The following is a 56309-nucleotide window of genomic DNA, read 5'->3' as shown; positions in this document are numbered from 1 at the left end:
AATCGACCCCCTGTGCGCGGGAACCGCGGTCACCGTCCGGGCGCGTAGACGTCCACCTCGCCGGGCGGAACCGTGAGGTGCACCGCGTCGCCGCTCGCGAGTGCGAGGCGCCGGGCAGCCGCGACGGTCACGTCGGCGACGAGTTCGCCGGCCCGGACGCGGACGAGTCCGTCCCGCGGCTCGATGCTCCGCACGGTGCGCACGGGTCCGTCCCCGTCCCGCGTCACGACGGCGGCCGTCGGGTGGTAGGCGGCCAGGACAGCACCGCCGGGAGGCTCGGTGGGCGTCGCCGACGCCAGCTCGCCCCCGCCGTCCAGCGCGATGCCGGTGCCCGTGGCCGTCCCCGGGACGAGCGCGAGTCCGGAGAACGCGGCGCCGAACGCGCTGGTCGGGCGCCCGAGGACCTCCGCGGTCGTGCCGGTCTCGACCACGCGGCCACGCTCGACCACCACGACGCGGGTGGCGAGGGCGACGACCTCGATCGGGTCGTGCGTGACGAGGATGCTCGGCCGACCGGCGATCGCGGTGCCGAGGGCGGCCCGGACGCTCTCCCGGGCCTCGACGTCGAGCGCCGAGGTGGGTTCGTCGAGGAGCAGCACCGCCGGGCCGGCGGCGAGGGCCCTGGCGATCGCGACCCGCTGCGCCTGCCCGCCCGACAGGGTGGCCGGGGCGCGGCTCGACAAGCCGACCGCGTCGACGACGGCAAGTGCTTCCTGTGCGGCGATCCGTGCCTCCCGTCCGGACCGACCGGATGCGCGCGGACCGTAGCCGACGTTGCGGGCGACCGACAGGTTCGGGAAGAGGTCGGGACGCTGGGCGACCAGGCCGACCCGGCGGCGGTGGGGTGGGACGGGTCGCCGTGCTCCGTCGACGGTGCGACCGTCGATCTCGATGCCGCCGGCGTCGAGGGCGACGAGGCCGGCGATCGCCTCGACGACCGAGGACTTGCCGGCGCCGTTGGGACCGACGAGCGCGACGCACTCGTCGGGGCCGACCCCGATCGTGACGTCCACGTCGCGGTCCCGCAGGACGACGTGCGCGCGCAGCCCGGTCATGTGGCGACCGTCCGTGCTCCGGCGCGGACCGACGTCAACCCGATCACGACGACGGCGACCACGACGAGGACGAGGGCCAGGGCGACCGCGGTGTCGGGGTCGACCTCGCGCTGCAGGTAGATCTCCAGCGGCAGGGTCCGCGTGACGCCCTGCAGGCTGCCCGCGAAGGTGAGCGTCGCGCCGAACTCGCCGAGGGCCCGCGCGAAGCAGAGCACCAGTCCGGAGGCGATCCCGGGCAGCGCACGCGGGATCGTCACGGTGAACAGCACGCGCGTCGGACCCGCACCGAGGGTCGACGCGATCCGCTCGAGGCGGTCACCGCCGATCCGGAGCGAGCCCTCGATCGCGCTGACCAGGAACGGCATCGCGACGAAGGTCTGCGCCATCACGACCGCTGCCGTGGTGAACGCGATCCGGACGCCGTGGTCGGCGAGGAACCCGCCGACCGGGCCGATCCGGCCGAAGGCCGCGAGGAGCGCGAGCCCGCCGACGACCGGCGGCAGCACCAGCGGCAGCAGGACCACGGCACGGGCGAGGCCCACCCAGCGGGAGCGGACGCGGGAGAAGACGATCGCGAGGGGCAGGCCGAGGACGAAGGCGATGCCGGTCGCGGCGGCGGCGGTGCCGAGGCTCAGGCCGAGCGCGGTGAGCGACGCCGGGGACGTGACCAGGGCGACGAAGGACGACCAGTCCACGCGGCCGACCATCGCGAGCACCGGGACGACGACGAAGAGACCGCCGACGACCGCGGGGATCGGCAGCCACCACGGGGCCCTGGTCACGGTGCGCTCACGGGTGGGTGCTCATGCCTCGGCGCTCACGGCTTGCCGAAGCCGGCCGCGTGCAGGACCTTCTCGCCGTCGGCGGAGCGCACGTAGGCGCTGAACGACTTCGCGAGGGCGGCGTTCGACGATCCCTTGACGACACCGATCGGGTAGGTGTTCACGGCCTTGTCCGCGGCGTCGAAGTCAACGCCCTGCACCTTGTCGCCGGCACCCTGCACGTCGGTGACGTAGACGAGCCCCGCGTCCGCCTGACCCGACTCGACCTTGCCGAGGACGTCCGTGACCGACTGCTCCTCGCTGACGGGGTGCAGGGTGATGCCCGTCGCGGACTCCACCTTCTGCGTCGCCGCGCCGCACGGGACCGGGGCCGCGCAGGTGACGACCTGCAGACCGGAGGCGTCGAGGTCCGCGAAGTCGTCGATGCCCTTCGGGTTGCCCGGCGCCACGGCGATCTGGAGCACGTTGGTCGCGAAGGCGGGCGCGCTGCCGGCGATGAGGTCGGCCGTCGTGAGCTTCTGCATGTTCGGCTCGTCGGCGCTCGCGAAGACGTCGGCGGGCGCGCCGTTCTGGATCTGGGTGACGAGGTCGCTCGAGCCGGCGAAGGAGAACGTGACCGAGGTGCCGGGGTTGGCCTGCTCGTAGTCCTTGCCGAGCTCGGTGAAGGTCTGCTGGAGGGAGGCCGCGGCGAACACGGTGATCTTGCCCGCGGGGCCGGTCGCGCTGGCGCTGGCGCTGGTGGTGCCCGCGCCCGCGGTGTCGCTGCTCGTGCTGCAGCCGGCGAGGAGTGCGACTCCGGCGATGCCGACGACGACGGTGGCGATGGACCTGGAACGCATGCGATTCTCCCCGCTGGTGCCGCACGTACGGCACATCAGCGCAAGCATATCCGCAGATGCGGATCAGACGATCGGCAGTCCCTCGCGTCGCCAGGCCTCCATGCCGCCGTCGAGGATCGTCGTCGGCCGGTCGACGGTGGCGGCCCATGCCACCGCACGCGGGCCGCGGGCACAGACGACGACGAGGGCGGTGTCGGAGTCGGTGCCGGTCGTGTGCAGCTGGTCGGGGGTGACGGCGCCGGGGATCGTGCCCGTCGACAGTTCAGCCGGGGTGCGGACGTCGACGACGACCACCGGGTCCGCAGGGTCGGCGACGCGGGCAGCGAGCGCCGCGGGCGCGATGCGGACGGCGTCGTCGTGTGCTTCGTGCTCCGCGGCCGGTCCCGGACGTCGGGAGCCCGGGCCGCGGCGCAGCGGGCTCTCCGTCCAGCGCCACCGACGGGCGTCCACGCTGAGCACCCGTCCGACGAGCGGTTCCCCCAGCCCGGCCACGAGCGCGGTCACCTGCGCGGCCATCACCGACCCCACCGCACCGCAGAGGGCCGGCAGGACCCCGTCGAGCGCGCACGAGCCCTCGTCCGGCCGGACCTCCGGGTGCAGGTCGTGGAAGTCCACCGCGGGGCCGCCCGCGCTGCCTGTGTCGTCGAACACGGACACCTGCCCGTCGTAGCCGAGCACGCTCCCCCACACGAACGGCACCCGCGCGGCGGCGCACGCGTCCGAGATCGCCCGCGTGACGACGACCGAGTCGGCCGCGTCCACCACGACGTCGTGTCCGGCGACCATGCCGGGGTGGAAGGAGTCCACGACGGCCTCGACCCGGCACTCCGGGTCCACCGCCCGGGCACGGTCGGCGGCGACCTGCGCCTTCGGACGTCCGACGTCCGCCGCGCCGAAGAGCGTCTGCCGCGCCAGGTTCGACGGGTCGACGGTGTCCGGGTCGACGATCGTCAGCCGGGCGATGCCGCTGCCGGCGAGGTAGGCGATGACCGGTGCGCCGAGGCCGCCGGCACCGACGACGAGGACGCTCGCGGCGGCGAGGCGCTCGAGCGTGCGGTCGCCGCCGGCGTCGAGCGCGGCCGTCCGGGACCCCAGGCGGCGGCGGGCGGGGCTGAGGGGGTCGGTCGTCGCGCGGTCGGTCGTCGCGCGGTCCGTCGTCGCGCGGTCGGTCGTCGCGCGGTTCGGCGGGTCAGTCGTCGTCATCCGGCGTCTCCACCGTGACCATCGTCGCCTTCACCGAGGCCACCGCGACCGAACCGACCTCGAGCCCGAGGTCCCGGACCGCCTCCGCGCTCATCAGCGACACGACCCGGTGCGGCCCGCACTGCAGCTCGACCTGCGCCATCACGGTGTCGACGACCACGTCCGTGACGATCCCGACGAACCGGTTCCGTGCCGAACTCCGTACACCGGTGGCCGGGTCGGGCAGCGCCGCGCCGTGGCCCTTCGCGTGGCGCGCGAGCTCCCGCCCGTCGACCACGGCCCGACCGGACTCGTCGGCGAGGCGTGTGAAGGTCCCGCCGTCCACCAGCCGACGGACCGTGTCGTCGCTCACCCCGAGGTACCGCGCAGCGTCCTTGATCCGCAACCGACTCATGTCCCGGATGCTAGCCGCTCCGGGCGACCCGTCGGATCCTGTGAGCACTCCGAATCCCACCGTGACCTTCACAGCCGCACGGGGAACGACCCCGGGTCCTCGCCCAGGGGCCCTCGATACCGTCGAGCGCGTGAGTTCTCCCCGGACCGGCACCGTCCGCGTCCCCCGCCCGCTCTCCGCATCGTCGGTGCGGGCGCGGCTGCGTGGTGCGTCGGGCACGCTCGGACTCGCGGTCGTCCGCACCCCCGAGCTCACGGTCGGGGCCATCGCGGTCATCGTGACCGCCGCCTTCTCCTGGGTCCCGTCGCTCTGGTACGACGAGGCGGCCACGGTCACCAGCGCCCAGCGGACGTGGGCGCAGCTCTGGGCGGAGCTGCACTCGGTGGACGCCGTGCACGGGCTCTACTACGCGCTGATGCACGTCTGGTTCTGGCTCGTCGGCTACACCCCCTTCACGCTCCGGTTCCCGAGCGCGCTCGCGATCGGCGTCGCGGCCGGTCTCGTCGTCGCCCTCGGCCGTCGACTCGGCGGGAAACGGCTCGGCATCACCGCCGGGCTGGTGTTCATGGCGCTCCCCCGGGTGCAGTGGGCCGGCGGGGAAGGCCGCCCGTACGCCACCATCACCACGCTCTCGGTCTGCCTGACCCTCGTCGCCCTGACCGCGGTCCGCCGGACCCGGTCCGGCGTTCGGCCGACACGGTGGTGGATCACCTACGGCGTCCTCGCACTGGTCGCCGTCACGTTCAACGTCTACCTCGCGCTCGCCGTGGTCGCCCACGCCGTGGTGCTGCTCTGGATCACGTTCGCCCGGCGATTCGAGGTCCGCCGGGCCACGATGGCGCGACGCGACGCCGCGCTCCCCGCACCGCTGGTCTCCCGTCGGACCTGGGTGCTGTGGGCGATCGCTGCCGTCGCTGCCGCCGGCGCGGTCTCCCCCTTCGTGCTGGCCGTGTCCTCACAGTCGAAGCAGGTGTCCTGGATCGCGGGCATCACGTCCCGGACCGACGCGCAGGTGTTCGCGACCGCCTGGTTCGGCGGGGTGGACTGGTACGCCGCCGGCGCGTGGACGCTGATGGGCATCGGCGTGGTCACCGCCGTGGTGCAGTCGCACCGCCGGTCCCCCAGCGTGCGTGCCCTCTTCCGGATGCAGGCGGTCCGGGTGGCGCTGCCGCTCGCCGTCGTCCCGACCGCCGTCCTCGTCGGCGTCACCGCGGCCGGCGAGCACCTCTACTCGCCGAAGTACGCCAGTCTCAGCCTGCCGTTCGTCGCGATCCTGATCGCCCTCGCGATCACGCTCGTCCGTCCGCGCGCGGTGCTGGCCGGCGCCGTCGTGCTCGCCCTCGTGCTCTCCGTCCCCACCGCCATCGACGTGAAGACCCCCCGTTCGAAGCAGGACTCGACGTGGGCGAACGCCGCCTCCATCATCAACGGGGCGCGCGACGACCGCCCCGATGCGGACGAGGGTGTCGTCTTCGGCAGCGTCTACGGGCACCCGGGCACGACCGCCGACATCATCCGGGTGTCCTACCCGTGGGCGTTCACCGGGATGACCGACCTCGGCGTGCGGTCGAACGGCGCTGCGTCGGGGGTGCTCTGGAACCGGACCGGGGACCTCGCGACGACGATCCCCGCCCGGCTCGACGACATCGACACCGTGTGGTTCGTCGGCGGGACGTCGCGGAACATCGAACCCGAGGCGGCCGCCGTGCTCCGGTCGCACGGGTTCGTCGCGGAGCAGCACTGGGAGACCGGCACCGTGATCATGACGGAGTACGTCCGAGCGCACTGACGGCGCAGCCCTGGTGGCGCTGCCGGGCGTCGGGGCGTCGTCGGTCGCGGCCTGTGCCATGCTGCCGGGATGGAGCACGACGTCCGCCCGATCGAACCCGCCGACGCCCCGGCCCTCGCGTCCCTGCTCGCACGGAACCGCGCCTGGCTCGCCCCGTGGGACCCGTACCGTCCGGACTCGTTCTTCACCGAGGACGGCCAGCGCACCGAGGTCCTGGCGTCGATCCGCCGCCGCGAGCAGGGCACGATGATGCCGCTCGTGATCACCACCGACGGTGCCGTGGTCGGCCGGATGAACCTCAACTCGATCGTGATGGGCGCGTTCTGCTCCGCGACGCTCGGCTACTGGGTCTCCGAGGACGCCGGCGGCCGGGGTGCCGCGACCGCTGCCGTGGGGCTCGCGACCCGGATGGCGTTCGAACGGCTCGGGCTGCACCGGGTCGAGGCGGGGACGCTCCCGCACAACGAGCGGTCCCAGCGGGTCCTCGAGAAGAACGGCTTCGAGCGCTACGGCTACGCGCCGCGGTACCTGCGCATCGCCGGCGAGTGGCAGGACCACGTGCTGTTCCAGCGCCTCGCCGACTGACGCTGGTCGTCAGTGCACGACGCGCGCGCCGTGCACCGGACCGGTCGCCCGGACGGCGACGAGTCCCGCGGCACTCAGCGCGACCTGGACCTCGAGCGCGGAGTCGGTGTCCGCCACCAGGAACGCCACCGTCGGTCCGCTGCCGGAGACCAGCCCCGCCAGCGCTCCGGAGCGCTCCCCCAGCTCGAGCGTCTTGGCGAGCGACGGCTGCAGTCGCATCGCCGGCGCCTGCAGGTCGTTGTGCAGGCAGTCGGCGAGGAGGTCCGGGTCCCCGGCACGGAGCGCCTGGAGCACGTTCGCCTCGACCACGGGGGTCGACGGCGCCGGCGCGATGTCCGCCCGGTAGCGCTCCCGGTGCGCGTCGAGCGCGCGGTACACGGCCGGTGTGGAGAGCCCGTCGTCGCTCAGACCGAGGACCCAGTGGAACTCGCCCTTCGCGAGCGCCGGGCTGAGCTCGTCGCCCCTCCCGGTCCCGACCGCGGTCCCGCCCGCGAAGGCGAACGGCACGTCGGCGCCGAGCTCCGCGGCGATCCGGAGCAGCTCCTCACGACCGAGCCCGGTGCCCCAGAGCGTGTCCACGGCGAGGAGCGTCGCCGCGGCGTCCGCCGATCCGCCGCCCATCCCGCCGGCGACCGGCACCTGCTTGTCGATGGTGAGCCGGACGCCCCCGGTGTACCCGGCGGACTCGGCGACGAGCCGGGCGGCGCGGATCGCGAGGTTCGAGCCGTCGACCGGCACCGACGACGTGTCGATCGGGCCGGTGAACGACACCGAGAAGTCGTCGGCGAGCTCCGCCGTGACGTCCTCGAACAGGGAGACCGCCTGGTAGGCCGTCGCCACGTCGTGGTAGCCGTCCTCCTGCAGCGCACCCACGGACAGGAAGACGTTGATCTTGCCGGGAGCGCGCGTCCGCACGCGCGTGGGTGCGGCCAGCGAGGTCATGCGACCAACCTATCCCGCGCGCGCTGCCGTGAAACCGCGCTCCAGGTCCGCCAGGATGTCGTCCTGGTGCTCGAGGCCGATCGACAGGCGGATGAGCCCGTCCCCGACGCCGGCGGATGCCCGCTCCGCGGTCGTCATCTGGACGTGGGTCGTCGACGCCGGGTGCACGACGAGCGAGCGCACGTCGCCGATGTTCGAGACGTGGTCGAACAGTTCGAGCGCCTCGACGAACCGGCGTCCGGCCTCCACCCCGCCGGCCAGGTCGAACGACAGCACCGCCGACGGCCCCTTCGGGACGTAGCGCTGCTGCAGGTGGTGCCACGGGGAGTCCGGCAGCCCGGCGTAGTGCACGTGCTCGACCTGGTCGTGCGCGTCGAGCCACGACGCCACGGCCGCGGCGTTGGACACGTGCCGGTCCATCCGGAGCGACAGCGTCTGGATGCCCTGCAGCACCAGGAAGGCGGTGAACGGTGCGATCGCTGGGCCGAGGTCCGCCGAGAGCTTCGACCGGGTCCGCTGGATGAACGCGCGCGGTCCGAACTTCTCCGCGAAGTTCGTGTTCGCGAAGCCGGACTGCTCCGTCGACGTCAGCTGCGGGTACTTCTCCGGGTGGGCCGCCCAGTCGAACGTGCCGCCGTCGACGATCAGCCCCGCGATCGCGCTGCCGTGCCCGGCGAGGTACTTCGTCGCCGAGTGCACGACGATGTCGGCGCCGTGCTCGATCGGGCGGACCAGGTACGGCGTCGCGATCGTGTTGTCGACGATGAGCGGTACACCGGCGTCGTGCGCGACACCCGCGACCCCCGCGAAGTCGAGCACGTCGCCGCGCGGGTTCGGGATCGACTCACCGAAGAACGCCCGGGTCTCCGGTCGCACCGCGGCAGCCCACTCGGCCAGGTCCGTCGGGTCCTGCACGAACGTGAAGGAGATGCCGAGGTCCTTCAGCGTCGAGGCGAAGAGCGTGTAGGTCGCGCCGTACAACGAGGCGCTCGACACGATGTGGTCCCCGGCACGCGCGAGCCCCAGCACCGCGAGCGAGGTCGCGGCTTGGCCGGACGCCAGCGCGAGCGCCGCGACGCCGCCCTCGAGGTCCGCGATCCGCCGCTCCAGCGCTGCCGCGGACGGGTTGTTCACGCGCGAATAGGTGTGCCCCGGCGCGTTGAGCATGAACCGGTCCGCCGCGTCCTCCCCCGACGGGTAGACGAAGGCGGCGCTCTGCGCGATCGGCGGCACGTTCGCCCCGAACCCCGGGTCGGCCTTGAAGCCGGCGCGGATCTGCCGGGTCTCGAACTTCCAGTCGCCCTCGCTCACGAGACGACTCCCGCGGCTCCCGCCGGCACGACCGACGGGCGCACGAGCGGGATGACCTGCTCGCCGAACCGCTCCATCTCCTCCAGCTGCGGGGAGAACTGCAGCAGCAGGGTGTCGACGCCGGCGTCCTCGAACTCCCGGATCCGCTCGGCGACCTGCGCCGGGGTCCCGACGAAGTTCGGCCGGAGCCCACGGTTCGACACCGAGTAGTCCTCGAGCGAGGGCACGTGCTCGAGCTGCGACTTCGAGATGAAGTCCTGGTACGACTCGTACGCGTTGCCGTGCTGGACGTCGGTGATCCGCGCGAGCTCGGCCTGCGCCTCCTCCTCGGTCTCCCGGACGATCGCGTAGGCGGCCATGCCGAACGCCTCGAACGGCGGCAGCCCGGCCTCATCACGACGACGGCGCATCTCGGCGATCTTCTTCCGGAGCTCCTCGACCGTTCCGCCGTGGGTCACGTAGGCGTCGGCGTAGTGGGTGATGCTCGCCTTGCCGGCCTCGCTCTCACCGCCGGCGTAGATGCGCGGCGTGACGCGCGGCTTCGGCTCGAGGTGGGCGTTCTGGATGTCGTAGTACTCGCCGGAGAACGAGTACGGGGTCTCCCGCCAGAGGCCCTTCATGATCTCCACGAACTCCGCGGTGCGCTTGTACCGGTCGTCGTGCTCGGAGAAGATCCCGCCGTACTGGCGTGCCTCCTCGGCCCACCACGCGCTCACCACGTTGAAGGTGAAGCGGCCACCGGAGATGTCGTCGATCGTCGCGGCCTGCTTCGCCGTCACGGCCGGCAGGTGGTAGCCCGGGCGCATCGCCGCCATGATCTCGAGGCGGTCGGTCGTCGCCGCGATGGCCGCCGCGAGCGCCCAGGCCTCGAGCGACGGCGCCGCGACGCCCTTGATGTCGTTGAGGTTCAGCTCCGGCACGAGCGTCAGGTCGAAGCCGATCCGCTCGGCGCGCTGCGCCAGTCGCTTCACGTAGTCGAAGGTGACCGGCATGTGCTCGTTGTCGACGTTGCGCAGCCAGCCGCCGAAGAGCGGGGTCCAGTATCCGAATCGCACGGGGTGAGTTCCTTGGGGAGGTGGGGAGGGACGGACGGGAGGCTCGTGGCGGGGCCGCCACGGTCCTCCCGTCCGGTGTTCGGTCGCGTTCTCAGGCCGTGACGGCCGCGCCGGCCGGTGCCGTCGCGTACTCGCTGTCGAGCAGTCCGCCGAGGAAACGCGCGATGGAGCGCGGGCCGGAGGCCGGCGCGCTCTCCTCGACGGCGGGGTTGTAGTTCGTGTTCGTGTTGATGTCGTAGACGACGGTGCGGCCGTCGGTGGTCTCCATGAACTCGACGCCCGCGATCTGGATGCGCTGGTCGGCGAGGAACGTGCGGAGCTGCTGCACGAGCGGGTGGGTCGCGGTGACGTCCTCTCGTACTGCGAACGCGCTCGGCCCGTCCGTTCCGGGGACGTCGCACACCGCTCCGGCGATGACCTGGGGGACCTCGCAGGCGTCCGCCGGGCAGAGCTCGAAGCTGCCCGCGCTCGTGTCCACGCGGACGGCGTAGACGAACTCGCCGCCGACGAACTCGACCCGGGTGATGAAGGGCTCGCGCGCCGTCAGGTACTCCTGCAGCAGGGTGATGCCGTCGATCGGCTCCTCGAACTCCGGCGAGTCGACGTACGCGTCGAACTCGGCGAGCGAGTCGAACCGACGGACGCCGAGGCCCTTGCCGCCCTGGTTGTGCTTCGTGATGAACGGCACGTCCTGGCCGTCCGTGAACGCGTGGGCCGCGGCCGTGAGGGTGCTCCTGCCGAACACCGCGGTGGTGCGGGGCACGTCGAAGCCCGCCCGCTGGAGCAGGCCGTGCTGGGCGACCTTCGACACCTCGAGCTCGAGCACGTGGCTGCCACCGACCACCTGGCGCCCGGCACGCTCGAGCCAGCCGAGGACCGCGCGGGTGTACTCCTTGCTGTGCTCGTGCCCGCGGGTGTGACTCGACGCCGACATCCGGCTCCAGTAGACGCCCGGTTCCGGATCTGCTGCGAGGTCGATCTGGCCCTCGGTGAGGAGGATCTCCTCGACCGGGACGCCCTCGGCCTCGAAGGCGGCGGCGAGCGGCGGGAACCACTCGGGGTTCTCGTGGATGACGTACACGCGCGGAGTGCTCACACGCCCACACTAGGCATGGTGTACCAGGCGTTGCCAGGCGTGTGACGCGCTGTTGCGGTTCCCCGTCCACAACTGGAGTATCAGTATGCTGGTCCGCCGTGCGCCTCATCTTCATCGACGAATCCGCTCGGGACGATGCCTACTACTTCTTCGGCGCGCTGTTGGCTGACGCTGACGCCGTGCGTTCGATCGAACAGGGGCTCGAAGGCGTCGCGACACTGCTCTCGAGGGAGATCCCGGGCTTCGACCCCGCCACAGAGTTCCACGCTGTCGACATGTTCCACGGCGAGCAAGAGTGGAAGCGAGTACCCGTCGCGTGGCGAGTGAAGGCCTGCATCCTCGTGGCGAAGATCCTCGCAAGGTCGACGGCGTCGATCGTGTTCCGAGGCATCGATCTCCGAGCACACCGACGCCGCTACGGAGCCCGCGCCTACCCCGCGCATCTCCTGACTCTCGCCCAACTCCTCGAATGCGTGCACGAGCGTCTCGCCTGGGTCGACGAGCAAGAACAGCTCGGACTCGTCCTCGCCGACGAGCACCACACGGCAGCCGGCGCGAGACGCAGCCTGCGCAGTTTCAAGGTGGGAAGCGCGAGCGGGTACACGAAGCAGCCGCTGACCCGGATCGCCGACACCATCTACTTCGGCCCGTCTCACGAGAGCCGGATGCTGCAGGCCGCCGACTTCGCGACGTCCTTCCTCAATCGATCGAAGACCGTGGAGGAGCGGGATCCGCGGTCCGCAGCGGCTGTCGCCAAGATCGTCACTCTCGTCGACGAGATCAAGATCGTCGACTACATCTGGTGCCCGGAATGACACAACGCCCCGCGGTGAGCGGGGCGTTGGCTGGGTGCGGGAGGCTCGTTGGCGTCCTGCACCGCAAGACTAGGCCATCCGACGTGGAGAAGCCAGCAGGCTGAGGTGCACCGGTTCGACCCGCGTCAGTTGCTGAACACCTGGTGGCCGACGACGCCGAGGAGCTCGAGCTTCTGCGCGTCCTCGCTGCCCGCGGGAGCGGTGAACAGCAGGAGCGCCTGGGCCCGGTTCGTCGTGTGCAGCACCTGGCAGTCCACCGTGATCCGACCGAGTTCGGGATGCACGAAGGTCTTGTGGTCCTCCCACCGGGAGGCGACCTCGTGCAACGCCCAGAGGTCGCGGAACGCCGGGCTCTCGGCCTCGAGGTCCGTGATGAGCGCCGCTGCCCGGCGGTCACCCGGCCCGGCGGCACCCACCGCCGCGCGGAGCCCCGCGACCTGGGCCCGAGCGAGCCGGTCGTGCTGCTCCGGCGCGTACTTCGCGGGTTCCGCCGCCGTCATGAACCAGCGCCACGGCTGGTACCGCTCGTTCCCGGTCAGGCCGACGGTGGAGCCGAGGAGCGCCGCACCGAGGCGGTTCTCGACCAGGGTCTCGCCGAGGTCGCTCACCACGATCGCCGGGGTGTCCTCGAGCCGGTCGAGCACCCGGAGGATCGCGGGGTCGACGTGGTCGCTGCGGTGCACCCGGACCGGCGCGTTGTGCCCGGCGAGACGGAAGAGGTGGTCGCGTTCGTCGAGTGAGCAGCGGAGCGCCCGGGCGATCGCGGCGATCATCTGCTCCGACGGCTGCGGACCGCGCTGCTGCTCGAGCCGGGTGTAGTAGTCGACGGACATGCCCGCGAGCGACGCCACTTCCTCACGCCGGAGGCCCGGCGTCCGGCGTCGGGCGCCCTCGCCGAGGCCGACGTCCTCCGGGCGCAGCAGCTCACGGCGACGGCGGAGGAAGTCGGCGAGCGCTGCACGGTCCATGCGTCCAGTCTCCTGCTCGTCCTCTCCGCGTGCCAGGGATCGGCGGTCCCCCGATGACCGGGCTCTGGTTGTCGTCCGCTCGTTCGCGGATCGTGGTCGTCATGGACATCACCAACGCAACCGTCTTCATCCCCGGCGCCACGTCCGGCATCGGCCTGGGTCTCGCCCTCCGTCTGCAGGAAGCGGGGAGCACCGTCGTCATCGGTGGACGCCGTCGTGCACTGCTCGAGTCCCTCGCTGCCGAGCACGGCTTCGGCACCGTCGAGATCGACGTGAGCGACCCGGCTTCCATCACCGCGGCCGCGGCATCCGTCATCGAGGCGTACCCGGCGCTCGACACCCTCGTCACGATGTCCGGGATCATGCGGCAGGAGGACCTCCGGTCGTCGTCGCACCTGGCCGACGCGGTCGACACCGTCTCGACGAACCTGCTCGGCACCATCCGGCTGATCGACGCGTTCCTGCCGCACCTGCTGTCTCGACCGGCGGCCACCGTCGTCACCGTGTCGTCCGGACTCGCGTTCACCCCGCTCGCCGCCACCCCGACGTACAACGCCACGAAGGCTGCCGTGCACTCGTACACGCTGTCCCTGCGTCAGCAGCTCGTCGAGTCGTCGGTGTCCGTGCTGGAGCTCGTGCCCCCGGCCGTCGCCACCGACCTGCAGGGTGCGGGCGTGGACTTCGGCGGGATGCCGCTCGACGACTTCCTGGACGAGGTCATCGCGCTGCTGGAGTCGGGAGCGGCGCCGGAGATCCTCGTGCAGAACGTCCTGCCGCTGCGGTGGGCGGAGCGCGACGGGAACCAGCAGCAGCTCATCGAGATGCTGGCGTCACGCCGCCACTGATCCGCCTGGTCCGGCAGTTGCCCGGCGCCGGCGCGCAGCATCGAGCCGGCTCTCGTCCACGAGGAGCCGGAGCTCGCCAGCCGGCACGGCCGCGAAGCCGACGTCGTTCGTGACGAGCGCGGTCGCGCCGGTGTACGCGACCGTCGCCGCGTGGACGGCGTCGTACGAGCCGAGACCGTAGCGGCGCATGAGCTGGAAGGCCGGATCAGTGACGCTGGCGAGGTTGATGCTCGTGCTCGGCGACGGCCCGACGGCGGTCCGCCATCGGTGGATGAGTTCGTCGGCGACGCGCGCGGCACGCCGTCGGACTCGTCCGTCCGATCGTTTCATCGGCCACGCACGATTGCCGTGACGCTCCTTGATCGCGATCTTGAAGGCTGCTTCGGCCAACTCGATCTCGAGCAACGCGCTGTAGAGCACGAACGACCGTGACGATGTCAGACGCTTCAAGAACGCCCCTGCCTCGTCGTGACCGACCTCAGTCTCCACGAGAGCACGGACGACGAAGGACGTGTCGAGAACCACCGCGCTCGGCAAGGTCTCGAGGTCGGCGTACGACGCGACGTTGCGATCCCGGGAGCGGCGCGACTGCGGTACAGACGGCACGGCTACACGATGCCGTCGAACGAGGTCCGGAACCGGAGGCCGGTCGTCGCTTCGTGGACGACGCGTACGCGCTCGTCCGTGGTCATCGACGGGAGCCGGGCGATGAGCCGTCGCCGCGCTGCGCGTCGCTCGCGGTCGCGCTCTTCGATACGTCGCTCGATGAGTCGTGCTCGTCGAGCGCTGCGGTGGTCGGTCCTCGGCGACATGGTTCCTCCGGTTCGCGCGGGTCGCGCAGTTCGTGGTCGATGCAGCGACAGTAGGAGCCTTGACGCATGGCGAGCAAGGAATCCGTATGCAACATCCGGAACGGGCTCCGGCACCCTCGGACAGGATGGGGACGTGAACGCACGCATGCAGGACATCCAGCGGATCGTCGCCGAGGCCGGCGTCGAGACCGAAGCGCGAGAGCTCCCCGACTCCACGCACACGGCAGCCCAGGCAGCGGCGGCGCTCGGCACCGAGGTCGGCGCCATCGCGAGCAGCCTGCTCTTCCTGGCCGACGGCGAGCCGCTCCTGGTGATGACCTCCGGCCGGCACCGCGTCGACACCGCGGTGCTCGCCGGCGCGCTCGGGGTCGCGGAACTCGGGATGGCCACCGCGAAACAGGTGCGGGAGGTCACCGGTCAGCCGATCGGCGGCGTCTCCCCCGTCGGACACCCGCAGCCGATCCGGACCGTGGTCGACCGCGCCCTCGCCGAGTACGACCCGGTGTGGTCGGCGGCCGGCACGGCGAACTCGGTGATGCCGCTGACCTTCGACCAGCTCGTCGCGCTGACGGGCGGCACGGTGGTCGACGTCAGCGCGTCATGACCGGCAGCGCGGACTAGGCCTGGGCGTCGCCTTCGCCCTCGCGGGCGCCTTCGCCCTCGCGGGTGTCTTCGCCCTCGCGGGCGCCTTCGGAGAGGACCGTCCGACCGAGCCGGACGAAGTCGTCGACGCCGAGCGCTTCACCGCGGGCCGTCGGGGCGATCCCGGCTGCCTCGAGCACCTGGGACGCGTGCGCACTGCCGCCGAGGACGCCCGACAGCGCCTGCCGGAGCATCTTCCGCCGCTGCTGGAAGGCCGCGTCGACCAGGGCGAAGACCTGCGCACGAAGCTGCTCGTCCCCCGGGGGATCGTGCCGCTGGAACCCCACGAGCACACTGTCCACGTTCGGCACCGGCCAGAACACCTGGCGGCTGACCTGTCCGGCGATCCGCCAGGTGCCGTACCAGGCGGCCTTGACGCTCGGCGACCCGTAGACCTTGCTGCCCGGGTCCGCGGCGAGGCGGTACCCGACCTCGGCCTGGACCATCACGAGCGACCGTTCGATCGACGGGAAGGTCGCGAGCAGGTGCAGGAGGACCGGCACGGAGACGTTGTACGGCAGGTTCGCGACGAGGTGCGTCGGTGCTGCGGGGAGGTCGTCCGCGGACACCTGCAGTGCGTCCTGGTGCACGACCGTCAGCCGCGCGGACGGCTGCATCGCGGACACCGTGGTGGGCAGCTGCGCCGCGAGCCGGGCGTCGATCTCGACGGCGGTGACCGGAGCGCCGGTCTCGGTCAGCCCCAGGGTCAGGGAGCCGAGGCCCGGTCCGACCTCGAGCACCTGTGCGTCGGCGGTCACGCCACCCGCGGCGACGATGCGCCGCACGGTGTTGGCGTCGTGCACGAAGTTCTGGCCGAGCTTCTTCGTCGGGGTGACGTCGAGCTGCGCGGCCAGCTCGCGGATCTCGGCCGGGCCGAGCAGTGCGCTCATTCGTCGACCGTCACGGGCTCGGCATCCCAGGCGCCGTAGACGAGCTCGGTGTTCGACGCGATCTGCGCCGCGAGCATCGACGGGTCCGTGCCGAGGGTGTCGGCCATGGACCGGAGGGTGAGCGGGATGAGGTACGGCGCGTTCGGGCGACCACGGTACGGCGTCGGCGTGAGGTACGGCGCGTCCGTCTCGACCAAGAGCAGGCGACGCGGAGCGACCTCGAGCGCTTCGCGGAGGAGCGCAGCGTTCTTGAACGTCACCGTGCCGGCGAACGACATGTACCAGCCGCGCTCGGAGCACAGGCGTGCCAGGTCCGGCCCACCCGAGAAGCAGTGGAACACCGTCTTCTCCGGGGCGCCGACGCGGTCGAGGACCTCGACCACGGCGTCGTGCGCGTCGCGGTCGTGGATGGTCAGCGCGAGGTCGTGCTCCTTCGCGATGCGGATGTGCTCCTCGAAGGAACGCACCTGGGCGTCACGGCCTTCGTCGCCGGTGCGGAAGAAGTCGAGCCCGGTCTCACCGATCGCGCGCACCCGCGGCAGCGCGGCGAGTGCTTCGATGCCCGCGAGGTGCTCGTCGAGGAGCCCCCGCTCCGCCAGGAGCGGCGCTTCGTTCGGGTGCAGCGCCACGGCGGCCAGCACGCGAGGCTCGCGCGCCGCGATCGCCGCCGACCACTGCGAGGTCGCGAGGTCGGTCCCGACCTGCACGACGCCGCGGACCCCGACACTCGACGCACGGTCGAGGTGTTCCCGGTAGTCGAGCGCCCCGTCGGGACCGCCGTCGGCGATCTCCATGTGGGTGTGGTTGTCGTAGACGGGCACCACGAGCGCTTCCGGCAGCGGCGGGTACGTCAGGTCGCGCTTCGACCCGTCGCCGTCGCCACGCGAACGGAGGTGGGCGTCGGTCACGCCGCGCCCTGTTCCGCCTGCTCGATGCGCGGGAACAGCCCGGACTCGAGCGGCGTCACCTGCGACGCGCCCTGCCAGTCGTACGCGCGGTCCACACGCTGTTCGGCGATCGACCCGCCGGCACCGATGGAGGCCCAGAGCTTCTCGGTCGCCTTCGGCATCACGGGCGCGGCGAGGACCGCGACGGTACCGAGGCCACGGAGCGCCGTCGCCAGCACCGTGCCGAGGCGCTCGCGCTGGGCGTCGTCCTTGGCGAGGGCCCACGGCTGCTGCTCGGTGATGTACCCGTTCAGCGCGTCGACGAGTTCCCACGTGGTCGCGATCGCGTCGTGCGGTGCGAAGGCCGCGATCGCCGCGTCGGCCCGCTCGGTGACGGACTTCGCCAGGTCGTCGATCGCGACGTCGGACGCCGAGAGCTCGCCCCGCGCCGGGACCGCGCCGCCGAAGTACTTCTCGAGCATCGCCAGGATGCGCGACGCCAGGTTGCCGAAACCGTTCGCGAGTTCGGCCTGGTACCGCGCCGAGATGTCTTCCCAGCTGAAGTTGCCGTCTTGCCCGAAGGTGATCGCGCGGAGGAAGTAGTACCGGAACGCGTCGGAGCCGAACGTGTCGGTGATCTCCGACGGGGCGATGCCGGTCAGCTTCGACTTCGACATCTTCTCGCCGCCGACCAGCAACCACCCGTGGCCGAAGACGCGCTTCGGGACCGGGAGCCCTGCTGCCATCAGCATGGCGGGCCAGATCACCGCGTGGAACCGGGCGATGTCCTTGCCGACGATGTGCACGCTCGGCCAGAGGCGCTGGAAGGCTTCGTCGTCGTCGCTGCCGTAGCCGAGCGCCGTGACGTAGTTCAGCAGCGCGTCGAACCAGACGTAGAGCACGTGGTCGTGGTCCCAGGGGATCTTGATGCCCCAGTCGAAGCTCGACCGCGAGATCGAGAGGTCGCGGAGGCCCTGCTTGACGAAGGAGACGATCTCGTTGCGGACGCTCTCCGGCTGGATGAACTCCGGGTTCGATTCGTAGAGGTCGAGCAGGCGCTGCTCGAAGTCGGACATCCGGAAGAAGTAGTTGCGCTCGGACAACACCTCCACCGGGATGGAGTGGATCGCGCAGACCTGCTGGCCTTCGTACGCACCGGTGCCGGGAACCAGGTCGCTCGGCTGCTTGTACTCTTCGCAGCCCACGCAGTAGAAGCCCTCGAACTCGCCGGCGTAGATGTAGCCGTCGTCGTGGAGCTTCTGCAGGAACGCGGTCACGCCGCGCTCGTGGCGTTCGTCGGTGGTCCGGATGAAGTCGTCGTTGGCGATGTCGACGGTGTCGAGCAGCGGCTTCCAGGCGTCCGTGACGAGGCGGTCCGCCCACTCCTTCGGGGAGACGTCGTTCGCCGAGGCGGTGCGCAGGATCTTCTGCCCGTGCTCGTCGGTGCCGGTGAGGAGCCAGGTGTCGTCACCGCGCTGACGGTGCCAGCGCGCGAGGAAGTCCGCGGCGACCTCTGTGTAGGCGTGCCCGATGTGGGGAACGTCGTTCACGTAGAAGATCGGCGTGGTGATGCTGAACGAGGAGCCGTCGGACATGCGGACCATCCTACGGGCGCGCGGCAACCGCATGACGCGTCCGGCAGTGGACTGTGGAAAACCCGGACGGGAGGCCCGTGGCGGGCCCGCACCGGGCCTCCCGTCCGGTGTTCGTCGCGTCTACCGCGCCGCCAGCGCACCCTCGTACAGGTCCCGCTTGGACAGCCCCGTCGCGTCCGCGACGGCGGCTGACGCCTCCTTCATCCGGGTCCCCGACGCGACCCGCTCCAGCACGAGGCGGACCCCCTCCTCGATCGTGACGTCGTCCGCGGAACCGGACGCCCCGGCCACGACGATGCAGATCTCGCCCCTCACGCCGTCGGCGGCCCACTCGGCCAGCTCGGCCAGCGAACCGCGCTTGACCTCTTCGTACAGCTTCGTGAGCTCACGGCAGACAACTGCGCGACGGTCGCCCCCGAAGCCGGCACCCATGTCGGTCAGCGTGTCCGCGAGCCGGTGCGGCGACTCGAAGAAGACCATCGTCCGCTGCTCCCCGGCGAGGGCCTCGAACCCCCGACGGCGTTCCCCAGCCTTGCGGGTCGGGAACCCCTCGAACGTGAAGCGGTCGGTCGGCAGCCCGGACACGGCGAGCGCCATGAGCACCGCGGACGGCCCCGGGAGCGCCGTGACGGTCACCCCCGCTGCCGCAGCGGCCTCGACCAGGGGGAACCCCGGGTCGCTGATCGCGGGCATGCCGGCGTCGGTCAGGACCACGACGTCCTCATCCCGGGCGAGCTCGACGACCTCGGCCGCCTTGGCCCGCTCGTTGTGCTCGTGGAGCGCGATCAGCCGCGGACGGTTCTCGATGCCGAGGGCACGCATCAGGTGGATCGCGGTCCTGGTGTCCTCCGCTGCCACGACGGTCGCGTTCGACAGTGTCTCGACCAGTCGGCGGGACGCGTCGCCGAGGTTGCCGATGGGAGTTGCTGCGAGGACGATCACACGCCCCATTGTGGACGCAGCGAGCGCAGGCGCCGCATCCGTAGGATGCTGCGGGTGACCACGGACCTGGCCGACGCACTCGACACTGCGCCCGCAGTACCCCGTGGGTCGCGCCTCGACGACTGGTGGGTGCGCCTCATGTCGGTCTCCTGGCGGGTCGCCGCCTGGCGGTGGGCCGGCCCGATCGCCGTCACCGTGCTCGCTGCGCTGCTCAGGTTGATCGACCTCGGACGGCCGCACTCGCTCGTGTTCGACGAGACCTACTACGTCAAGGACGGCTGGTCGATCGTGCACCTCGGGTACGAGGGCACGTGGCCCGCGAACCCCACCGACGACACCGCCCCCACGACGGACGAGCGCTTCGCTTCCGGCGAGACCTCGATCTTCACGAGCGCCGCCGAGTTCATCGCGCACCCGCCGCTCGGCAAGTACCTCATCGGCCTCGGCATGTTGCTGTTCGGCCCGGACAACGCCTTCGGCTGGCGTTTCACCGTCGCGGTGCTGGGCATCGCGACCGTGTTCCTCGTCGCCGTGATCGCCCGGTCCCTGTTCCGGTCCACGCTCGTCGGCACGCTCGCTGGCGGCTTCATGGCGGTCGACGGTCAGGCGATCGTGATGTCGCGGGTGACGCTCCTCGACGGCATCGTGACGTTCTTCGTGGTCCTCGGGTTCGGGGCGCTGCTGCTCGACCGGCGGTGGACGACCCGGCGGCTGGACGCCTGGGTCGCTCGCCGGGCGGCGGACGGACGGGACACCCTCTGGGGGCCCGCGCTCTGGTGGCGGCCGTGGCTGATCGGCATGGGGCTCGCGATGGGACTCGCGACGAGCACGAAGTGGACCGGACTGTACTTCCTGGCGTTCTTCGCGCTCTACTCCGTGTTGAGCGACATGATGATGCGCAAGCGCGCCGGGATCGAGTTCTGGTCCTCGAGCGCGTTCCTGCAGCAGGCGCCGGTCTCGTTCGTCCTGACCGTGCCGATCGCCGCCGCCACGTACCTGGCGTCCTGGACCGGGTGGTTCGTGTCGAAGGACGGCTGGGACCGCGACTGGATCGCCTCCGGCGGGCAGCGCTGGCGAGGGATCCTGTCCTGGGTGCCCGACAGCGTGCAGAACTGGTGGCACTACCAGTCCGAGATCTACGGCTTCAACATCGGCCTGCACACCCCGCACTCGTACCAGGCGAACCCGCTGCTGTGGCTCTTCATGCAGCGCCCGACGTCGATGTACTACGTGGGGACGAACGCCGGGCAGGACGGCTGCGCGGCGGAGCGGTGCGGCGCGGCGATCACGGGCATCGCGAACCCGTTCATCTGGTACCCGTCGGTCGCTGCCGTCATCGCGCTGCTCGTGCTCTTCGTGCTGCACCGGCGATGGGAGTACGGCTTCGTCGTGATGGGCGTCGCGGCGGGCTACCTGCCGTGGCTGCTCTACGTGAACCGGACCGTGTTCCAGTTCTACACGATCGCGTTCGAGCCCTTCATGGTGATGGCGCTGGCCGCGGCGATCGGGCTGCTGCTCGGGTCACGGGACGATCCACGGCCACGGCGGACCCGCGCTGTCATCTGGATCGGGGTGTACCTCGGGGTGGTGCTGCTCGCCTCGGCGTACTGGTACCCGATGTGGACGGCGCTGCAGGTCCCGTGGGACTTCATCCGGTCGCACTACTGGTTGCCGAGCTGGTTGTAGCGGCGCGTTGCGGGGCCGTTGCGCGGGTCGGCGCAGGTTCGGCGTCGCGCCACGTGCTCGACACCGCGCGAGTCGTTCGACTGCTGCGGTGTCGGAAGATGCGTCCGCTGGGTGCGGCGTCCCCCCGACCCGTCAGGACTGGGCGTGCAGTGCGCGCTCGATCGTCTCGCGGTCGAGCGGGCTGCCGAGCATCGCGTCCGCCGCGGTCGGCGGCAGCACCCCGTCGATGACGACCTGGGCGTACCGGCGCCAGGCGTCGGGGTCGTGTGCGCGGGTGGCGTCGGCCACGGCGCCGATCATCGCGGTGAGCATGGGCAGGTCGCGGTAGTCGAAGCCCGCCCGCACCACGCCGGCGTCCCGCGCGCGGCCGATGATGTCGCTGACCTGGGTCTCGAGGCGATCACGTTCCTGCACGATCGAGGGCCGGGACTTGCCCGCGCGGACGATCGCGTCGGCCAGGGCACGGTCGCGTGCGCGGAACTCGAACACGCCCATCAGGTACAGGCGGAGCGACTCCCGCGGGTCGATCTCCTCCGCAGCACGTGCCGCCGCGGCGTTCATCGCGTCGAACTTGGTCGCGAGCAGCGCCTCGATCAGGGAGTCCTTGTCGGCGAACCGGCGGTACACCGTGCCGACGCCGACGCCCGCTTCGTGCGCGATGTCGTTGAGTGTGACCGAGAGCCCGCGCTCCGCGAAGCACTTGCGTGCCGTCTGCAGGATCAGCTCGCGGTTGCGTGCTGCGTCAGCGCGGAGAGGCCGATCGAGATCGGCGTGCTGGTCGATGGTGCTCACGATTCCGAACCTAGTTGAACTTTCTGGGAATAAGTGGATGCGGACCTTCCGTTTCGGTCTACACTGACTCGAAGCGGATGCCTCGCATCCGCTTCCTCCCCTCCCGGAAACGCCCGACGGTGTGCGCTTCTTCCCTCCACTCACTCCCGAGGAGGCTGCCGTGACGGCAGAACAGACTTCGCCCGCCCGTACGGGCGCCGCACCGACTCCCACCCCGACCGGTCGCACCGAGCACCGGTGGATCGCCCTTGCGGTGATCGCTCTCGCGCAGCTCATGGTCGTGCTCGACGCCACCATCGTGAACATCGCCCTACCCTCGGCTCAGGCGGACCTCGGGTTCGGCACCGACCAGCGGCAGTGGATCGTCACCGCCTACTCCCTGGCGTTCGGCTCGCTCCTGCTCCTGGGTGGCCGTCTCGGTGACCTCTTCGGCCGGAAGAACACGTTCATCATCGGGCTCGTCGGCTTCGCCATCGCCTCGGTCCTCGGCGGCCTGGCCGACTCGTTCGGTCTGCTCGTCGCGGCACGCGCGCTGCAGGGCGCGTTCGGCGCGCTGCTCGCCCCGTCCGCCCTCGGCATGCTGACGACGACCTTCCGTGACCCGAAGGAACGCGGTCGTGCGTTCGGCATCTTCGGTTCGATCGCCGGCTCCGGTGCGGCCATCGGCCTGCTGCTCGGTGGCGTCCTCACCGAGTACGCCTCGTGGCGCTGGTGCCTCTACGTCAACGTCGTCTTCGCCGTCCTCGGCGTGATCGGTGCGTTGATCTTCATGGCGAAGCCGCCGAAGGTCGAGCGCCCGCGCATCGACATCGCCGGTGTCCTCACCATCACCGCCGGCCTCGTCGGCGTGGTCTACGGCTTCTCGAACGCCGAGACCAACGGCTGGGACGACCCGTGGACGATCGGCATGCTCGCCGCCGGCGTCGTGCTCATCGCCGCGTTCATCGTGATCGAGACCCGCGTCGCACACCCGTTGCTCCCATTGCGCGTGGTGCTCGACCGTGACCGCGGCGGCTCGTTCGTCGCCATCGGTCTCGTCGCCATCGGCATGTTCGGCATCTTCCTGTTCCTGACGTACTACCTCGAGCAGACCCTCGGGTTCTCCGCACTGCAGACCGGTCTGGCGTTCCTGCCGATGCCGCTGTCGATCATGATCTCCGCGACGCAGATCGGCGGGCGACTGCTGCCCCGCGTCGGCCCGAAGGTCCTGATCTTCTCGGGGGGTCTCGTCGCCGCGGCGGGCCTGCTCCTGCTGCTCCGCACCGACCTGGACAGCTCCTACGCGGGCACCGTCCTGCCGGCGCTCATCGTGATCGGCCTCGGCATGGGCACGATCTTCTCGTCCGCGATGAACACCGCGACGACCGGTGTCGCCCGTGCGGATGCGGGCGTCGCGTCCGCCACCGTGAACACGATGCAGCAGATCGGCGGTTCGATCGGTACGGCGCTGCTGTCGACGATCTTCGCCGACGTCGTGAAGAACAGCCTCTCCGGGCTGACCGCCGCGCCGACCAAGCTGCAGCAGGCGCAGGCCACGCTCGACGGCTACCACGTCGCCTTCGCGATCTCGGCCGGCGTGTTGGTGCTCGTCGCGATCGCGAGCGGGCTGCTCATCAACCGCCAGTCGGTGCGGCTCGCCAAGCTCGAGCACCTCAGCGCCAACGCGACGGGGAGCATCCCGGCCGCCGCGCACTGACGATCGGCGCCCTGCGCCGCGTTCAGGACCACGAAACGGACACTGCACCGCGATTCTTCGCGGTGCAGTGTCCGTTTCGTGGTTCGTCCGTGCGGGGCGCGCGGTCCGGCGCGACCGCCGCCCGGGTCCGGCGCGGCCGCGCCGCTCGGCTCGGCTCGGCCGCAGTCCCGATTCGACAACATCGGTGTCGAACGACAACGACGTTGTCGTTCCGCGTCCGTCGTGACCGCCGCCCACCGCCCACCACCCACACGCCGACACCCACCGGTCCCGCACAACGCCAACAGCCACACCCCACCCACCGCACGAAGTTCATCCACAGCCCCCGCCACGCCGCCCCGATTGCGCACTGTTGCTGTTCCTCTCCCGGTCGTCAGGGGTCCGCATTATGGTGAGCGCCATGGCCCCCGTCTTGACCTCGCCGCTCGTGTCGACGCAGTGGCTCGCCGACCACCTCGGTGCGGACGATCTCGTCGTGCTCGATGCCTCCGTGCACGCCGCGGGGACCGGCCGTGGCATGACGTGGCAGAGCGCGCGGGACACCTACGAACGACACGGCCACGTGCCCGGCGCCCGCTTCGCCGACCTCGTACAGGACTTCTCGACGCCCGACGCCGACGTGCCCTTCACCCGTCCCTGCGCCGAGCGTTTCGAGCAGGCGGCCCGCGCACTCGGCATCACGAACACCTCGACGGTCGTGGTCTACGACGACAGCGTCGGCGAGTGGTCCGCCCGCCTGTGGTGGATCTTCCGCTCGTTCGGGTTCGACGACGTCGCCGTGCTCGACGGCGGGTTCGTGAAGTGGCGGGACGAAGGGCGCCCGGTCCGCGTCGGTGCCCTCACGAGCGCACCGGCGGTCCACGTCGAGGCGGCGGCGTTCCTCGCCGGCGAAGAACGTCCGCTCTGGGCGGACCGCGCCCGCGTCGAACGAGCCGTCGACGGTTCGGAGCCCGCGGCGCTCGTGCTCGCGGTCGACGAGACGGTCCTCGGTGCGACGCACCCCGACGTGGTGCCCGGCACGACGCCGATCCCCTTGCGCCGCGTGGTCGACCAGGAGTCCAATGCCCTCCTCCGTCCGGCGGCCCTGGCGGACGTCTTCGCGCCGGTGCTCGACTCGGAGCAGATCGTCACCTACTGCGGCGTCGGCAGCGCCGCGTGCGTGGACGCCCTGGCACTGACGGTGCTCGGTCACGACCGTGTCCAGGTGTACGACGGTTCCCTCGCGGACTGGTGGCGACGGGAACCGATCGCCTCCTGAACCGGCAGCGCGCGGACTGAACCGGCAGCGCCCGGACTGGACCGGCAGCGCGCGGAGCGCCCGGACCACTCGGCACTAGCGTTGGCGACATGAGCACCAAGCGCGCGGTCGTCCTCGGCGGAACGGGCGGCATCGGTTCCGCCGTTGTGCGCGAACTCCTCGACAGTTCCGGCCGCGGCGGCGACGACTGGCAGGTGGACGTCGTCGCGCGCCGGGGCGGCGACATCGCGGACGCACTGACCGCGGCCGGCGCCACCTTCACCCCGGGCGACCGCCGGGACACGGCCGTCCTCCGCGAACTCCTCCGGCCCGGTGCGGACCTCCTCGTCGACACCGTCGGCGCCACCCGTGACGACGCGGCCCAGCTCCTGCCGTACCTCGGAGACGTCGGGTCGACGGTCTTCGTGTCGTCGAAGGCCGTCTACGTCGACGAGCAGGGCCGGCACGCGAACTCCGTCGACAAGCCGGTGTTCTCCGGCGCGGTCACCGAGCTGCAGCCGACGGTCACCGCCGCCGACGCCGACCCGACCAGCCGAGACGGTTACGCAGCGCAGAAGGTGGCGGCCGAGCAGCTGCTCCTCGACCACGGCGCCCCGGTCACCGTCCTCCGCCCGTCCAAGGTGTACGGCCCCGGCATCGGTCGCCCGCGCGAGTGGTTCGTGGTCCGGCGTGCGCTGGACGGCCGTGAGCGCGTGCTCCTCGCCGACCAGGGGCGCGGCGTCGACCACACGACGGCCGCCAGCGGCATCGGTTCGCTCGTCCGGCTGCTCGCGGATGCGCCCGACCGGCGGATCCTCAACGTCGCCGACGACTCCGCGCCGTCCGTGCTCGAGATCGTCCGCACCGTCGCCGGGCACCTCGACCACGTGTTCGAGGAGGTCCTGCTCGACGCGGACGCCCCGGCCTTCGTCGGGTCGACGCCGTGGTCGTCGCCGACCCCGTACGTCCTGGACACCAGCGCGGCGCGATCGCTCGGATGGCAGCCGCCGACCTTCGCGCGGGCGGTCGTCCCGGAGCTCGACTGGCTCGTGGAGACGGCGCACCGCACCCCGGTCGACGGCGACGTCCCGTGGGCTGCTGACCCGTTCTGGGACCGCCTGTTCGACTACGGCCCCGAGGACGCTGCACTCCTCATGCTCTCGCTCGGGAGCTGAGGTGCCCCGTTCCGAGGTGCTGTTCATCGGCGGCCGATCCGGCGTCGGGAAGTCGACGGCGGCGGACGCCCTGCACGAACTCCTCGCGAGCGCAGACGTCCGGCACGCGGTCATCGAGGGCGACACGCTCGACCTCGCCCACCCGGCGCCGCACGTGGAGCACCCGGACGCCCACGTCGCGGAGCGGAACCTCGCGGCGATCTGGGCGAACTACCGCGAGCTCGGCCACCACCGCCTCGTCTACACGAACACCGTCTCGGTGCTCGAGACGGCACGGCTCGCCGCCGCGATGGGTGACGACCCCGTCGTCGTCGCGGTCCTGCTCCGCGCCGGGGACGACGCCACGGCATCCCGCCTGCGCCGTCGGGCGGGTGGCCCGCTCCCGGCGGGGCAACTCGCGCACAGTACGCGGACGGCCGGGAGGCTCGACACGGCCACCACGGACCACGTCACCCGGGTGGACACGGACGACATGGCCCCGAACGACGTGGCCCGTCGGCTCGCGTCCATCACTGGGTGGCTTCCCGCCTGACCCCCTGTGGACAGCACTGAATCTCCACAGTTCGCCCTCCCGACACGCCCGCCCAGCGCGGACCGGGCACGCTGGAGCCATGAACGACAACCGGCTCGGCACCGCCGTCAGCCCCTACCTCCGTCTCCACGCCGACAACCCGGTGGACTGGCGTGAATGGGGCCCGGACGCCTTCGCGGAAGCACGCGAACGGGACGTCCCCGTCCTCGTGTCGATCGGCTACGCGACCTGTCACTGGTGCCACGTCATGGCGCGGGAGAGCTTCGCCGATCCTGAGGTCGCCGAGCTCCTGCGGCGTGACTTCGTCGCGGTGAAGGTCGACCGTGAAGAACGCCCTGACGTCGACTCGAGCACGATGGCGGCGGCCGCTGCGTTCACCGAGCAGCTCGGCTGGCCGCTGACCGCGTTCATGACGCCCGACGCCCACGTGTTCTTCGCGGGTACCTACTCCCCGCCGACGCCGGTCGGCCAGCACCCGTCCTTCCGGCAGGTGCTGGGCGCCGTGCTCGACGCGTGGCGCGACCGACGGGGTGAAGTCGACGCCAACGCGACGGCGCTCGCGACGGCCATCCGTCAGGGCGCTCTGGACGCGGCACAGGACGAGCCCGGTGCGCCTGCCGGAGCCGAACCGGGCCTCCCGTCGGTCGGGGCGATCCACGATGTCGTCATCGCACTCCAACGGTCGGAAGACACGACGTACGGCGGTTTCGGTGGCGCTCCGAAGTTCCCGTCGGCTCCCCTGCTGGAGTTCCTCGCCGATGCCGGAGCGGACGGTGTCGCCGAGGCATCGGCGCTCGTCGAGCGGTCGCTGCGCGCGATCGCCGAGTCCGAGCTCACCGACCCGGACGGTGGTGTGTTCCGGTACGCCACCCGTCGCGACTGGAGCGTGCCGCACTACGAACGGATGCTCTACGACAACGCGAACCTCCTCGCCGTGGCGCCGCGAGACCAGGCCAGGGGCATCGCGGACTTCCTGCGCGACACCCTGCGCCGCCCGGACGGCGCGTTCGTGGCAGCGCAGGACAGCGAGTCCACGATCGACGGCCGCCGGGTGGAAGGCGAGTGGTACCGGCGCCCCCTGGCCGAGCGGTCGACGCTGGACCCGCCACCGCTCGACGACCAGGTCCTGACCGGGTGGAACGGACTCGCGATCCGCGGCCTCGCCATCGCCGGGGCTCGACACGGCGACGACGCGATGATCGCGGCAGCCCGGGCCGCTGCGGACGCGATCATCGATGCACACCTGCGGGACGGCCATGTCGTGGTCCGCTCGAGCACGCCTCGCGGGGTGTCGACGGCGCCACCCACCATCGAAGACGTCGGTCTCCTCGCCGAAGGGCTCCTCGAACTCGCGCTGGTCACCGGGCAGGTCGGGTACGCCACCGTCGCTCGCTCCCTGGTGGACGACGGTCTCCGCGGCGCGCTCGACGTCGATCCCGTCCTGGCGTCCGCGGGAACAGCCACCGGTGAGCAGCCCCAGACCGCGCTCCGCTCCGGCACCGTCGCCCTGGCCGGTGCCGCAGCGATGCTCGGGACACTCACCGGCGACGACACGTACCGCGCCGCGGCGGTGGCGCTCGTCGCCGACCGGGCACGGACCGGTGTCGAGCGGCCACTCGGACACGCGGACGCGCTGGGACTCGCGCTCGCACTGCAGCGGCCGTCGCGAGAAGTCGTCGTCGTGTCGGAGCACCCGTCGGAGCTCGGCGTCGTGGCGTTCGGGGCGCGACGTCCCGGCACGCTGGTCCTCGTCGTGACCCCGGCGCAGGCAGGAGACTGGGCGGCCTCGGGGTTCGCGCTCCTCGAAGGCCGTGCCACGAAGGACCCTGCCGCGTACGTCTGCCACGATCGGGTCTGCGCGCTCCCGGCGCGTTCCGTCGAGCAGCTCACCGGGCAGCTCGCGTCGAGCTGACCCCGGACGGTATCCTGGAATGCTCATGTCTCCCACGCCGCCCGTCATCACGTTCCCGCCCGAGCTGCCGGTCTCGCAGCGGCGGGACGACATCGCCGCAGCGATCCGCGACAACCAGGTCGTGATCGTCGCCGGTGCCACGGGCTCGGGCAAGACCACCCAGCTCCCGAAGATCGCTCTGGAGCTGGGGCGCGAGAGCATCGGTCACACGCAGCCGCGACGGATCGCCGCGCGCACGATCGCCGAGCGCGTCTCGGAAGAACTCGGCAGCGAACTCGGCGACCTCGTCGGCTACCAGGTCCGCTTCACCGACAAGGTCAGCGCGAACACCCGGATCAAGCTGATGACCGACGGCATCCTGCTCAACGAGATCCACTTCGACCGCGACCTGAAGCGCTACGACACGATCATCATCGACGAAGCGCACGAACGCTCCCTCACGATCGACTTCCTCCTCGGCTACCTGAAGCGGCTGCTGCCCCGGCGACCCGACCTCAAGCTGATCATCACCAGCGCCACGATCGACCCGGAGTCGTTCTCGCAGCACTTCGGCGGCGCTCCCATCATCGAGGTGTCGGGGCGGACGTACCCGGTCGAGATCCGGTACCGCCCGCTCGTGGCCGAGGACCCGGACGACGATGACGGCGACGACGACACCGACTCCCGGACCGCGGACGCCGGCAACGGGTCGGACGACCGCGACTACCTCACCGGCATCACTGACGCGCTCGACGAACTCGCGCAGGACGCCCCCGGCGACGTCCTCGTCTTCCTCTCCGGGGAGAACGAGATCCGTGACGCGCAGGACGCGATCGAGGGCAAGCGGTACCAGGGCACCGAGGTCCTCCCCCTCTACGGACGGCTCTCCGCCGCGGACCAGCACCGGGTCTTCCAGCGCAGCGCGACACCGGGCGTCCGACGCCGTGTGGTGCTGGCGACGAACGTCGCGGAGACCTCGCTGACCGTGCCCGGGATCAAGTACGTCATCGACACCGGCACGGCGCGCATCTCCCGGTACTCCCCGCGGGCCAAGGTGCAGCGGCTGCCGATCGAAGCGATCTCGCAGGCGAGCGCGAACCAGCGCTCCGGTCGTGCCGGCCGGACCAGTGCCGGCATCGCGATCCGGCTGTACTCCGAGGACGACTTCGGACGCCGTCCGGAGTTCACCGACCCGGAGATCCTCCGCACGAACCTCGCCGCGGTGATCCTGCAGATGATCTCCCTCGGGTTCGGGGACATCGAGTCCTTCCCGTTCCTGCAGCCGCCGGACTCCCGCGGCGTGAAGGACGGCCTCGATCTCCTCCGCGAACTCCGCGCGGTCGATGCGGCGGGCGCGATCACCAAGTCCGGTCGGCAGCTCACGCGGCTGCCGATCGATCCCCGACTCGGCCGGATGGTGCTCGAAGCCGGCAGGCAGGGCGTCGGCCGAGAAGTCGTCGCCGTCGTCTCGGCGCTGAGCATCCAGGACCCGCGCGAGCGTCCCCTGGAGCAGCGGGCGCACGCCGACCAGCTGCACGCGCGATTCGCCGATCCGACGAGCGACTTCCTGACCCTGCTCGGGTTGTGGAACTACATCGAGGACAAGCAGGACGAGCTGTCCTCCAGTGCGTTCCGGCGCCTCTGCAAGGCCGAGTTCCTCAACTACCTCCGCATCCGCGAGTGGCAGGACCTGTACCGGCAGCTCTCGCGCGCGGCGAAGCAGGTCGGAATCCACGTCGGCAAGGAGCGCAAGGACGACCCGGACGCCGTGCACCGTTCGCTCCTCGCGGGGCTCCTCAGCCAGATCGGCCTCCGAGACCGTGAGAAGCGTGACTACCTCGGGTCCCGGAACACCCGGTTCGTCCTGTTCCCCGGCAGTGTCCTCGCGAAGAAGCAGCCTGACGCGGTGATGGCCGCAGAGCTCGTGGAGACGAGCCGGTTGTTCGCGCGCACCGCGGCCCGGATCGACCCCGTGTGGACGGAGCAGCTCGCCGGGGACCTGCTCAAACGCACCTACGGCGAGCCGCACTGGGAGAAGAAGCAGGGCGCCGTCGTCGCGTACGAGCGCGTGACGCTCTTCGGCGTGCCGATCGTGCAGCGGCGCCGAGTGCAGTACTCCCGGATCGACCCCGTGCACTCGCGAGAACTCTTCATCCGGCATGCCCTGATCGAGGGCGAGTGGGACTCCCAGCAGGCCTTCGACCGCGCGAACCGCAAACTCCGGAAGGAACTCGAACAGCTCGAGGAGCGGACGCGTCGGCGCGACATCCTGCTCGACGACGAGAACGTCTTCGAGTTCTACGACGCTCGGATCCCCGCCGAGATCGCGACCACCCGCGACTTCGAGGGGTGGTGGCGACGGACCCGCCGTGACCAGCCCGAGCTCCTCACGATGCGTCGCGAGGACCTGCTCGACGCCTCGGCAGCGGAAGCCGCCGAGGACGACACCGAGTACCCGACCCAGTGGCGCTCCGGCGACCAGCGGCTCGCGGTGCGGTACCGCTTCGAGCCCGGCGCCGAGGACGACGGCGTCAGCGTCCAGGTCCCGCTCGCGCTGCTGCCCCGGATGCGCGAAGAAGGATTCGACTGGCAGGTCCGTGGGCTCCGCAAGGAACTCGTGACCGCGCTGATCAAGGCGCTCCCGAAGCAGATCCGGAAGAACGTCGTCCCGGCGGCCGACTGGGCCGAGAAGATCGTCGAGGAACTCCCCGACGACGCCCCGACCACACCGACGGAGAGCTTCCGGGCCACCCTGGCGAAGACGATCCAGCGGATGACCTACGTGCCGGTCTCGGAGTCGGACTTCGACATGTCCCGGGTCCCCGCGCACCTCCTGCCGACCTACGCGGTCGTCGACGAGCGCGGTCGGCGGGTCGAAGCGGGCAAGGACCTCACCGCGCTGCAGACCAAGCTGAAGGACCGGACCCAGCAGAGCGTCGCGGCGGCCACCCAGCGACCAGGACGCCAGGGCCGTGGCGGCGGCGATGCCCCGGACCGCCGCGTCGAACGGTCCGGCCTCACCACCTGGCCGGAGTTCGACCTGCCCGAGGTCCTCGACACCAGGCAGTCGGGCGGTGTCATCCGCGCCTACCCCGCGCTCGTCGAAGAGGGGACCGGGCCGAAGGCGACCGTCGGCGTGCAGCTGCTCGCCACCCCGGCCGATCGGTCGATCCGGATGCCCGCGGGCGTCCGGCGACTCGTGATGCTCGCGGTTCCCTCGCCGGTCTCGTACATCCAGTCGCACCTCACCGCGCAGGAGAAGCTCGCCCTCGCGGCGAGTCCGTACCCGTCCACGAACGCCCTGTTCGACGACGTCCTCGCCGCTGTCGTCGACGCCGGGATCCGGGCGGCGCACCCTGCGGGCCTGGTCTTCACGAGGGCGGAGTTCGAGGCGGTTCGCGATGCCGTCTCGTCGACCGTCGTCGACACGATGTTCGGTGCGGTCTCGGAGGTCGCGGCCGTGCTCGCCGCCCAGCGGAAGGCCGAGCGGGCGCTCAAGCAGGCGAACAGCATGGCCCTGCTCCCGGCGTTGAACGACATGCGCCAGCAACTCGACCGGCTCGTGTTCCCCGGGTTCGTCTCCGTGGCCGGACTCGATCGGCTCCGCCGCATCCGGATGTACCTGCAGGGCATCGAGGCCCGCGTGACGAAGCTCCTGCAGAACCCCGGCCGCGACGCCACCTGGATGCGCGAGGTCTCGGTGGCGACCGGCCGCTACGAAGACGCCGGCGGCACGTTCCCACCCGCCGTGGGATCGCACCCCGAACTCGTGCACGCCCGGTGGATGCTCGAGGAGTTCCGCCTCAGCCTCTTCGCGCAGGAACTCGGCACGGCCGAGACGGTGTCGCTGCAGCGGATCACGAAGGCGCTCGCCGCAGCATCGGCGTGATCGGGACTGGCCCTCCGCGCCACTGACCCAGTACCGTCGGTCGCACGGACGAGGGGAGCCCCGATGTCAGACGACACGAGGCGGTACGGCAATGCGATCGAACGCGCCGACGGGCAGGACTTCCCGTTCTACGACGGTGATCCGATCCCGATCCCCGCCTGGCAGTGGATCACGATCGTCGTCGCGTGCGTGGTCGGCATCACGGTCCTGAGCTTCTATCCCGCAGCTGACAACGTGCAGTCACTGGTTCCCCGCTTCCTGTTCACCGCGATCCCGCTCGCCGTGTTCATCGCCTTCACGAAGCAGTACTGGTCGCGGATCTTCCGACGCACGACCGGCCGGGACGTCGGGCTCATGGTGCTCTTCGCGATCGCGAACGTCATCGTGACCTTCGCCGTCGGAATCATCGTCAAGGCGGTCTTCGGCGCGACCGCGAACACCGCAACCGACGGCATCCACGGCGCCGGACAACTCGTGGCGTTCTACGTCGGGACCGCGATCCAGCTCTTCGGCGAGGAACTCTTCACGATCCTGCCGTTCCTGGCCGTCATGTCCCTGTGCCACCGCATCGGCCTCACGAGGACGCAAGCGATCCTCATCGCCTGGCTCGCAACCGCCGTCTGGTTCGGTGCCGCGCACCTGCCGACCTACGGGTGGAACTTCGCCCAGGCGTTCCTGATCATCGGCGTCGCGCGCCTCGTGCTGACGCTCGCGTACATCCGGACCAAGAACATCGCGGTGAGCACCGGCGCACACATCCTGAACGACTGGGTCATCTTCACGGCCACGATGCTCGCAGCGGCGGCCCGACCGTGATCGGCTCGTTGGACGTCATCGTCCTCGACTGCCCGGACACCGGGGTCCTCGCGCGGTTCTACGCCGAACTCCTCGGCGGCGAGATCGTCGAGTACGAAGACGACTGGGCAGAGGTCGTGCTGCCGATCGAGGGCTCCCGGCCGATCGTCGCCTTCCAGCGCGTCGACGAGTACCGCGCCCCGGTGTGGCCGGGCCAGGACGTCCCCCAGCAGATCCACCTCGACGTCAAGGTGGACGACCTCGACGTGGCCGAGGCCGCGGTCCTCGCCATCGGCGCGACGAGTACCGGCTCCGGGACCGAGACGTTCCGGGTGTTCCTCGACCCGGCGGGGCACCCGTTCTGCCTCATCCACCCGAACGACTGAACCGAACAGCCGCGGCCTGTCCCCCTGACACGTGCCACGCCCGCACACCGCCCCGCCAGGGCCCGCACGTATGATCCGAGACACCCACTCGTCATCGGAGACGGAGGCCGGCATGACCAGCACCCAGCCCAGCGCCAGCATCACCAGCAGCGCCACCCGACCGACCGGGGCCACGGCCTCCGTCGCCGCGATCCTCGCCGAGTCCGCCAGGCGGTACCCGGACGACGTCGCGGTCATCGTCGGGGAGCAGCGAACCACGTACGCCGAGCTCTGGGACGAGACCCTCGCGTACGCCGGCGCGCTGCGGGCGGCGGGCGTGACCGAGGGATCCCGTGTCGCGATGCTCGTGCCGAACGTCGCCGACTTCGCCCGCGTGTACTACGCGACCCTGGCGCTCGGCGCCGTCGCGGTCCCGGTGCACGCGCTCCTGAAGCGTCGCGAGGTCGAGTACGTGCTCCGCGACAGCGGCGCGATGCTGCTCGTCTGTGCGGCTCCGCTGCTCGGGGAGGGCGCCGCCGGGGCAGCACTCGCGGGCATCGAGGTGGTGACCGTGCTCGCACCACCCACGGACAGCGCCGCGACCGGCCAGAGCGGCCGGACCGGCGAGCCCGGCCAGACCGGCGCGCCCGGCCAGGAGACCACCACGCCAGCGCGCTTGGAAGACCTCGCCGCCCAGGCAGACCCCCTCGACACCTACGTCCCCCGCGACCCGTTCGACACCGCGACGATCCTCTACACGAGCGGCACCACCGGCAAGCCCAAGGGTGCCGAGGGCACGCACTTCGCCCTGCTCGAGCAGGTGAACACGAACCTGATGAGCACGTTCGACATGCGGCGCGGCGACGTGCTGCTCGGCGCGCTCCCGCTGTTCCACACGTTCGGCCAGACCTGCACGATGAACACCGGGTTCCGCGCCGGCGCGACGATCGTGATGCTGCCGAAGTTCGACGGCGACTCCGCGCTCGCGGCGATGGTGGAGCACGGGTGCGAGATCTTCATGGGCGTCCCGACGATGTACATGGCGCTGCTCGACGCCGCCACCCGGAGCGATGCGCGACCGGCGCTCCGCTACGCGATCTCCGGCGGCGCCTCGCTGCCGCTCGCGGTCCTCGAGCGGTTCCAGACCGTCTACGACGCGCCGATCCACGAGGGGTACGGCCTCACCGAGACCTCTCCGGTCGCGACCTTCAACCACGTCGGGCGCGCGCCCCACCCGGGCACGATCGGCACGCCGATCTGGGGTGTGGACGTCGAGATCGCCGATGCGGAGACGCGTGATGCGATCGTGCTGCTGCCGCGCGGTGAGATCGGCGAGCTCGTGATCCGCGGGCACAACCTGATGAAGGGGTACCTCGACCGTCCGGACGACACCGCCGAGGCGATCGTCGACGGCTGGTTCCGCACCGGCGACCTCGGCACGAAGGACGACGAGGGCTACCTCACGATCGTGGACCGGACGAAGGACATGATCATCCGGAACGGCTACAACGTGTACCCGCGCCAGGTCGAGGAGGTCCTCGCGACGCACCCCGACGTCACCATGGCCGCCGTCTTCGGGGTGGCCCACGAGGTGCACGGCCAGGAGATCGAGGCGGCCGTCGTGCTGCGTCCCGACGCGACCGCGACCCCGGAGGAGCTCGTGCAGTTCGTCGCCGACGAGATCGCCGCCTACAAGTTCCCCCGCGTCGTGCACGTCGTCGACGCGCTCCCGCTGGGCCCCAGCGGCAAGGTGCTGAAGCGTGACCTCGTCGAGCGGTTCAGCGGGCAGGAACCGGTCGCCAGGAGCACCGAGCAGGAGCCGGCCACCGCATGAGCACGCCGGAGACCGACACCCGGTTCACGGAGCGCGTGGTCGCACGCGCGCTCACGAACGTCCGCGAGGGCGGCAAGCCCTTCGCCTGCCTGATCGTCCGTGACGGCAAGGTCGTCGTCGAGGCCGCGAACCTCGTCACACAGACCGGTGACCCGACGGCGCACGCCGAGATCACCGCGATCCGGCTCGCTGCCGAGATGGGGATCACCGACCTGGCCGGGCTCGACGTCTACGTGACCGCGTACCCCTGCCCGATGTGCCTGGGCGCGCTCTACTACGCGCAGCCGGACCGGGTCGTCTTCGCGGCGACCCGCGACCAGGAGTCCGAGCACTACGAGGACGGCAACCGGCTGATGTCGCTCGACTCGTTCTACGGCGAGTACACGAAGCCCGCGCACGAACGGTCGCTGCCGTCCGAACAGGTCCCCACCGAGGACCCGACACTGCCGTTCCGGCAGTGGACGGCCCTGCACTCCGACTGACGTGACGCACCCCCATCCGGAGCCGTACCGCACGACGACCATCGAGACCGACGACGGCGCGTCGTTGTACGTCGAGGAGAGCGGCACACCCGACGGCGTCCCCGCACTGTGGCTGCACGGCGGCCCCGGCGGGTCCCTCGGGTCCGGTTGGTACCGCACGCACTTCGACCCGAGCCGGTACCGCCTGGTCGGGATCGATCAGCGTGGGAGCGGGCGCAGCACCCCGGGTGTGCTCGACGCACGCGAGCGGCTCGCCGAACACACGACACAGCGCCTGATCGCGGACATCGAGCAGGTCCGGCAGGCACTCGGCATCGGCTCGTGGGTCGTCGCGGGTGTCTCCTGGGGCACGACCCTCGCGCTGGCCTACGCGCTCGAACACCGGGAGCGGGTCCGCGCGCTGGCGCTCCTGGCGGTCACGACGACGAGTCGCGAGGAAGTGGACTGGATCACCGAGGGCATCGGCCGGGTCTTCCCGGAGGACTGGGACCGGTTCGAGCACGCCTCGCACCGCGCCCCCGGCGAGCGGGTCGTCGACGCCTACGCGCGTCGCCTGGCCGGCGAGGACGCGGCGGACCGCGCGCACGCCGCCGCGGAGTGGGACCGCTGGGAGAGCGTCCACGTCTCGCTCGACGCTCCGGCGATCCGTGGGCTGGGTCACACCGGCCTGGAGGCTCGGGAAGCGTTCGCCACGCTCGTCACCCGGTACTGGGCGAACGACGGGTTCCTCGGTGCGGACCGAGCGATCGCGTCGCGCATCGCCGAACTCGCCGACCTGCCTGCCGCGCTCGTCCACGGACGGCGCGACGTCAGCGGACCCGCGATCACACCGTGGCGGCTGCACCGCCGCTGGCCGGCGAGCACGCTGACGATCGTCGAGGACGAAGCACACGGCGGACCGGGCGAGAGCGCAGCACTGACCGCGGCGCTCGACCGCTTCGCCGCACAGATCCCCTAGTCCGCGGACGGCTGCCGCAACCATGCGACGACGGCGTCCAGCGTCGGTTCGTACCCGTCCGTCGTGTCGACCTCGAGCACCGGGACGCCGAGTTCGAGCGGCGAGGACACCCGCGGCAGGTTCCCGAGCACCCGCGCGTTCAGCGTGCCGTCGTGGCCGCGGGCGACGAAACGCTCGTGTGCGAGCGCCGTCACGCAGTGCACGTTCCGCACGGCTCCGACGGGCTCCAGGAACTCCCGCACTTCGGCCTCGGACTGGTCCCGGTAGAGCGTTGCTTCCGCGATCACACTGCAGCCGGCACCGGCGTACGTGGCGGTCGCCGTCCAGAACAGCCGGACCCCGTGTGGCACCACCTCGTCACGTGCAAGTGATCCGCCCGCCATCAGCCCGGCGTACAGCTCGTCGCGGTGCACCTGCGGCCACCCGAGCTCCGCGGCGAGCGCCGCCGCCAGCGTCGACTTCCCGCTGCCGGGCGCGCCGCTCAGGAGCGCGATCGTGGCCGGCACCGCTCAGGCCTCGACCGGGTTGGCGAGACCCTCGACGACCTCGACGTGCTGCAGCCCCGCCAGGACGGCCCCGGGCAGGAACAGCTTCGCGCCGCGGGCCCCTGCGCCGATGACGACCTCGGGCACGTCCGACACCCGGGCGTCGACGTAGACGGGCCACGAGGACGGGAGCCCGATCGGGGTGATCCCGCCGTACTCCATCCCGGTCAGCGCGACGGCGTCGTCCATCGCCGCGAAGCTCGCCTTCCGCGCCCCGAGCAGCTGCTTCACGGTGCGGTTCACGTCGAGGCGGGTCGACGCGAGCACGATGCACGCTGCGTGGATGACCACGTCGCCGCGCTTGCCCGCGACGACGATGCAGTTCGCCCCGCCCTCGAGCGGGTACCCGTACGCCGCGGAGAACGCCGCGGTGTCGGCGAGCTCGGGGTCGATCGGCGACGCTTCGATCCGGCTCAGCACGTCCGCGGGCAGACGGACCAGCGCCTCCGCGACGGGGATCGCGAGGAAACCGGTGGCCACGAGGGCAGGAACACGCTCCAGACTCGGCATCACTCCACCCTACGGAGGTGCCCCTCCCTTCCGGGACAGGCCCTGCCAGGATGGGCCGATGACGACGAACCCGGCACCGACGCCGATCGACCTCGACACCTGGCCGCGCCGCGAGCACTTCGAGCACTACCGCGACCGGGTCCCCTGCCGGTACGAACTCACCGTGCAGGTCGACGTGACCGCGTTCGTCGCCGAGCTCCGCCGCACGGGTCGCCGCACGTACGCGTCGCAGATCTGGGCGTTGGCCACCGCGGTCAACCGGCACCGCGAGTTCCGGATGACGCTCCTGCCCGACCGCTCCCCCGCCGCGTGGGACGTCGTGCACCCGGCGTTCACGGTGTTCAACCCGGAGCGCGAGACGTTCTGCGCCGTCTTCGTGCCGTACGACGAGGACTTCGGCGCCTTCCACGACGCTGCGGTGGATGCGCTCGCCACGTACCGCTCGGCGACGACGATGTTCCCGCAGCAGCCCCGTCCGGCGAACCTGTTCGACGTGTCGACGATGCCGTGGGCGTCGTTCTCGGGCTTCTCGCTGCAGGTCCACGAGGGCTGGGACCACCTGTTGCCGATCTTCACCATGGGTGGCCACCACGACGAGGGCGGGCGCACCATGCTCCCGCTGTCGGTGCAGGTCAACCACGCGGCAGCCGACGGCTTCCACACGACCCGGCTGCTCCGCGACGTCGAGGCGCTCTTCGCCGACCCCACCTGGCTCGCGACGCCTGCCTGAGCGAGCGCCGCACCACCAAAGCCGATCCGAACCACGGGCGTCCGTGGTTCGGATCGGTTTCGATGGTGCGACGACAGTCCGCACCGCGAGCACGCGAGCACGCGAGCACGTCAGGACCCGGCGCGCGCGGCCGACGCCTCCTCGAACTCGCGACGCATCGCGTCGCCGCCCCGGCGTCGCCACTCGCGGACGACGCCCTTCCACGAGCTGACCGGCGCCCGGCCGAGCAGGACGTCGTTGATCGCGTTCGTCGCGTACGTGCCGACCGCGGGTCCCTTCGTCGAGTTCGTCGGCGAGTAGAGCCCGTAGGTGGGGTTGGTGATGCCGTCGTCGAGCCAGGACGCGAGCGACTCGTAGACGGTGTCGGTCATCCCGGGGAACCCGGAGTAGAACAGCGGCAGTGGGCACTCGGTGAAGTACTGCAGCGGGAACTCGCCGAGCGCGGTCTCGCTGTTGCCGGTCTTCGTGAGGACGGGTGCGCCGTCCCGGTACTCGAAGTCGCGACCCTCGATGCCGAACTTGCGGAACATCCACGCCTCGGTACCGAACGGTGACGCGCACCAGTTCAGCACGTCGAGGACGGTGCGGATGCGGTCCTCGGACGCGGCGGCGAGCGCGGTGATGGCGTTGTTCGGGTCGCCGAGCCAGGGCTTCGGCTTCGCGCCGGCCGGTCCGACGAACGGGGCCATCGTCATCGCGAAGCCGCTGCCGGGTTCCGCCTGCTGCAGCAGCCCGGGGATCGCGCTGTAGCTGTCCTGCAGCATCACCGCGGAGCCCTGCACGAACCAGACCTTGCCGTTGTAGGCGGTGACGCTGTCCGGGTGCACGAGCCCGTCGGCGAGGAGCTTCCGCGACACCTCGAGCATGTCCTGGTAGGCGTCCACCTCGTACATGTGGGTCAGCTTGCCGCCCTGCTCGTCCCACTGGTTCGGGACGCCGAGCATCGACGCGAGGATGTTCGTCGGCACGGACCCGAGCGCCCACCGGTTCTTGTTCTGGTCGGTGACCTCGCGGCAGAGCGCGGTGAACTCGTCGAGGGAGCCGAAGGACGGGTCGACGCCGAGTTCCTCGATGAGGTCCTGCCGTCGGTGCAGCACGCCGGTCGTGAGCGGGCCGCGGGGCACCGGGACGCCGTAGATCCCGCCGGAGAAGACGGTCCCCCTCCACGACGCGGTGGGCAGGTTCGCCAGGTACGGCCACTCGCGGATGCCGCTGCCGGAGAGGTACTCGGTCAGGTTCTGCGCCTTGGCCTCGAGGAACTGCGGCAGGTAGGAGAACGTGCCGAACACGGTGAAGACGTCGCCGAGGGTGTCGCCGGCGACCTGCGTGGCGAACTTGTTCCCCCAGTCGGCGTTCGGCGTGATCGTGAGGTCGAGGTCGACGCCCATCCGCTTGTCGAGCCCCTGCCAGTAGGGGTTGCTCCCCTTGGCTGGTGGGACCGGCGAGTTGGTCGGGACGCTGCCGTGCAGGGTGGATCCGTCGCCGGGGACCTTCGCGGTCGGGACCAGGCTCGACGGGATCTTCCGGAACGCGCTCGGCATGAGCGCGCTGGTCTTCGGCAGGACCGGCTCCGGTCCGCCGGTCCACGGGACGTAGTCCGGCAGCGCGACGGCCTTGTTGATCGCCGTCACGTCCGTCGAGCGGGTCACGGTGTCACAACCGGCCAGGAGGCTCGTGGCCGCGATCCCGAGACCGCCGGCGATGAGCGCGCGGCGGCTCAGCTGCCATGGTGCGTTGGTGGTCATGGGTTCAGCCCTTCACGGCGCCGGTCAGGACACCCTTGGCGAAGTGCCGCTGCAGGAACGGGTAGACGATGAGGATCGGGACGATCGAGACGACGAGGATCGCCATCTGGATCGAGGCCTGCGGCGGCAGGGCGTCGGAGCTCGTGCCGAGGTCGGCGCCGCCGAGCTGCGCGTTGTTGATCACGTAGGTGCGGAGCACGAGCTGCAGGGGCCACTTGGCGGTGTCGTTGATGTAGAGCAGCGCGTTGAAGAACGCGTTCCAGTAGCCCACCGCGTAGAACAGCCCGATCACGGCGAGGACGGCCTTCGACAGGGGCAGCACGATCCGGAGGAACACGCCGAAGTCGCCGGCGCCGTCGATGCGGGCGCTCTCGATGAGCTCCTTCGGGATCGCCATGAAGAACGACCGCATCACGATGACGTTGAACGCGCTGAGTGCCGTCGGCAGGATGAGCGCCCAGTACGAGTCGAGCAGGCCGAACTCCTTGACGACCAGGTAGTTCGGGATGAGTCCCGGTGCGAACAGCAGGCTGACGAGCACCAGGCTGAGCACGACCCCGTGGCCGTACGACCCGGGCCGACTGAGCGCGTACGCCAGCATCGCGGTGACGAACAGGCTGATCAGGGTGCCGACGACGGTGATCCCGATGCTGACCACGAGCGCGCGGGTGACGACGCCGCCGGCGAAGATGCTCTCGTACGCGCCGAAGTCCAGGCCGGTCGGCCACATCACGAACCCGCCGGCACCGTTCACCTGGCTGGACGGGGCGACGCTCGTGGACACGATGCCGAGGAAGGGCAGCAGCACGACCAGGCAGATGACGAGCAGTACGAAGCCGGTGAGCAGGCGTCCGGGGAGCGGCGCCGTGTCCGGGCCGCCGCGCTTGTGCTTCCGGCTCTGCTTCGTCGGCGGGACGGTGACGCTGTGCGTGGCGGTCATCGGGTCTCCTTCTGGTAGACGCCCGCTTCGCCGAAGACGTGCGCGACCTTGTTGGCGCCGAGGACGAGCAGCACGCCGACCACGCCCTTGACGAGTCCGACGGCCGCGGCGACACCCCACTGCCCGCCGAGCACGCCGTTGTTGTAGACGTAGGTGTCGAGGACCTCGCTGGCGGCCCGCCCGACGGATGCCTGCTGCAGGAGGATCTGCTCGAACCCGACGGTGAGCGAGTCCCCGAGCCGGAGGATCAGCAGCAGGATGATGATCCCGCGCATCCCGGGCAGGGTGACGTGCCAGAGCTGCCGCCAGCGGCTCGCGCCGTCCATCTTCGCCGCCTCGTACAGACTGGCGTCGATCGAGCTGAGGACCGCGAGGAACAGGATCGTCGCCCAGCCGGTGTCCTTCCAGATCACCTGGCTGGTGAGCAGCGCGATGAAGCTGTGCGGGTTGCCGAGGAAGTCGATCGCGGTGCCGCCCGAGGCCCGGATCGCGTTGTTGATGAGCCCGGACCCGCCGAGGATCTGCTGGAACACCGCGACGACGATCACCCACGACAGGAAGTGCGGCAGGTAGAGGATCGACTGCACGACGCCCTTGATGCGCTCCGACAGCAGCGAGTTGAGCATCAGCGCCAGGATGATCGGCGCGGGGAAGACGAACACGACCTGCACGAGGGTGATCACGAGCGTGTTCCGGAGCGCCCCGAGGAACTCCGGGTCGCCGTTGAACACGACCGCGAAGTTCTCGAAGCCGACCCAGGGGCTGCGCCCGAGCGGGACGAACGGCAGGTACTCCTGGAACGCGATGAGGTTCCCGAGGAGCGGCAGGTACTGGAAGGCGAGGAGCAGCGCGACGCCGGGCAGTCCCATCCAGAGCAGGACCCGGTCGCGACGGATCCGCTCCCAGGCGGTCCTTCGTCGCGGGACGGTGGACGGGGGCGACGACCCGTCGGTCGCTGTCGCGGCTGGTCGCACGCGGTCGTCGAGCTTCGTCACTCCTGGGCCTCCTCCGTTGGATTCCTGGTGTGACCCTGACGGGCTTGGCAACGAGATGGCGACCCGTTGCCATTCGTTTCCATCGTTGTAGCCGGTTGTAGCGATCCAGTGATCGCTCACCCTCGCTGAGGCGCTTCGGTGGCAGGCTGTGGGCATGACCTTCGAACAGCACGCACACTCGTTCGGGGCCGCGGCCGACGCGTACGAGCGGGGTCGCCCCGGGTACCCGACGGCCGTGGCGGAGTGGCTGGCGCCGGAACCGGTCGCACTCGCGGTCGACGTGGGGGCCGGCACCGGGAAGTTCACGCGCACGCTGCTCCCCCGCGCGTCCGCGGTCACGGCGGTCGAACCGGACACCGCGATGCGCGCACGGCTGGCCGATGCGCTGCCCTCGGTCCCCGTGGTGGACGGCGCGGGCGAGGCGATCCCGCTCGCCGACGGCGCCGCCGACCTCGTCACGTTCGCGCAGTCCTGGCACTGGGTGGAGCCGGCGGCCGGTGCGGTCGAGGTCGCCCGGGTGCTGCGTCCCGGCGGGGTGCTCGGGCTGGTCTGGAACATCCGCGACGAGTCACTGCCCTGGTCGGCACGCCTCGGGGAGCTCCTGACCCGGCCGGAGTCGCGGATCACGCAGTACGACCACCCGCTCGTCGGCGAGCCGTTCGACGGCGGCGAGTACCGGACGTTCCCCTGGGTCCACGAGCAGTCCCGGTCGGACTTCCTCGACATGGTCGCCTCGCGGAGCTACGTCATCGTGATGGCGGCCGATGCGCGGGACCGGTTGCTCCGTGCCGTCGAGGAGCTGCTCGACACGTCACCGGAGACCGCCGGTCGCTCGACCGTGCCCGTGCCCTACGTCGCACACGTGCACCGGTACGTCCGACCCTGACGGGCGCGGCTCCACGCCGGTGCACCGCGCTACGGTTGCTCCATGCGCGCCACCGTGCGGGACGTCGCGGCCCTCGCCGGGGTCTCGCCGAAGACCGTCTCCAACGTCATCAACGGCGGTGTGGTGGTGCGCCCGGACACCCGGGAACGCGTCGAGCAGGCACTCGAGCAGCTCGACTACGTGCCGAACCTGTCGGCACGGGGCTTGCGGAACGGCCGCTCCGGAGCGATCGCGCTGACCCTGCCGGAGATGAGCAGTGCGTACTCCGCCGAGCTCGCGCGCTGGTTCGTCGAGCTCGCCCGCGACCGCGACTGGGTCGTGCAGCTCGACCAGACCGCGAACGACCCGGAACGGGAACGCCAGCTGGTGTCCCGAGCACGCGCACACCTGGTGGACGGGCTGATCCTCAACCCGGTGTCCCTGAGCGCCAGCGTCCTCGCCTCCACCGCCGGGCTGCCCCCGACCGTTGTCATCGGCGAGGTCGAGCCCGAACACGTCGACCAGGTGCACGTCGACAGCCGCGCCGCCGCGCACGAGGTCACGACGTTCCTGCTCGACCGCGGGCACCGGCGCATCGCCGCGGTCGGCGCTCCGGACCTGACCGCCGACCGCACCCGGATCACGGCGACGAGCGAGCTGCGGGTGCTCGGGTACGAGACGGCACTCCGCGCCGCGGGGATCCCGCTCGACCCGGCGCTCCGGGTCCCGCTGCCCGGGTGGTCGACCGCGGATGCGGCATCGGCGTTCGCGAGCTGGCTCGACGCGCTCGGTGACGAGCCACTGCCCGACGCGGTGTTCGCGTTCACGGACTCGATCGCGTTCGGTGTGCTGCACGTCCTCGCCGCGCGGGGCATCCGCGTCCCGGAGCAGGTCAGTGTCATCGGGTTCGACGACGTCGACGGAGCCGCCTACGCCATCCCCGCGCTGACCACGGTGTCGTTCGACCGCCGGGCCTTCGCGGACGCGGCGCTCGACCTGCTCACCGCGCGGATCGCCGACCGCGACGCTCTCCCGTCGACCGTCGTGATCCCGCACCGCATCGTCGAGCGCGCGAGCGTCGCCCCGCGCTGACGCCTGGTCCTGCGCGTCGGCGTACGCTCCGCGCCATGACCGCCACCGACCCGTCGATGCCGACGCTCGCCGCCACCGTGCTCCAGTCACCGGCCCCGCTCGAACTGGCGCGGTTCTACGGTGCCCTCACCGGGTGGACCGTGTTCGAGGACGACCCGACCTGGGCACGCATCCGCCCCGACGACGGCCCGGGGCTGTCCGTGCAGTTCGAACCGGAATGGGTCCCGCCGACGTGGCCCGGGACGAAGGACGAGCCGGGCATGCAGCTGCACCTCGACTTCCAGGTGGAGGACCTGCCGGCAGCGGTCGCCCGCGCGGAGTCGCTCGGCGCACGCCAGGCCGAGTACCAACCGCAGGACGACGTCCGCGTGCTGCTCGACCCCGACGGGCACCCCTTCTGCCTGTTCCTCCCCGGCGCCTGAGCCGCTCGCGCGCGAGCGCGCGTCAGCGCGGCGCGGCGGCGGCGAGCACCCCGTCGCGGGCCTGCGCGTCCGCGAGGATCCGGAAGTGGCCGCCGACGGGGACCCGCACGTTGGTCGCTCCGGCGAGCGCGCTGCCCCCGGGGATCAGGGTGTCGAACACCCCGTAGACCGAGGTGATCCGGGCGTTCGCGTCGCGCTCCCGGGCGAGCGCAGCGATCACCGGGTCCGCCGCACGGAAGGCCCGCAGGTGCGGCACCGGCGCCAGGTTCGCGTACACCGACCCGCCGAACGGCGTCGACACCGCCACCATCCGGTCGATCCGCCCGTCGTGGTCGAGCTGCGTCATCGCGTACTTCCCGATCAGCCCGCCCTTGCTGTGCGCCACCACGAGGACACCCCGTAGGTCGTGGTCCTCCAGGTACGCCAGGACGTCGGCCGCCGACGCCGGCACCGGTCGGAGGTTGTGCCGGAGGACGGCCACCACGTGCACCGGGTGCCCGCGGTCGTGCAGCGCGTCCATCAGCGGGCGCATGAAGTGCCAGGTCTCGTAGACGCCCGGGATCACGACGACGGGCTGGCCGTCGCCCGTCCGGTAGTCGTCAGCGGTGGTCGGTCCGAGGCTCCGCGCCTGCCAGACGGCGGCGTAGACCCAGTCCGCGAGGGCCCACCACGTGCGCCGCACGAGTCCGATGCGGTACGGAGGCTCGGCTCGGCCCGAGCGCACCGGTCCGGTTCCGGGAGCGGTCGCGTTCACCGCAGCCCCTCCAGCGTCTGCACGCGCCGGAACTCGCTGACGAGGTCGGCGAACGCGACCGGCTGGTGCTCCTGCACGTGGTGCGGTCCGCGGAGCTCGACGAGGACGCCCCGCACGGACATGCCGGCGACGCGGGCGGCCCAGGCGTGCCGCGTGATCGGGTCCTCGGCGCCACGGACGACGAGCACCGGGACGTCGAGTCGCGACACGGACTCGAGCATCGGGTACCGCAGCATCGGTCGGAGCTGGTGCCGGTACTGCCGGAGGCTCCTGAGGTGGTCGGTGGCGACGACGGCGTTCATCCGGACACCCTCGACGAACGAGTCCCGGACGAGGTCGACAGCCAGGCGCGGCACGCTCCGACGTCGCGGGTCGACGACCGGCCCGACGAGCACGACGGCGTCGACGTCGTCGGGGTGGCGGAGCGCGGCCTCGACGGCGACCTGCGTCCCCATCGACTGGCCCACCACGACGCTCTGCCGGATGCCGCACCGCCGCACCGCGCGGACGACGAGGTCGGCGAGTTCCGCGACCTCGAGTCGGCGTCCGACGGCAGGGACCCCGCCGAACCCCGGCAGGTCGACCGCCACCGTCCGGTGAGTCCGGGACAGCGTCTGCTGTGATCGGTCGAACGAGCGGCTCGACATGCCGATGCCGTGGACGAGCAGGACCGTCGGGGTCAGGGCGTCCCGCCGTCGGCCGGCGGGCGCGAGCGTGCGGAGCCGGACGGGGACCCCGTCCACGGTGATCGTCTCCACGAGTGCTCGCACACCTCGACCGTACGCACCCGCGGCTGGCGGACGAGCGTCGTTTCGCAGCGGCACGGCAGCGCGGTCATCGGCTCCACATAGGGAGACCCGCTGGACTGCGTCCATGAGTGAGAACCAGCACGAGCAGGCTGCGGCCGCCGAGCCGACTCCGACGACGGACACGACGAACGGGTGGGCAGCGGCACCGGCGCCGACCTCGACGCCCACGGCCACCCACGACCAGGCACCCATGTACGACCAGGCGCCCACCTACGACCAGGCGCCCGCGTACGACCAGTACGGCCAGCAGCACCAGCAGCAGTGGGCGCAGCAGCCCCACCGCGCCGACGCCGGGTCGTGGAACGGGCAGTCGCCAGCCCCGGCCGGGCCGACCGCCTGGTACGGCAACGCCGCCCCGTACGGGCAGCGCTCCCGGAAGCCGAAGCCGCCGTGGTTCTGGCCGGTGATCGCGATCGCCGTCGGGTTGGTGGCACTCCTCGCGGGCGGTGGCGCCGGCTTCGCGATCGGACACGCGATCGGTGCGCACCAGACCCAGTCGACGACGCAGGTCCCCGGGCAGGGGTACGGCGGGTTCCCGGGCGGGACGAACGGCGGCACGAACGGCGGCACGAACGAGCTGCCGGGGACCAACGGCGGCACGGGCACCGGGTCCGACGACTCGGGCTCCGGCACGGGCACGGACGGCAGTTCGGGATCGACCGGGACGAGCGGTTCCTCTTCGAACAGTTGAGCGTTACCCTCCGAGCATGCGCAAGGTGACGGCAGGGCTGTTCACGTCGGTCGACGGCGTCGTGCAGGACCCCTTCAAGTTCCAGTACGACAGCTTCGACGACGAGCTCGGTGCGGGCATGGGGGCGTTCATGGCCCGCACCGACACCGTGCTCCTCGGGCGGAACAGCTACACCGAGTGGGCCGAGTGGTGGCCGGCCCACCCCGACGACCCGTTCGCGCAGTGGATCAACCCGATCGAGAAGCACGTCGCGTCGACCACGCTCGGTGACGACCTCGCCTGGCAGAACTCCACGAGGATCCAGGGCGACGTCCACGAGTTCGTGCGGGACCTCACACAGCGGGACGGCGCGGACATCGCGGTGTGCGGCAGCGTGACCCTGGTCCGGAGCCTGCTCTTCGCGGGACTCCTCGACGAACTGCAGCTGATGGTCCACCCGGCGATCGCGGGTGAGGGCCGGAAGCTCTTCGAACCGACCGACCCGGCCACGCGCCTCCGTCTGGTCGACAGCACCGTGACGAGCAAGGGAAACGTCGTGAGCACCTACGGACTGCGCGCCGCCTGACGGGCGTCAGCCGAGCCTCCAGGCCGATGGAGTTGGGCGGGTCGGAACCGGCGTACCGTTGTGGGTGCCGTTCACCGCACAACCCCGGAGCTCACCATGCCGCAGGACACCCGCCCGCACGTCGTCATCGTCGGCGGTGGATTCGCCGGCATCGCCGCCATGCGCGAGCTCGCGGACGCCCCGGTCCGGGTCACCCTCGTCGACCGCCACGTCTACAACATGTTCCAGCCGCTCATGTACCAGGTGGCGACAGGCGGCCTCAACGCCGGTGACGTGACGTACTTCCTGCGCAGCCTCCGCGCGCGCCAGGACAACGCGGAGTTCCGCCACGGGCTGCTCACCGGCATCGACCCGGTCGCGAAGGTCGCCGAGATGTCCGACGGCGAGCACCTGCACTACGACCAGCTGATCCTGGCGAACGGCGTGAACACGAGCTACTTCGGCACCCCCGGTGCGTACGAGTACGCGTACTCGATGTACTCCCGCTCGCAGGCCCTCCGCATCCGCGACGAGCTGTTCACCCGGCTCGAGGAAGCGGCCGCGAACCAGGGCCCCGACGAGATCAAGATCGTCATCGTCGGCGGCGGCGCGACCGGCGTCGAGATGGCCGGCGCGCTCGCCGAGCTCCGCGACCAGGCGCTCGAGGGCGCGTACCCGGAGATCCTCCGCGGCAACATCACCATCACGCTCGTGCACCGGAGCGGCGAGCTGCTGAAGCCCTTCGCACCGCGGCTCCGCCGGTACGCGGCGAAGGTGCTGCGGAAGCGCGGCGTGATCCTCCGCCTGAACACCGGCGTCTCCGAGGTCCGTCAGGACGGCGTGATGACCGCCAGCGGCGAGTTCATCCCGGCCTCGCAGGTCATCTGGGCGACCGGTGTGGCCGCCCACAAAGAGGTGGCGAACTGGGGCATGCCGCAGACGAACGGCGGCCGCATCAAGGTCAACGACGACCTCAGCGTGCAGGGCGTCGACGGCATCTGGGCCGCCGGCGACATCGCGGCGCAGGACGACGCCCTCGCGCAGCTCGCCCAGCCGGCGCTGCAGGGTGGCAAGCACATCGCGAAGCAGATCGTCCGGGTGCTCGAGGGCAAGCCGACGGAGCCCCTGAAGTACCACGACAAGGGCACGATGGCGACGATCGGCACGAACGCGGCGGTCGCACAGCTCCGCGGCGGCATCACGATGGTCGGGCCGGTGGCCTGGGCCGCGTGGGTCGCCGTGCACATCGCGTCGCTGCTCGGCAACGGCAACCGGCTCTCGACCCTGTCGCACTTCTTCGTGCGCTACCTGTGGTTCATGCGGAAGCGCTCGATCCCGATCGTCGGCGACGTCCGCCCGGTGCGCCCGAACGGCGACCGCGAGCCGGAGCCCTGGCAGATGCAGAAGGCCGAGTAGCGCCGGCTTCCCGTCCGCGGAACGACGGGGTCGCTGTCGTACGACAGCGACCCCGTCGTTCCGGGTCGTGGCCGGACGCCTACGACACGCGCACGTCGAAGTACGCGCCGGCCGCGATGTCCTCGGCGAGGGTCGGGCCGGTGGGCTCCCAGCCGAGGAGCGCACGCGTCGCCGTGGAGTCGCCGGACATCTCCATCCCGAAGAACCGCCCGATGAACCCGAAGTGGTCGATCGCGTCCGCTGGGTCGACCGAGGTCACCGGCAGCCCGAGGCCCTCGCCGATGGCCTCGGCGATCGACCGGGTGGAGACGGCCGTCTCGCCGGTGACGTGCATGCGGGTGCCCGCCGGAGCACCTTCCAGCCCGAGTCGCACGAGACGCGCCGCGTCGGAGCGGTGCACGGCCGACCAGCTGTTCGTGCCCGCGCCGACGTAGGCCGAGACGCCGTGCTGCCGTGCAGCGGCGACGATCAGCGAGATGAACCCGTGGTCCCCGACACCGTGCACGGTGGGGGCGAAGCGGGCCGCGATCGAGCGGACGCCCTGGTCCACGAAGTCGAGCGCACGGTTCTCGCTGCCGCCACGCATGGAGCCCGGACCGACGAACGGGTTCGGGTCGGTCTCCAGGCCCGGGCGGTCCCCCGCGAGCCCGGCGATGCCCGACGCGACGATGAAGGGCCGGTCGGTGCCGACGAGGGCGGTGCCGATGGTCTCGACCGCGGCGCGCTCGGCGGCGTTGGTCGCGGCCGGGTTCGACCAGTCGTGCTTGTTGGCGAGGTGCACGACGCCCTCGGCGTCCTCGGCCCCGCGGCGGATGGCGTCGAGGTCGTCGAGGTCACCGCGGACGACGGTGGCGCCAGCGGCCTCGACGGCAGCGGCGGAGGCGTCGGAGCGGGCGAGCCCGGTGACCTGGTGCCCGGCGGCGATGAGCTCGTCGACGGTGGCGGAGCCGATCCAGCCGGATGCTCCGGTGACGAATACGCGCATGGTGTGTCCTTCCTGACGCACTGTCGACGACCAGTGATGTCATCGACTGACATCACTGTACACCGCGATGTCAGACGCTGTCATCAGTAGACTCTCCCCATGGCCCGATGGCAACCCGGAACGCGTGAACGACTGCAGGCGGTCGCGCTGCGCCTGTTCGCCGAGCAGGGGTTCGAGCAGACGACCGTCGCCGAGATCGCCGCCGCGGCCGAGGTCACGGAGCGCACCTTCTTCCGGCACTTCGCCGACAAGCGCGAGGTGCTGTTCGCCGGGCAGGACGACTTCCTCGCGCTGTTCATCGACCCGATCACGGCAGCCCCCGCGGACACGGCGCCGTTCGAGCTCATCGCGCGCTCCCTCGATGCCGCGGGTGACTACTTCCCCCACGACCGGCGACCGTTCTCCCGGGTGCGGCAGACGATCATCGACGCCGAACCCTCCCTCGGCGAACGCGAACTCGGCAAGCTCGCCACGCTGAAGGTCCGGCTGGGCGAGGTGCTGCGCGACCGCGGTGTCCCCGAACCCGCGGCCACCCTGGCGGCCGAGACCGGGGTGACCGTGTTCCACCTGTCGTTCCAGCAGTGGATCGCCCCCGGTGAGGACCGTTCGCTCGCGACCATCGCCCGGGAGCGCCTCGACGCCCTGACGAGCCTGGTGGCGACCGGGCGCACCGTCGGGGGGACGTCCGAGTGACGCCCGCGGCGCCCCGCGCGGAGCGGACCGAGGTGCTGGTCGTCGGCGGCGGACCCGTCGGGGTCTTCCTCGGCGCCCTCCTCGCGCACGCGGGCGTCGACGTGATCGTCTGGGAACGGCGGACCGCCGAACCGGCGGGGTCCCGCGCGATCGGGATCCACCCGCCGTCGCTCGACGCGTTCGCCGCGATCGACGCGGCCGCGCCGGTCCTCGCGGAGGCGGCGCTGGTGCACCGCGGCGTGGCGCGGAGCCGGGGCCGGACACTCGGCACGCTGTCGTTCGACCGCGCCTCCGACACCCACCCGTACGTCGCCACACTCGACCAGCACCGAACCGAACGGATCCTGCGGGAGCGCCTCGCCGCCGCTGCTCCCGAGGCACTCCGGACCGGAGTCACCCTGACCGCGCTCGAGCGCAGCCAGGACCACGTCGACGCGGCCGGCACCGGCCCGGACGGCGAACCGGTCGCCGTGCGGGCGTCCTTCGTCGTCGGCGCGGACGGCGCGCGGAGCACCGTGCGGGACCTCCTCGGGATCGGCACCACCGGGCGCGAGTACCCGGACCGCTACGTGATGGGCGACTTCGCGGATCCGGAGCCCGGGTCCGCGCGGTCCGCCGCCCTGGTCGACGTCGGGCCGGACGGCGTGGTGGAGTCCTTCCCGCTGCCGGACGGTCGCCGCCGGTACGTCGCACTCGTGGGTCGCGGACCCGCCGCCGACGACGAGGTCGACGCCGTGTCGCTCGCGCAGACGATCCGGGACCGCACGGGGGCGCCGGTCGATGCGGACAGCTGCTCGATGCTCAGCGGGTTCCGGGTCCGGCGGCGTGCGGCCGTGCGGGTCGGCGTGGGCCGGGTCGTCCTCATCGGGGACGCCGCGCACGAGATCAGCCCGATCGGCGGGCAGGGCATGAACCTCGGGTGGCTCGACGCCGCGGACCTGGCACCCCTGCTGACCGAGGGCGTCCGGACGGGCAGTGCGGGCCCGTGGCCGGCGTACGCGCGACGCCGTCAGGCGGCTGCCCGCCGGGCGGCTCGTCAGGCCGAGGCCAACATGGCACTCGGTGGACGGGCAGTGGGGCCGACACAGCTCGGACGAGAGGTGCTGTTGCGGACGCTGTTGCGCCTCCCGTCCGCGGATGCGCTCGCGCGTCTGTACGCGATGCGGTGGGCCTGATCCGCCTCAGGCGACCAGGCGCGCCCCGGCCAACCCGAGCTCGACGACGAGGACGAGCGACGAGACGATGACCAGCCGGAACAGCGTCCTGGTCGGCGGACCGGTGAGGACCAGACGCACGCCGACGACCGCCAGCACGACCACCACGACCGTGCCGGCGACCGCGAGCACCACCCCGACGCCGCGGACCGGGTCGTCGCCGGCGAGCTGCCCGAACAGCACCAGGCCCGCCGCGACGACGAGCGAGCCGAACGCGACGATCCCGGACGCCCGCAGCCCCAGCCGGTGCGGGAACCCACGGACGCCGGTGGCAGCGTCGTCGACCAGGTCCGGCAGCACGTTCGTGCAGTGGATGGCGACCCCGAACACGGCTCCGGTCGCGATCGCCCACGCCGCCGGCAACTGCGGCTCGGGACCGGCCGAGACCGCGACGACGGGGAGCAGCCCGAACGCGACGACGAACGGCGCGACCGACCACACCGAGCGCTTGAGTCCGGCGTCGTAGGCCCACCCGGCGGCCACGAGGACCAGGTGCGCGACGGCGGCGACCGGTCCGAGGAACAGCGAGAGCACCACGGCGGCCCCGGCCGTGGTGAACGCCGCGGACCGGACCGTGCGGACCGCGATGAGCCCCTGCGCGACCGGCTTGTCGGAGCGACCGACCGCGCGGTCCCGGTCGGCGTCGATCCAGTCGTTCGCGAGACCGATGGACAGCTGCCCGGCGACGACCGTGAGGGCGACGAGGACCACAAGCCACCAGGGGTGCCCGACGGCGGCGGCGATGACGGCGGCGAGCACGGTGACCGTGACCGTCGGCCCGGGGTGCGACGAGGCGAAGAGCAAGCGCACCGGTGACGTCATCCGTTCACCCTACGGACGGCAGCGCCACCTCGTGGTCGTGGTCCCACGGCTCCGTCCAGCCGAGGCGGTCGAACAGTGCATCGAGCAGCGTCGCGGTGAAGCCCCACACCACGTGCTGGCCGCCCGCGGTGGCGACCGTGAACGCCGGGCCGCGCCACTCCCGGCCGTCCCGGCGGATCACCGTGACGCCGCGGTTCGCCGGTGCGAGCAGGTCCGCAACGGGGACCCGGAACACCGCCGCCGACTCGGCCTCGTCGACGACGCGGACCGGCGACGGATCGCGCCACCAGCCGAGCACCGGGGTGACCAGGTGCCGGGAGAACGCGAGCGGGACCGCGGGGAGCACGCCGAGCACGTCGACGCCGGACGGGTCGAGGCCGGTCTCCTCACGCGCTTCGCGGAGCGCGGCAGCGACCAGGCTCGCGTCACCGGGGTCCAGCCGGCCGCCCGGGAACGCAACCTGGCCCGGGTGCGCACGCAGGGTGTCGGCGCGGGCGAGGAGGAGGACGTCGAGGTCGACCGAGACCGCTCCGTCGTGTGCGCTGTGCGTGCTCGGCACCCGGTCGAGTTCCCCGAAGAGGATGAGCACCGCCGCCTGCCGCGGGTCGTCCACCGGCGGCAGGTCGATCGCCCACGGCGCCACGTCGTCGGCGACCAGTGCTGAGAGCTCGGCGCGCGCGCTCGCCGCCGTCCGTTCGTCGTCCGCCCGCATGGAGCCGATCCTGCCACCTCGGCGCGCGGCCGACCGCCGGTTACGCTCGACGCGTGGACAAGGTCGAGGACGTCAGCCGTGGTGCGTGGCTGATCCCCCGCATGCAGGCGTTCGGGACGGTGGGCGGAACCGTCGGGAGTGGCTTCGAGTCGTACGCTCGGATCCTCCACCCGCTCGAGGCCGACCGTGAGGACCGTTCCGCGGCGGCCGACGAGTTCGGTGAACACCCCGTCCTCGATTCCGCGACGTGGCGGTGGTCGGACGTGGCCGAGCGCACCGGAGCCACCGTGCGAGCCGACGTCCCCTGGCGCACGGTGAGTGGTCGAGACGACGAGACCGAGCTGCGCTTCGACGACGGATGGCGGGTGGGGTTGCCCGAGGAGGGGTGGTTCGACCCACGGCACCTCGCCGCACTGACCGAGCTCCTCACCCGTGCGACGACGACACCGCTCGACCTCGTCATGGCACTGTGGGACGGGTGGGGCGACCTGAACGGCAGTTCCACGCTCGTCGTCGGGTGGCAGGACTCCGCGACGCTCACGGCGACCGAACGCTCCGAGCTCGACGAGTACGCGACACACGCCGCGGCGGAACACCGCCGTGCGCAGGACGCGCTCGTGGCGTCGCTCGCCGGGCCACGACTCGAGCTCCCGTTCCGCGAGTACCTGCTGCTCGCGGTGACCCTGCCGGAGCTCGCCGATCCGACGTGGATGGCGGACGCGCGGGTCGGCACCTACCTGGACTTCGGGCACACACCACAGCTGCTCTGGCCTGAGGACCACGCCTGGGTCGTCGCGACCGAGGTCGACGCGGACTCGACGCTCGTCGCGGGTCCGCGCGGCCTGATCGCCGACGTCCTGGCCGACGAGCGGTTCGAGGTGTTCGAGGTGAGCGCGGTCGACGACCTCGCCTGAGCCGGCACGTCGGCCCGGCGACCCCGCGGCCCGCGGCCCGCGGCCCGCGGCCCGGCGACGGAGTAGCCTGCGCGCAGAGGTGACGGCGCCTGCCACACCACCGCCAGGAGGCGATGACGGTGTCGCACGAGACCGGAGCCCAGGAGCCGAAGCCGCATCGGCACGCCGTCGCGGTCGTGGCCGCCACCACCACCATCGTCGCCGCGGGCGTCACCGTCACGTCCATGCGGGTCGCCGCCGCGGACACGGACCGGGCCTGCTCCCTCGCGGTGGCGCAGAGCACCGCGACGATGACCACGGCGCGGGCGTCGATCGTCGGCGCGGGGACGGCCCTCGTCCGCGTGCGCGGGGTCGTCCTGCCGAACGAGCACAGGACGACGCGGGCCTACGCCGACCGGCCGGGCGCCGACGCGACTCCGGCCGGTCGGTCCGCGATGGACCAGCCCGGCGCGGCGGCGCTCCCGGCACGTCCGAGCGGCAGGGTGCTGATCGCGACGGTCGTGCGCGATCGGAAGGCCCTGTCGGCGGCGCGGCAGAGCACGACCTGTGGATCCCGTGACGACGCCGCGGCGATCGACCGCCGGACCATGCGGACGGCGAGGAGCACCTGGGTCCTCGACCGAGCGTGCACGACCCTCGCCGACGACTTCGCGGCGTTCCAGGACGAGGAACGCAGCCGCTTCGCCGAGGAGCAGCCGCGCCCGCGGGCGAACTGACCACGGACGTCCGTCGAGAAGGGCGATACGATCCGTATCAGCGGGAACGGAGTCAGCATGACGAGCATCGATCCCCGACGCGGAGCCGGGCGCCGGACACGACACGACGTGGAGTCCCTCGTGGACGCCCTGACGTCGCGGATGGACGGGAACGCCGCCGATGTCCGGGCGGCGGTGCTCAGCGTCCTGCACAGCCGCGAGCAGCAGCACCTCGCCGAGATGGAGCTCCGCCGCGGCATCTTCGAGCTCGCCGACCTCGGCATCCCCCAGCGTGAGATCGCCCGGCTCGCCGGCATCTCGCAGCCCGAGGTGTCCCGACGCCTGACCCGACGGGGTCTCACCGCGTCGCACCCCTCACCGCGCGAGGTCATCTCGCAGCGCCAGGCCGGCCTCATCGACTCGGACACCATGGTCCGCGAGCTCTCGACGATGGCGATGACCCACCGGACACCGGCGCGTGACGCCGGGTACGACAGCGCCGCTGCCCAGACCGGCACCGCGAAGGAACTCGCCGCGGCCTTCCAGGACGGCCTCATCAGCGAGGGCGAGTACGAGACCGTCCGCAAGGCGATCGCGGGCCGCCTCGGCCGGGCGCACCGACGGTGACCACCGACCAGGACGACCGCGCGGCACGCGACCGCGACCGTGAACTCCGCGACCGCGACCTCCGTGACCGCACGGCCGCGGAGCTCGCCGCCTTCCTCCAGGAGGCGTGCCTCGACGATCCGTGGACCGACGACCCCGCCGCCAGCAGCCGGCTCCGCTACGCCCCGGACGGCTTCCTGTACACGGCCGAACGGCTGCGCCTGCACGAGGAGCTGCTCGCCGAACACACCGCGCGGACGCCGGCCCCGCCGGACGACGGCACCCTGGCCGTGGTCGTCACCGCGGGTCCGCCCGGTGCAGGCAAGACGACCGCGCTGGCTCGGATGCCGGAGCTCGACGACTACCGGCACATCGACGCCGACGACTTCAAGGACCCCCTGCTCGAGCGGGCCGCCGCCGACGGGCTGCTCGACGCGTGGACGAGCCGGGTGCTCGCGGACGGCCGTCCGGTGCAGCGACGCGAGCTCGCCGGGTACGTGCACGCCGAGTCGACGGCCGTCGCCGACACGCTCCGCCGTCGGTCGCTGCGCGACGGCGAGAACGTCGTCGTGCACGGGACGCTGTCGAGCGTGGACTACCTCGACGACCTGCTGTCCGACCTCGACGAGGCCGGGTACGACCGCCTGCGGATCGTCGACGTCGAGGTGCCGCTCGGATCCGCGCTCGAACAGGCCACCGAGCGCTGGTGGCAGGTCCGGCGCGGCGGTGACCCGCTCGGCGGTCGGTTCGTACCCGAGGCGGCGATCCGCCGGTACTACCCGGCGGACGGCGGCTCGCGGTGCCGGTCGAACGCCTCCGAGCTCGAACGGC

Annotated in this window: 57 protein-coding genes (1 of these 57 cut by a window edge); 30 read left to right on the top strand and 27 right to left on the bottom strand. The window is 71.6% G+C overall.

Features of this window, described 5'->3' with window-relative positions:
- Positions 1-29 precede the first annotated feature (29 nt).
- From EDF24_RS06905 to EDF24_RS06885, 5 genes are all read right to left on the bottom strand, one after another.
- The gene (locus EDF24_RS06905) at positions 30-1055 is read right to left on the bottom strand and encodes an ABC transporter ATP-binding protein (protein ID WP_123701778.1); all 1026 of its coding nucleotides are present in this window, start codon (positions 1053-1055) and stop codon (positions 30-32) included.
- Complete coding sequence (locus EDF24_RS06900) at positions 1052-1837, bottom strand: ABC transporter permease (RefSeq protein WP_123655773.1); 786 nt, start codon at positions 1835-1837, stop codon at positions 1052-1054. Before EDF24_RS06900 ends, EDF24_RS06905 begins: the two co-directional genes overlap by 4 nt.
- A 35-nt stretch (positions 1838-1872) precedes the next feature.
- Positions 1873-2676, bottom strand: a complete 804-nt coding sequence (gene modA, locus EDF24_RS06895) for a molybdate ABC transporter substrate-binding protein (protein WP_123655774.1) — start codon at positions 2674-2676, stop codon at positions 1873-1875.
- Positions 2677-2739: 63 nt separating this feature from the next.
- The gene (locus EDF24_RS06890) at positions 2740-3879 is read right to left on the bottom strand and encodes a ThiF family adenylyltransferase (RefSeq protein WP_123701776.1); all 1140 of its coding nucleotides are present in this window, start codon (positions 3877-3879) and stop codon (positions 2740-2742) included.
- Positions 3866-4273, bottom strand: coding sequence for a molybdopterin-binding protein (locus tag EDF24_RS06885; RefSeq protein ID WP_123655776.1), 408 nt, complete (start codon positions 4271-4273; stop codon positions 3866-3868). Before EDF24_RS06885 ends, EDF24_RS06890 begins: the two co-directional genes overlap by 14 nt.
- A gap of 130 nt (positions 4274-4403) precedes the next feature.
- On the opposite strand from EDF24_RS06885, the gene EDF24_RS06880 reads away from it, so the two are divergent.
- Both EDF24_RS06880 and EDF24_RS06875 read left to right on the top strand, forming a co-directional pair.
- A complete protein-coding gene (locus tag EDF24_RS06880; protein WP_185021588.1) occupies positions 4404-6062 on the top strand; it encodes a glycosyltransferase family 39 protein in 1659 nt (552 codons plus the stop codon).
- A 69-nt stretch (positions 6063-6131) separates the two neighbouring features.
- Positions 6132-6647, top strand: a complete 516-nt coding sequence (locus EDF24_RS06875) for a GNAT family N-acetyltransferase (protein ID WP_123701772.1) — start codon at positions 6132-6134, stop codon at positions 6645-6647.
- Between the two features lie 9 nt (positions 6648-6656).
- Here the strand turns inward: EDF24_RS06875 and EDF24_RS06870 are convergent, their stop codons facing one another.
- The 4 genes from EDF24_RS06870 to EDF24_RS06855 form a co-directional block, all read right to left on the bottom strand.
- Entirely contained in the window at positions 6657-7589 is a 933-nt protein-coding gene (locus EDF24_RS06870; RefSeq protein ID WP_123655779.1) for a 4-(cytidine 5'-diphospho)-2-C-methyl-D-erythritol kinase, read from the bottom strand.
- Positions 7590-7598: 9 nt separating this feature from the next.
- The gene (locus tag EDF24_RS06865; protein WP_123655780.1) at positions 7599-8900 is read right to left on the bottom strand and encodes an O-acetylhomoserine aminocarboxypropyltransferase/cysteine synthase family protein; all 1302 of its coding nucleotides are present in this window, start codon (positions 8898-8900) and stop codon (positions 7599-7601) included.
- Entirely contained in the window at positions 8897-9955 is a 1059-nt protein-coding gene (locus tag EDF24_RS06860; protein ID WP_123655781.1) for an LLM class flavin-dependent oxidoreductase, read from the bottom strand. The genes EDF24_RS06865 and EDF24_RS06860 overlap by 4 nt, the downstream gene beginning before the upstream one ends.
- A gap of 91 nt (positions 9956-10046) precedes the next feature.
- A complete protein-coding gene (locus EDF24_RS06855; RefSeq protein WP_123701770.1) occupies positions 10047-11051 on the bottom strand; it encodes a RimK family alpha-L-glutamate ligase in 1005 nt (334 codons plus the stop codon).
- Positions 11052-11149: 98 nt separating this feature from the next.
- On the opposite strand from EDF24_RS06855, the gene EDF24_RS06850 reads away from it, so the two are divergent.
- On the top strand, positions 11150-11866 hold the full coding sequence (locus EDF24_RS06850) for a DUF3800 domain-containing protein (RefSeq protein ID WP_165931405.1): 717 nt from the start codon (positions 11150-11152) through the stop codon (positions 11864-11866).
- 125 nt (positions 11867-11991) lie between these two features.
- Here EDF24_RS06850 and EDF24_RS06845 read toward each other — a convergent pair whose 3' ends face one another.
- Positions 11992-12834, bottom strand: coding sequence for a helix-turn-helix transcriptional regulator (locus tag EDF24_RS06845; protein WP_123701766.1), 843 nt, complete (start codon positions 12832-12834; stop codon positions 11992-11994).
- A gap of 101 nt (positions 12835-12935) precedes the next feature.
- Here EDF24_RS06845 and EDF24_RS06840 point away from each other — a divergent pair, with 101 nt between their 5' ends.
- Entirely contained in the window at positions 12936-13679 is a 744-nt protein-coding gene (locus EDF24_RS06840; protein ID WP_185021587.1) for an SDR family oxidoreductase, read from the top strand.
- On the opposite strand, the gene EDF24_RS19110 is transcribed toward EDF24_RS06840, so the two are convergent.
- Positions 13665-14204, bottom strand: coding sequence for a type II toxin-antitoxin system VapC family toxin (locus EDF24_RS19110; protein ID WP_260233404.1), 540 nt, complete (start codon positions 14202-14204; stop codon positions 13665-13667). The genes EDF24_RS06840 and EDF24_RS19110 overlap by 15 nt on opposite strands.
- 83 nt (positions 14205-14287) lie before the next feature.
- Entirely contained in the window at positions 14288-14491 is a 204-nt protein-coding gene (locus tag EDF24_RS19105; RefSeq protein ID WP_165931407.1) for a hypothetical protein, read from the bottom strand.
- Between the two features lie 133 nt (positions 14492-14624).
- On the opposite strand from EDF24_RS19105, the gene EDF24_RS06830 reads away from it, so the two are divergent.
- Entirely contained in the window at positions 14625-15095 is a 471-nt protein-coding gene (locus EDF24_RS06830; RefSeq protein WP_395867555.1) for a YbaK/EbsC family protein, read from the top strand.
- Positions 15096-15108: 13 nt separating this feature from the next.
- Here EDF24_RS06830 and rsmA read toward each other — a convergent pair whose 3' ends face one another.
- The 4 genes from rsmA to rsmI all read right to left on the bottom strand — a co-directional run bounded on the left by rsmA (position 15109) and on the right by rsmI (position 19447).
- Positions 15109-16023 carry a 16S rRNA (adenine(1518)-N(6)/adenine(1519)-N(6))-dimethyltransferase RsmA gene (rsmA, locus tag EDF24_RS06825; protein ID WP_123701760.1) on the bottom strand — a complete coding sequence of 305 codons (915 nt, stop codon included), beginning with the start codon at positions 16021-16023 and terminating at the stop codon, positions 15109-15111.
- The gene (locus EDF24_RS06820; protein WP_123701758.1) at positions 16020-16931 is read right to left on the bottom strand and encodes a TatD family hydrolase; all 912 of its coding nucleotides are present in this window, start codon (positions 16929-16931) and stop codon (positions 16020-16022) included. Before EDF24_RS06820 ends, rsmA begins: the two co-directional genes overlap by 4 nt.
- A complete protein-coding gene (gene metG, locus EDF24_RS06815) occupies positions 16928-18505 on the bottom strand; it encodes a methionine--tRNA ligase (protein ID WP_123655789.1) in 1578 nt (525 codons plus the stop codon). Before metG ends, EDF24_RS06820 begins: the two co-directional genes overlap by 4 nt.
- A gap of 120 nt (positions 18506-18625) precedes the next feature.
- Positions 18626-19447: a 16S rRNA (cytidine(1402)-2'-O)-methyltransferase gene (gene rsmI / locus EDF24_RS06810; RefSeq protein WP_123702579.1), complete on the bottom strand. Its 822-nt coding sequence runs from the start codon at positions 19445-19447 to the stop codon at positions 18626-18628.
- 54 nt (positions 19448-19501) lie between these two features.
- On the opposite strand from rsmI, the gene EDF24_RS06805 reads away from it, so the two are divergent.
- Positions 19502-21133: a dolichyl-phosphate-mannose--protein mannosyltransferase gene (locus EDF24_RS06805; protein ID WP_260233377.1), complete on the top strand. Its 1632-nt coding sequence runs from the start codon at positions 19502-19504 to the stop codon at positions 21131-21133.
- Between the two features lie 132 nt (positions 21134-21265).
- Here EDF24_RS06805 and EDF24_RS18840 read toward each other — a convergent pair whose 3' ends face one another.
- Positions 21266-21925: a TetR/AcrR family transcriptional regulator gene (locus EDF24_RS18840; protein WP_185021586.1), complete on the bottom strand. Its 660-nt coding sequence runs from the start codon at positions 21923-21925 to the stop codon at positions 21266-21268.
- Positions 21926-22085: 160 nt separating this feature from the next.
- Between EDF24_RS18840 and EDF24_RS06795 the strand changes: the two genes are divergently transcribed.
- From EDF24_RS06795 to EDF24_RS06745, 11 genes are all read left to right on the top strand, one after another.
- Positions 22086-23621: an MFS transporter gene (locus EDF24_RS06795; RefSeq protein WP_123655793.1), complete on the top strand. Its 1536-nt coding sequence runs from the start codon at positions 22086-22088 to the stop codon at positions 23619-23621.
- 400 nt (positions 23622-24021) lie between these two features.
- Positions 24022-24879, top strand: coding sequence for a sulfurtransferase (locus EDF24_RS06790; protein ID WP_185017446.1), 858 nt, complete (start codon positions 24022-24024; stop codon positions 24877-24879).
- An 89-nt stretch (positions 24880-24968) separates the two neighbouring features.
- On the top strand, positions 24969-26033 hold the full coding sequence (locus EDF24_RS06785; RefSeq protein WP_123701755.1) for an NAD(P)-dependent oxidoreductase: 1065 nt from the start codon (positions 24969-24971) through the stop codon (positions 26031-26033).
- A 1-nt stretch (position 26034) separates the two neighbouring features.
- Complete coding sequence (locus EDF24_RS06780; RefSeq protein ID WP_123655796.1) at positions 26035-26565, top strand: AAA family ATPase; 531 nt, start codon at positions 26035-26037, stop codon at positions 26563-26565.
- A gap of 79 nt (positions 26566-26644) precedes the next feature.
- Positions 26645-28477: a thioredoxin domain-containing protein gene (locus EDF24_RS06775; protein WP_123701753.1), complete on the top strand. Its 1833-nt coding sequence runs from the start codon at positions 26645-26647 to the stop codon at positions 28475-28477.
- A 25-nt stretch (positions 28478-28502) separates the two neighbouring features.
- On the top strand, positions 28503-32345 hold the full coding sequence (hrpA, locus tag EDF24_RS06770; RefSeq protein WP_123702577.1) for an ATP-dependent RNA helicase HrpA: 3843 nt from the start codon (positions 28503-28505) through the stop codon (positions 32343-32345).
- 63 nt (positions 32346-32408) lie between these two features.
- Positions 32409-33161 carry a CPBP family intramembrane glutamic endopeptidase gene (locus tag EDF24_RS06765; RefSeq protein ID WP_123701752.1) on the top strand — a complete coding sequence of 251 codons (753 nt, stop codon included), beginning with the start codon at positions 32409-32411 and terminating at the stop codon, positions 33159-33161.
- 8 nt (positions 33162-33169) lie between these two features.
- The gene (locus tag EDF24_RS06760; RefSeq protein WP_260233376.1) at positions 33170-33526 is read left to right on the top strand and encodes a VOC family protein; all 357 of its coding nucleotides are present in this window, start codon (positions 33170-33172) and stop codon (positions 33524-33526) included.
- Between the two features lie 112 nt (positions 33527-33638).
- Positions 33639-35339 (top strand): long-chain fatty acid--CoA ligase, encoded by a 1701-nt coding sequence (locus EDF24_RS06755; protein WP_123701748.1) that lies wholly within the window; start codon positions 33639-33641, stop codon positions 35337-35339.
- Positions 35336-35821: a nucleoside deaminase gene (locus EDF24_RS06750; RefSeq protein ID WP_123701746.1), complete on the top strand. Its 486-nt coding sequence runs from the start codon at positions 35336-35338 to the stop codon at positions 35819-35821. Before EDF24_RS06755 ends, EDF24_RS06750 begins: the two co-directional genes overlap by 4 nt.
- A 1-nt stretch (position 35822) precedes the next feature.
- Positions 35823-36779, top strand: coding sequence for an alpha/beta fold hydrolase (locus EDF24_RS06745; protein WP_123701744.1), 957 nt, complete (start codon positions 35823-35825; stop codon positions 36777-36779).
- Here EDF24_RS06745 and EDF24_RS06740 read toward each other — a convergent pair.
- Together EDF24_RS06740 and EDF24_RS06735 are read right to left on the bottom strand one after the other, a co-directional pair.
- On the bottom strand, positions 36776-37285 hold the full coding sequence (locus EDF24_RS06740) for an AAA family ATPase (RefSeq protein ID WP_123701742.1): 510 nt from the start codon (positions 37283-37285) through the stop codon (positions 36776-36778). The genes EDF24_RS06745 and EDF24_RS06740 overlap by 4 nt on opposite strands.
- A gap of 3 nt (positions 37286-37288) precedes the next feature.
- On the bottom strand, positions 37289-37834 hold the full coding sequence (locus tag EDF24_RS06735; RefSeq protein ID WP_123701741.1) for a YbaK/EbsC family protein: 546 nt from the start codon (positions 37832-37834) through the stop codon (positions 37289-37291).
- A 58-nt stretch (positions 37835-37892) separates the two neighbouring features.
- Between EDF24_RS06735 and EDF24_RS06730 the strand changes: the two genes are divergently transcribed.
- Positions 37893-38564, top strand: coding sequence for a CatA-like O-acetyltransferase (locus EDF24_RS06730; protein ID WP_123655806.1), 672 nt, complete (start codon positions 37893-37895; stop codon positions 38562-38564).
- Positions 38565-38674: 110 nt separating this feature from the next.
- On the opposite strand, the gene EDF24_RS06725 is transcribed toward EDF24_RS06730, so the two are convergent.
- The 3 genes from EDF24_RS06725 to EDF24_RS06715 are packed head-to-tail and all read right to left on the bottom strand — an operon-like array spanning position 38675 to position 42244.
- Complete coding sequence (locus tag EDF24_RS06725; RefSeq protein WP_123701739.1) at positions 38675-40309, bottom strand: extracellular solute-binding protein; 1635 nt, start codon at positions 40307-40309, stop codon at positions 38675-38677.
- Positions 40310-40313: 4 nt separating this feature from the next.
- A complete protein-coding gene (locus EDF24_RS06720) occupies positions 40314-41249 on the bottom strand; it encodes a carbohydrate ABC transporter permease (RefSeq protein ID WP_123701736.1) in 936 nt (311 codons plus the stop codon).
- Positions 41246-42244 (bottom strand): sugar ABC transporter permease, encoded by a 999-nt coding sequence (locus EDF24_RS06715; protein WP_260233375.1) that lies wholly within the window; start codon positions 42242-42244, stop codon positions 41246-41248. The genes EDF24_RS06720 and EDF24_RS06715 overlap by 4 nt, the downstream gene beginning before the upstream one ends.
- Before the next feature lie 154 nt (positions 42245-42398).
- Here EDF24_RS06715 and EDF24_RS06710 point away from each other — a divergent pair, with 154 nt between their 5' ends.
- The 3 genes from EDF24_RS06710 to EDF24_RS06700 are packed head-to-tail and all read left to right on the top strand — an operon-like array spanning position 42399 to position 44623.
- Positions 42399-43130 (top strand): class I SAM-dependent methyltransferase, encoded by a 732-nt coding sequence (locus EDF24_RS06710; RefSeq protein ID WP_123701732.1) that lies wholly within the window; start codon positions 42399-42401, stop codon positions 43128-43130.
- 42 nt (positions 43131-43172) lie between these two features.
- Positions 43173-44201, top strand: a complete 1029-nt coding sequence (locus EDF24_RS06705) for a LacI family DNA-binding transcriptional regulator (protein ID WP_123701730.1) — start codon at positions 43173-43175, stop codon at positions 44199-44201.
- 35 nt (positions 44202-44236) lie between these two features.
- The gene (locus EDF24_RS06700) at positions 44237-44623 is read left to right on the top strand and encodes a VOC family protein (RefSeq protein WP_207909587.1); all 387 of its coding nucleotides are present in this window, start codon (positions 44237-44239) and stop codon (positions 44621-44623) included.
- Between the two features lie 22 nt (positions 44624-44645).
- Here the strand turns inward: EDF24_RS06700 and EDF24_RS06695 are convergent, their stop codons facing one another.
- Both EDF24_RS06695 and EDF24_RS06690 read right to left on the bottom strand, forming a co-directional pair.
- On the bottom strand, positions 44646-45377 hold the full coding sequence (locus EDF24_RS06695; protein WP_311316793.1) for a triacylglycerol lipase: 732 nt from the start codon (positions 45375-45377) through the stop codon (positions 44646-44648).
- On the bottom strand, positions 45374-46147 hold the full coding sequence (locus EDF24_RS06690) for an alpha/beta fold hydrolase (protein ID WP_165931410.1): 774 nt from the start codon (positions 46145-46147) through the stop codon (positions 45374-45376). Before EDF24_RS06690 ends, EDF24_RS06695 begins: the two co-directional genes overlap by 4 nt.
- A 103-nt stretch (positions 46148-46250) precedes the next feature.
- On the opposite strand from EDF24_RS06690, the gene EDF24_RS06685 reads away from it, so the two are divergent.
- The 3 genes from EDF24_RS06685 (at position 46251) to EDF24_RS06675 (ending at position 48837) form a co-directional block, all read left to right on the top strand.
- Complete coding sequence (locus EDF24_RS06685; RefSeq protein WP_185021585.1) at positions 46251-46877, top strand: hypothetical protein; 627 nt, start codon at positions 46251-46253, stop codon at positions 46875-46877.
- A gap of 16 nt (positions 46878-46893) precedes the next feature.
- On the top strand, positions 46894-47442 hold the full coding sequence (locus EDF24_RS06680; RefSeq protein ID WP_123655814.1) for a dihydrofolate reductase family protein: 549 nt from the start codon (positions 46894-46896) through the stop codon (positions 47440-47442).
- 96 nt (positions 47443-47538) lie between these two features.
- Positions 47539-48837 carry an NAD(P)/FAD-dependent oxidoreductase gene (locus EDF24_RS06675; protein ID WP_123701723.1) on the top strand — a complete coding sequence of 433 codons (1299 nt, stop codon included), beginning with the start codon at positions 47539-47541 and terminating at the stop codon, positions 48835-48837.
- Between the two features lie 79 nt (positions 48838-48916).
- Here EDF24_RS06675 and EDF24_RS06670 read toward each other — a convergent pair whose 3' ends face one another.
- On the bottom strand, positions 48917-49822 hold the full coding sequence (locus EDF24_RS06670) for an SDR family oxidoreductase (RefSeq protein ID WP_123701721.1): 906 nt from the start codon (positions 49820-49822) through the stop codon (positions 48917-48919).
- Positions 49823-49921: 99 nt separating this feature from the next.
- Here EDF24_RS06670 and EDF24_RS06665 point away from each other — a divergent pair, with 99 nt between their 5' ends.
- A complete protein-coding gene (locus EDF24_RS06665; protein WP_123701719.1) occupies positions 49922-50515 on the top strand; it encodes a TetR/AcrR family transcriptional regulator in 594 nt (197 codons plus the stop codon).
- On the top strand, positions 50512-51690 hold the full coding sequence (locus EDF24_RS06660) for an NAD(P)/FAD-dependent oxidoreductase (RefSeq protein WP_123701717.1): 1179 nt from the start codon (positions 50512-50514) through the stop codon (positions 51688-51690). Before EDF24_RS06665 ends, EDF24_RS06660 begins: the two co-directional genes overlap by 4 nt.
- A 6-nt stretch (positions 51691-51696) precedes the next feature.
- Here EDF24_RS06660 and EDF24_RS06655 read toward each other — a convergent pair whose 3' ends face one another.
- Positions 51697-52551 (bottom strand): UbiA family prenyltransferase, encoded by an 855-nt coding sequence (locus EDF24_RS06655; protein WP_123701715.1) that lies wholly within the window; start codon positions 52549-52551, stop codon positions 51697-51699.
- Positions 52552-52555: 4 nt separating this feature from the next.
- The gene (locus EDF24_RS06650; RefSeq protein WP_123701713.1) at positions 52556-53263 is read right to left on the bottom strand and encodes a CoA pyrophosphatase; all 708 of its coding nucleotides are present in this window, start codon (positions 53261-53263) and stop codon (positions 52556-52558) included.
- 53 nt (positions 53264-53316) lie between these two features.
- On the opposite strand from EDF24_RS06650, the gene EDF24_RS06645 reads away from it, so the two are divergent.
- From EDF24_RS06645 to EDF24_RS06630, 4 genes are all read left to right on the top strand, one after another.
- Positions 53317-54177 (top strand): hypothetical protein, encoded by an 861-nt coding sequence (locus EDF24_RS06645; protein WP_123701711.1) that lies wholly within the window; start codon positions 53317-53319, stop codon positions 54175-54177.
- 113 nt (positions 54178-54290) lie between these two features.
- Positions 54291-54893: a hypothetical protein gene (locus tag EDF24_RS06640; protein ID WP_123701708.1), complete on the top strand. Its 603-nt coding sequence runs from the start codon at positions 54291-54293 to the stop codon at positions 54891-54893.
- 57 nt (positions 54894-54950) lie between these two features.
- Positions 54951-55499, top strand: coding sequence for a hypothetical protein (locus EDF24_RS06635; RefSeq protein ID WP_132048216.1), 549 nt, complete (start codon positions 54951-54953; stop codon positions 55497-55499).
- A protein-coding gene (locus EDF24_RS06630; RefSeq protein ID WP_123701704.1) for a zeta toxin family protein crosses the window boundary here: on the top strand, positions 55496-56309 show its 5' portion. 47 nt of this gene lie beyond the right edge of the window; the window shows 814 of its 861 coding nt (coding positions 1-814); the start codon lies at positions 55496-55498; its stop codon lies off the right edge, out of view. Before EDF24_RS06635 ends, EDF24_RS06630 begins: the two co-directional genes overlap by 4 nt.

Source organism: Curtobacterium sp. PhB130, assembly GCF_003755165.1.
Taxonomy (GTDB): Bacteria; Actinomycetota; Actinomycetes; order Actinomycetales; family Microbacteriaceae; genus Curtobacterium.
This window is presented reverse-complemented; position numbering and strand designations above follow the sequence as displayed.

What these genes read in the sequence shown, in the direction of transcription:
- EDF24_RS06905 (WP_123701778.1), bottom strand. Translation starts at nt 1,055, where the DNA reads ATGACCGGGCTGCGCGCGCACGTCGTCCTGCGGGACCGCGACGTGGAC.
- modA (WP_123655774.1), bottom strand. Translation starts at nt 2,676, where the DNA reads ATGCGTTCCAGGTCCATCGCCACCGTCGTCGTCGGCATCGCCGGAGTC.
- EDF24_RS06890 (WP_123701776.1), bottom strand. Translation starts at nt 3,879, where the DNA reads ATGACGACGACTGACCCGCCGAACCGCGCGACGACCGACCGCGCGACG.
- EDF24_RS06885 (WP_123655776.1), bottom strand. Translation starts at nt 4,273, where the DNA reads ATGAGTCGGTTGCGGATCAAGGACGCTGCGCGGTACCTCGGGGTGAGC.
- EDF24_RS06875 (WP_123701772.1), top strand. Translation starts at nt 6,132, where the DNA reads ATGGAGCACGACGTCCGCCCGATCGAACCCGCCGACGCCCCGGCCCTC.
- EDF24_RS06870 (WP_123655779.1), bottom strand. Translation starts at nt 7,589, where the DNA reads ATGACCTCGCTGGCCGCACCCACGCGCGTGCGGACGCGCGCTCCCGGC.
- EDF24_RS06845 (WP_123701766.1), bottom strand. Translation starts at nt 12,834, where the DNA reads ATGGACCGTGCAGCGCTCGCCGACTTCCTCCGCCGTCGCCGTGAGCTG.
- EDF24_RS06840 (WP_185021587.1), top strand. Translation starts at nt 12,936, where the DNA reads ATGGACATCACCAACGCAACCGTCTTCATCCCCGGCGCCACGTCCGGC.
- EDF24_RS19105 (WP_165931407.1), bottom strand. Translation starts at nt 14,491, where the DNA reads ATGTCGCCGAGGACCGACCACCGCAGCGCTCGACGAGCACGACTCATC.
- rsmA (WP_123701760.1), bottom strand. Translation starts at nt 16,023, where the DNA reads ATGAGCGCACTGCTCGGCCCGGCCGAGATCCGCGAGCTGGCCGCGCAG.
- metG (WP_123655789.1), bottom strand. Translation starts at nt 18,505, where the DNA reads ATGTCCGACGGCTCCTCGTTCAGCATCACCACGCCGATCTTCTACGTG.
- EDF24_RS06790 (WP_185017446.1), top strand. Translation starts at nt 24,022, where the DNA reads ATGGCCCCCGTCTTGACCTCGCCGCTCGTGTCGACGCAGTGGCTCGCC.
- EDF24_RS06785 (WP_123701755.1), top strand. Translation starts at nt 24,969, where the DNA reads ATGAGCACCAAGCGCGCGGTCGTCCTCGGCGGAACGGGCGGCATCGGT.
- EDF24_RS06775 (WP_123701753.1), top strand. Translation starts at nt 26,645, where the DNA reads ATGAACGACAACCGGCTCGGCACCGCCGTCAGCCCCTACCTCCGTCTC.
- hrpA (WP_123702577.1), top strand. Translation starts at nt 28,503, where the DNA reads ATGTCTCCCACGCCGCCCGTCATCACGTTCCCGCCCGAGCTGCCGGTC.
- EDF24_RS06765 (WP_123701752.1), top strand. Translation starts at nt 32,409, where the DNA reads ATGTCAGACGACACGAGGCGGTACGGCAATGCGATCGAACGCGCCGAC.
- EDF24_RS06755 (WP_123701748.1), top strand. Translation starts at nt 33,639, where the DNA reads ATGACCAGCACCCAGCCCAGCGCCAGCATCACCAGCAGCGCCACCCGA.
- EDF24_RS06750 (WP_123701746.1), top strand. Translation starts at nt 35,336, where the DNA reads ATGAGCACGCCGGAGACCGACACCCGGTTCACGGAGCGCGTGGTCGCA.
- EDF24_RS06735 (WP_123701741.1), bottom strand. Translation starts at nt 37,834, where the DNA reads ATGCCGAGTCTGGAGCGTGTTCCTGCCCTCGTGGCCACCGGTTTCCTC.
- EDF24_RS06730 (WP_123655806.1), top strand. Translation starts at nt 37,893, where the DNA reads ATGACGACGAACCCGGCACCGACGCCGATCGACCTCGACACCTGGCCG.
- EDF24_RS06725 (WP_123701739.1), bottom strand. Translation starts at nt 40,309, where the DNA reads ATGACCACCAACGCACCATGGCAGCTGAGCCGCCGCGCGCTCATCGCC.
- EDF24_RS06720 (WP_123701736.1), bottom strand. Translation starts at nt 41,249, where the DNA reads ATGACCGCCACGCACAGCGTCACCGTCCCGCCGACGAAGCAGAGCCGG.
- EDF24_RS06710 (WP_123701732.1), top strand. Translation starts at nt 42,399, where the DNA reads ATGACCTTCGAACAGCACGCACACTCGTTCGGGGCCGCGGCCGACGCG.
- EDF24_RS06705 (WP_123701730.1), top strand. Translation starts at nt 43,173, where the DNA reads ATGCGCGCCACCGTGCGGGACGTCGCGGCCCTCGCCGGGGTCTCGCCG.
- EDF24_RS06700 (WP_207909587.1), top strand. Translation starts at nt 44,237, where the DNA reads ATGACCGCCACCGACCCGTCGATGCCGACGCTCGCCGCCACCGTGCTC.
- EDF24_RS06685 (WP_185021585.1), top strand. Translation starts at nt 46,251, where the DNA reads ATGAGTGAGAACCAGCACGAGCAGGCTGCGGCCGCCGAGCCGACTCCG.
- EDF24_RS06680 (WP_123655814.1), top strand. Translation starts at nt 46,894, where the DNA reads ATGCGCAAGGTGACGGCAGGGCTGTTCACGTCGGTCGACGGCGTCGTG.
- EDF24_RS06675 (WP_123701723.1), top strand. Translation starts at nt 47,539, where the DNA reads ATGCCGCAGGACACCCGCCCGCACGTCGTCATCGTCGGCGGTGGATTC.
- EDF24_RS06670 (WP_123701721.1), bottom strand. Translation starts at nt 49,822, where the DNA reads ATGCGCGTATTCGTCACCGGAGCATCCGGCTGGATCGGCTCCGCCACC.
- EDF24_RS06665 (WP_123701719.1), top strand. Translation starts at nt 49,922, where the DNA reads ATGGCCCGATGGCAACCCGGAACGCGTGAACGACTGCAGGCGGTCGCG.
- EDF24_RS06655 (WP_123701715.1), bottom strand. Translation starts at nt 52,551, where the DNA reads ATGACGTCACCGGTGCGCTTGCTCTTCGCCTCGTCGCACCCCGGGCCG.
- EDF24_RS06650 (WP_123701713.1), bottom strand. Translation starts at nt 53,263, where the DNA reads ATGCGGGCGGACGACGAACGGACGGCGGCGAGCGCGCGCGCCGAGCTC.
- EDF24_RS06640 (WP_123701708.1), top strand. Translation starts at nt 54,291, where the DNA reads ATGACGGTGTCGCACGAGACCGGAGCCCAGGAGCCGAAGCCGCATCGG.
- EDF24_RS06635 (WP_132048216.1), top strand. Translation starts at nt 54,951, where the DNA reads ATGACGAGCATCGATCCCCGACGCGGAGCCGGGCGCCGGACACGACAC.